Raw genomic sequence first — 57,671 nt, 5'->3', positions numbered from 1 at the left:
ATCGACCGCGCCGAACTGGCGGCGGCGTCCGCAAAGGCGCTGGAATCCGAGCGCTGGGCCGGCGCCGTCGACGCCGTGGGCGGCGACATGCTGATGCGAGTGCTCAAGCAGGTGAAATATGACGGCGCGGTCGCCTCGATCGGGCTTGCAGCCGGCGCGGCGGTGCACTCGTTCACCGTCATCCCCTTCATCTTGCGCGGCGTCAGCCTGCTGGGCATTGATTCGGTGATGCGGCCGCGCGACGAGCGGCTCGATGCCTGGAGCCGCATTGCCACCGACCTGCCGCATGACAAACTGGACGCGATGATCACCGAGTATGGGCTGGCAGACCTTCCCGCCCTCGGCCCTGCCATTCTCGAAGGCAAGGTGCGGGGACGCGCGGTGATCGACGTTCGCAGGTAGGCCTGCGAACGCTCATGCGCCGTGTTCACGCGCAATCAACGGCCGGCAGAAAGCCTCGTAGAGCGCACTCATGATCGCGGCGACATTCTTGTCGGCGAGACTGTAGAACACCTGGCGGCCATCGCGACGGGCGACAACGATCTGATCCTGGCGGAGGCGCGCAAGCTGTTGCGAGACGACCGCCTGCGGCAGGCCGAGGATCAGCTCGATCTCCCCGACCGCCTTCTCGCCTTCCGTCAGCAAGCACAGGATCAGAAGCCGGGTGTCGTGGGAAAGCGCCTTCAGAAACCGGCTGGCCTTCTTCGCCTGATCGAAGAACAGGTTGAAGGTTGCGATGTCATCCGCCTCAGGCTTCATGAACTGCTTCATCTGCCCTCCTGACTCGCAATCGAACCGGCCGGACGCGCGAGCCGTGCGAACTGGATTGATGCACGCGAAATATGGCGCAACGGGGAAGCGCGCGGCCGGCAGCTGCTTTTTCGCGCCAGCGTTGCTGTCCGGCATCAGCAGATCAGTTGGCCGCCGTTCACCTCCAGCACCTGTCCGGTAATGTACCCCGAAAGCATCGGCGAGGCGAGAAACAGATAGGCCGGCGCGCAGTCCTGAGCCGTTCCGAGACGCTGCAGAGGTATCGACTTGCGCGTCGCCTCCAGCTTCTCCGCCGTCGAGTAGCGCGCATGGAAGTCGGTCGCGATCGTGCCCGGCGAGACACAGTTGACGCGGATGCCATCGGCCGCAAGCTCGCGCGCCAGGGCCTTCGAGTAGGTCGAGACGAAGGCCTTGGTTGCGGAATAGACCGCCGAGCCCGGGCTGCCGCCCGTCAGCGCCGAGATCGAGACCGTGTTGACGATCGCGGCCTTGGTCGCCCGACGCAGCGCCGGCAGCATCGCCCGGGTCATCTCGACGACAGACGTCTGGTTGAGCCGCACCACGGTCTGGTATTGCTCGTCGGTCAAGGCGTCGGCGGCGAAACGGCCGACCATCGTGCCCGCATTGTTGACCAGCACATCGACATGCTCGAAGAGGTTGTCGGCATAGCGCGCGACGTCGGCAACGCCCTGCGGCGTCAGGAAATCGGCATGGATGATATGCGCCCGCGCCTCCTCCAGCGCCTCCTCGAGAAAGTCCGGCACGGTCGCAAGGGGCTCGCGCCCCCCGTGTAGCAGCACGTGCGCCCCGCAATCGAGAAACTGGCGCGCAACCTCGAGGCCAATGCCCCGCCCGGCACCGGTGACGACGACGTTGGCACCCTTGAACAAGGCCGGATGAAACATGGCGATCTCCCAATCGGTCTGCGGCCCCGGACGTGACCATGACCAGTATCACAAAAAAACGCGCGCGCACCAACTGCGCGCGGCAGGAGAATTGCAGCAGTTTCGTTTTTGCATATGATGAACAAAAACGAAAGCGTAGGAGGAATCGATGTATTTGACAGGTCGCCAGGCGGAGATCCTGGACCTTGCAAGGACGGAAGGCCGGGTGTTGGTGGAAGACCTCGCCGCCCGCTTCTCCGTCACCCCGCAAACCATCCGCAAGGACCTGAACGATCTGTGCGACAACAAGGCACTGACCCGCATTCATGGGGGCGCGCTGTTTCCAAGCGGCAACGAGAACGTCAAGTACGAGGCACGCCGATCGATCGCGGCCCCGGAAAAGCAGGCGATCGGCAAGGCAGCCGCGGCGATGATCCCCGACAATTCCTCCCTCTTCATCAACATCGGCACGACCACGGAAGCCGTCAGCGAGGCCTTGCTCGACCACAAGGAACTGATGGTCATCACCAACAACATCAATGTTGCCAATAGATTGCGCGGCTTCCCTTCAGTTGAGGTGGTCATCACCGGCGGCGTCGTGCGCGGCGCGGACGGCGGCATCGTCGGGGAGGCGACCGTCGATTTCATCCGCCAGTTCAAGGTGGACTATGCGGTGATCGGCGCGTCGGCGATCGATCATGACGGCGCCCTGCTCGACTTCGATTATCGCGAAGTGAAGGTGGCGCAGGCGATCATCGCCAATGCCCGACACGTCATCCTGGTCTCCGATTCGACGAAGTTCGAGCGGACCGCGCCGGTGCGGATCGGCCACCTTTCGCAGGTACACACCTTCATCACCGACCGGTGCCCGCTCGACAACATCCGCGACATCTGCGCCAGCCAGGACGTGCGCCTGATCGAGACGTCCGCCGGCAACGCGAGCGGCTGAACCGATCTTCCTTCTGCATTCGTTTGACATTCGAAAAATTTTCGTTTTAACTCTCCACACTTTCGCAAGCGCACCGATCTGTGCCCTGCGAAAACAGGAGGGAAAGCGTTTGGCGGGCGAAGCGGTCAGCGACATTTTTGTCATTGGCGGGGGCATCAATGGCTGCGGGATCGCGCGCGACGCCGCCGGCCGTGGCTACTCCGTCGTGCTGGCCGAGATGGCGGATCTGGCATCCGGCACCTCTTCCGCCTCCACCAAGCTCATCCACGGCGGCCTGCGCTATCTGGAGCACTACGAGTTCCGCCTGGTGCGCGAGGCGCTGATGGAGCGCGAGGTGCTCTGGGCGATGGCGCCGCACGTGATCTGGCCGCTGCGTTTCGTCCTGCCATACCAAAAGGGCGGCATCCGTCCCGCCTGGCTGATCCGGCTCGGCCTCTTCCTCTATGACCACATCGGCGGGCGCAGGCTGCTGCCGGCGACGCGCACCCTCGACATGCGTCGCGATCCGTCCGGACAACCGCTGAAGAAACTTTTCACCAAGGCGTTCGAGTATTCCGACGGCTGGGTCGACGATGCCCGCCTTGTGGTTCTGAACGCCCGCGACGCCGCCGATCATGGCGCCGACATTCGCGTCGGCACGCGCGTCGTCTCGGCCCGGCGCGAAAATGGGCATTGGGACGTGGAAACCGAGGATCTCGCCTCCGGCACGCGGGAGACCGTCAAGGCGCGGATGCTCGTCAACGCCAGCGGCCCCTGGGTCGACAAGGTGCTCGTGGGCGCGCTGGGCCAGAATAACGTGCACAATGTCCGCCTGGTGCAGGGTAGCCACGTCGTCGTCCGCAAGAAGTTCTCCGATCCGCGCGCCTACTTCTTCCAGAACCCGGACGGGCGCATCATCTTCGCCATTCCCTACCAGGACGATTTCACGCTCATCGGCACCACCGACCGCGATTACGACGGCGATCCGCACGATGTCCGCATCAGCGACGAGGAAATCGATTATCTCTGCCGCTCCGCGAGCGAATACTTCGTCGAGCCGGTAACAAGGGCGGACATCGTCTGGACCTATTCCGGCGTGCGCCCGCTGTTCGACGACGGCGCGAGCAAGGCGCAGGAAGCCACGCGCGACTACGTGCTGAAGGTCGACGGCAATGCCAATCAGGCACCGTTGCTCAACGTCTTCGGCGGCAAGCTCACGACCTATCGACGGCTTGCGGAAGCCGCACTCGACAGGATCGGCGAGGCCATCGGCGAGAAGGGCGGCAAGTGGACCGCCACCTCGCGGCTGCCCGGCGGCGATTTCGGCGTCGGGGCTTTCGAAGCCGAAGTCGGCAAGCTGGCACGCAGCTATCCCTTTCTTTCTTCCTCGCATGCGAGGCGACTGGTGCGCCTGTACGGCACCCGTGCCGCCACGATGCTTGGCATGGCCAGGTCGGTTGAGGATCTCGGACAGCATTTTGGCAGCGACATCTACGAGCTTGAGGTTCGCTGGCTTATGAGGGAAGAATGGGCGCGGCACGCCGAGGATGTCCTGTGGCGCCGCACCAAATGCGGGTTGCATTTTACCGCCGATGAAGCGGAGGCACTTGAAGGCTACATGGTGAAAGCGCGGCAGGCACCGAGCTAGCGCGCATTTCCGATGGCTGGGAGGAACATTGGAGAACATGCATGCTTGAACTTAGAGACATCACGAAGGTCGCGGGCGGGGAGACGCATATCCATCCCACCAACCTCGTGCTCGAGCGCGGTTCGCTGAACGTGCTGCTCGGCCCGACGCTGTCCGGCAAGACCTCGCTGATGCGGCTCATGGCGGGGCTGGACAGGCCAACGACCGGCAGCGTGCATTTCGACGGCCGCGACGTGACCAGCGTGCGCGTGCAGGACCGCAGCGTCGCCATGGTCTACCAGCAATTCATCAACTACCCGGCGATGACGGTCTACGAGAACATCGCCTCGCCGATGCGCATCAAGGGTGCCGACCGCAGCACGATCGATCGCGATGTGCGCAAGGCAGCCGACCTGCTGAAGCTGACGCCCTATCTCGACCGCACCCCGCTCAACCTCTCCGGGGGACAGCAGCAGCGTACGGCGCTCGCCCGCGCAATCGTGAAAGACGCCAGCCTTGTCCTGTTGGACGAACCGCTCGCCAACCTCGATTACAAACTGCGGGAGGAATTGCGCGAGGAACTGCCGAAGATCTTCGCCGCCTCTGGCGCGATCTTCGTCTATGCGACGACGGAACCGTCCGAAGCGCTGCTGCTCGGCGGCAACACGGCAACCATGTCCGAGGGACGCATCACCCAGTTTGCTCCCACCATCGACGTCTATCGTCGCCCGGTCGACCTCGTCACGGCCGAAACCTTCGCCGATCCGCCGCTGAACACGTTCGCGCTGACCAAGGCAAACGGGCATTTCGTGCTCGAAGGCGAGCCGGTCCTGTCGGTGCCGGCACACCTCGCCGGCATCCCGGATGGCCGCTGCACGGTGGCCTTCCAGCCGCATCATCTCGCACTTGCTCCACAAACGCCGGCCGCCGCACCGGTGACAGTCCGCGCCGCGATTTCCGAGATCGCCGGCTCCGAGAGCTTCGTCCACGTCGAATTCGCCGACACCCGCTGGGTCATGCTCGCGCCCGGCATCCACGACATCGAGCCCGATGCCCAGATTACCGTCTATGTCGACACGCGCCACCTGATGGCGTTCGCACCGGACGGCAGGGCCATCGCCGGTCCGGCGGCGGCCTGAGGAGGAAGCCATGGCGCGCATCAATCTCGAACATATCCGCCACGCCTACGGCGAGAAGCCGAAGTCGGAGGCCGACTATGCCCTGAAGGAGGTCCATCACGAGTGGAACGACAGCGGCGCCTATGCGCTGCTCGGCCCCTCCGGCTGCGGCAAGACCACGCTCCTGAACATCATTTCGGGCCTGCTCCAACCCTCGGAAGGCAGGATCCTGTTCGACGGCAGAGACGTCACGAACCTGTCGACGCAGCAGCGCAACATTGCTCAGGTCTTCCAGTTCCCGGTCATCTACGACACGATGACGGTCTACGACAATCTCGCCTTTCCGCTGCGCAACCGCGGTGTCCCCGAGACCGAAGTCGACCGGCGCGTACGCGAAATCATCGACATGATCGGCCTTGGCAGCTGGGCGAAGAAGAAGGCGCGCGGCCTGACCGCCGACCAGAAGCAGAAGATCTCGCTCGGCCGCGGCCTCGTGCGCAGCGACGTCAACGCCATCCTGTTCGACGAGCCGCTGACGGTCATCGACCCGCACATGAAGTGGGTGCTGCGCTCGCAGTTGAAGAAGCTGCACCGCCAGTTCGGCTTCACCATGGTCTACGTCACCCACGACCAGACCGAGGCGCTGACCTTCGCCGACAAGGTCGTCGTCATGTATGACGGCCAGATCGTGCAGATCGGCACGCCCGCGGAGCTGTTCGAGCGCCCGAGCCACACCTTCGTCGGCTATTTCATCGGCTCGCCCGGGATGAACGTGCTGCCGGCAACAGTCGACGGCAGCAATGTCACGATCGGCACCGACACGATCGCGCTCGACTTCCGCCCCAAGCTCGACGCCAACGCGACGACGGAGCTCGGCATCCGTCCTGAGTTCGTCCGGCTCGGCCGCGAGGGCATGCACGTCCGCGTCAACAAGGTCGAGGACATCGGCCGACAGAAGATCGTCCGCGCCGAATTCGCCGGCAATCCGATCGCGATCGTCATCCCCGAGGACGGCGAGATCCCGGCCGATCCGCGCGTCACCTTCGATCCGTCCGCCATCAACATCTACGCCAATTCCTGGCGCGTCGGTAGGGAGGCCTGATCCGTGGAGAAGACCTGGAACAACAAGGCCTGGTTCATGGTGCTTCCGGTGCTGCTGCTGGTGGCGTTCTCGGCGGTGATCCCGCTGATGACGGTGGTGAACTATTCGGTCCAGGACACCTTCGGCAACAACCAGTTCTTCTGGGCCGGCACCGACTGGTTTGTCGAGATCCTGCACTCCGACCGCTTCTGGGCAGCGCTCGGCCGCAACCTGCTGTTCTCCGCCATCATCCTGTCGATCGAGATCCCGCTCGGCATCCTGATCGCGCTCAACATGCCGAAGAAGGGCATCGGCGTGCCGGTCTGCCTCGTACTGATGGCGCTGCCGCTGCTCATTCCGTGGAACGTGGTCGGCACGATCTGGCAGGTTTTCGGCCGCGTCGATATCGGCCTGCTCGGTTTTGCCCTGTCTGCGCTCGGCGTCGACTACAACTACGTCAACGACGTCTTCGACGCGTGGGTGACGCTGATCGTCATGGACGTCTGGCACTGGACCAGCCTCGTGGTGCTGCTCTGCTATGCCGGCCTCGTCTCCATTCCGGATGCCTACTACCAGGCCGCCAAGATCGACGGCGCCTCGCGCTGGGCCGTGTTCCGTCACATCCAGCTGCCGAAGATGAAGCGCGTGCTGCTGATCGCCTTCCTGCTGCGCTTCATGGACAGCTTCATGATCTACACCGAACCGTTCGTCGTCACCGGCGGCGGGCCGGGTAACTCGACGACCTTCCTGTCGATCGACCTCGTCAAGATGGCCATCGGCCAGTTCGACCTGGGACCGGCGGCGGCGATGTCGATCATCTACTTCCTGATCATCCTCCTGCTGTCGTGGATCTTCTACACGGTCATGACCAGCAGCGACGAGCAGGCGTGAGGGAGGAGAACATGACCGCACGCGTTGAAACCCAAGCCGCCGCAAAGGCTTCCGCGCCAACCGCCCCGAAGGTTCGCGTCGAAACAATGGCGGCAGCCCGGACGCCTCGCCGCAACCTGGGCTGGATCGTCCCCACGCTCTACATCCTGTTCCTGATGCTGCCGATCTACTGGCTCGTCAACATGAGTTTCAAGACGAACACGGAGATCACCGGCACCTTCTCGCTCTGGCCGCAGAACCCGACGCTCAGGAACTACATCGTCATCTTCACCGATCCGGCCTGGTACTCGGGCTACATCAATTCGATCCTCTACGTGGTGATGAACACGGTGATCTCCGTCGCGGTGGCGCTGCCGGCGGCCTATGCCTTTTCGCGCTATCGCTTCCTCGGCGACAAGCACCTGTTCTTCTGGCTTCTGACCAACCGCATGGCGCCGCCGGCGGTGTTCGCCCTGCCCTTCTTCCAGCTCTATTCCGCCTTCGGCCTGATCGACACGCACATCGCCGTTGCCCTGGCGCACTGCCTGTTCAACGTGCCGCTCGCCGTCTGGATCCTGGAGGGCTTCATGTCGGGCGTGCCAAAGGAGATCGACGAGACCGCCTATATCGACGGCTACTCGTTCCCGAAATTCTTCGGCAAGATCTTCGTGCCGCTGATCGCCTCGGGCATCGGGGTGGCCGCGTTCTTCTGCTTCATGTTCTCCTGGGTGGAGCTCCTGATCGCCCGCACGCTGACGACGACGGCGGCCAAGCCGATCGCCGCGACGATGACGCGCACGGTCTCGGCTTCGGGCATGGACTGGGGCGTGCTGGCAGCAGCTGGCGTGCTGACGATCATCCCCGGCGCGCTCGTCATCTATTTTGTCCGCAACTACATCGCCAAGGGCTTTGCCCTGGGGAGGGTCTGATGGCTGCCGACGCCAACCGCAAGAACCGCTGGCCCGTGGCCCTTGCAGCTGTTTTGCTGATCTACGCGCTCGCCGCCGGACTGCTGGTCGTGTCGCTACCGGTGAAGGACGGGGCCCGCGACTGGTTTGCACCGCTCATCCCGGGCGGCTGGATGGCCTGGACCTTCCCGACCGCGATGTTCTTCCTGTCGATCTTCGCGCTTTTATCGCTGATGGCGGTTTGGGAATACGCCCGGCCCGGCGGCAATCCGCGCTTCGGCATCCTGCGCTTCGAGACGACGCGCGGCGACCGGCTGTTCCTGTCGCTGCTCGGTTCGGCATTCATCAATCTCGCATGGCTTGGGCTGGTCGGCTCGGGCCTGTGGTGGGCACTTGCCCTCAGCGTGGTCTACGCCATCGGCGTGTTCCGCTACGTGTAGGGCCACAAGAACGGGGGGCCGGGCACGCCCGGCCTTTCAGACTGCAGTCGCACAACCCAAGGGAGGAAAATGATGCGAAGGCACCTTCTGACAACTACGGCAACCATGTTGCTGGCCCTCACCGGCACGGCATACGCGGATATGGAGGCCGCTAAGAAGTTCCTCGATGCCGAGATCGGCGACATGTCGACGCTCGACCGGGCCGCTCAGGAAGCTGAGATGCAGTGGTTCATCGATGCCGCCAAGCCGTTTGCCGGCATGGACATCAAGGTCGTCTCGGAAACGATCACCACGCATGAATACGAATCCAAGGTTCTCGCCAAGGCGTTCTCGGAGATCACCGGCATCAAGCTGACGCACGACCTGATCGGCGAAGGCGACGTGGTCGAGAAGCTGCAGACGCAAATGCAATCGGGCGAGAACATCTACGACGCCTACATCAACGATAGCGACCTGATCGGCACGCACTGGCGCTACCAGCAGGCCCGTTCGCTGACGAAGTGGCTGGCGAACGAAGGCAAGGATGTCACCAACCCGAACCTCGACCTGGAAGATTTCATCGGCCTGAAGTTCACCACGGCGCCGGATGGCGATCTCTATCAGTTGCCCGACCAGCAGTTCGCCAACCTCTACTGGTTCCGCTACGACTGGTTCAACGACGAGAAGAACAAGGCCGACTTCAAGGCGAAGTACGGCTACGATCTCGGCGTGCCGGTCAACTGGTCGGCCTACGAGGATATCGCCGAGTTCTTCACCGGCCGCGAGATCGACGGCAAGAAGGTCTATGGCCACATGGACTACGGCAAGAAGGACCCCTCGCTCGGCTGGCGTTTCACCGACGCCTGGCTGTCGATGGCCGGCAACGGCGACAAGGGCCTGCCGAACGGTCTTCCGGTCGACGAATGGGGTATCAAGGTCGACGAGAAGTCCCGGCCGGTCGGCTCGTGCGTCGCCCGTGGCGGCGACACCAACGGCCCGGCTTCGGTCTACGCCATCCAGAAGTATCTCGACTGGATGAAGGCCTACGCACCGGCCGCGGCGCAGGGCATGACCTTCTCCGAATCCGGACCGGTGCCGGCGCAGGGTGAGATCGCCCAGCAGATGTTCATGTACACGGCCTTCACCGCCGACATGGTCAAGGACGGCCTGCCCGTGGTCAACGAGGACGGCACGCCGAAGTGGCGCTTCGCCCCATCGCCCCACGGCGTCTACTGGAAGGACGGCATGAAGCTCGGCTATCAGGACGTGGGTTCCTGGACGCTGCTCAAGTCGACGCCGGACGACCGCGCAAAGGCCGCCTGGCTTTATGCGCAGTTCGTCACCTCCAAGACGGTCGACGTGAAGAAGAGCCATGTCGGTCTGACGCTGACGCGCGAAAGCACGATCCAGCACCAGAGCTTCACCGACCGCGCTCCGAAGCTCGGCGGGTTGATCGAGTTCTATCGTTCGCCGGCCCGCGTCCAGTGGTCGCCGACCGGCACGAACGTTCCCGACTACCCGAAGCTGGCCCAGCTGTGGTGGCAGGCGATCGGCGATGCGTCCTCGGGCGCAAAGACCGCGCAGGAGGCCATGGACTCGCTCTGCGCCGAGCAGGAGCAGGTGCTGAGCCGCCTGGAACGCGCCGGCGTCCAGGGCGACATCGGTCCGAAGCTCGCCGAGGAGCATGATCTCGAGTACTGGAACAAGGATGCGGTTGCAAAGGGCAACCTCGCGCCGCAGCTCAAGATCGAGAACGAGAAGGAACAGCCGCTGACGGTCAACTACGACGAACTCGTCAAGAGCTGGGAGCAGTAGGCTGCAAGCAGTCGGGTCCAAACGGACCCGAGCCCATAACAAGCCGCCCGGAGGACCACTTCCGGGCGGTTTTTGCTGCTGCGCGGCACACGCCTGCGAATCCGGGCGTTACCCGCTGCACTTGCCGCCAGTGCCTTTCTGCCCTATCACCGACACAACCGGCGGATCCGGCACCACCGGCCGGCCCGGCTCGAACCGGACCGGTGGACTTCGCAGCGATCGGGCAGCGACAGCAATCCATACGGCATGGCGCACCAGACGAGAGGCAGATCCGGCAGAACCCTGTTTGCGCTGCTGATGCTGTGCGTTCTTTCCGCGATTGCCGCCACCGTCCTGCTTGCCAACGACTACCGCAATCTGAACCGCCTGCTCGAGCGCCTGGGCTACCCACCGATCCAGCCGCAGCCTGTCGCCCGGGAGCCACTTTCCCACGAGATCCGTGGCAACCGCATTCCCCGCCCCAAGGTCGAGATTCCCGAGAGGCTCGTTTCCAAGCTGGTTCCGCTGGAAACGAAGTTCACGCGACCAATACGCCGCGACCCGAAAGACCTTTGCGACGCGCTCGCGCGCAGCGGTTTTCTCAACGCCGGCTGGAAGGAAGGACTGGCTAAGGGCAGTTGGGAATGCACCTCCTATCGTGAATTTCCCGTCGGCGAGGGCGCAAGCGGGCCGCCCACGTCCGCCTATCTTTCCATCCGCGGCAATGACGCCGCACGCCTTACATCGTTCCGCATCAAGCTGAATCTGGAGAACGAAAAAGACCGGGCACAGCTCACCGATGCCGCCATCGCCGCCGTGGAAGTATTTCTCGACGAGGTGCGCTGGAAGGACGCGCCCGAGATCGTAGACAGCATCCGAAACTTGAGGGAAGTCGACGTTGTCGTGTTCGGGAACCGGATCCAGCTCAAGAAGGAATTCGGTGATACGCCGCGTTACAACTTCATCATCACGCCGGACCGAACCCGACCGAAGAACCGCTATCTGCCCGATTACTTCAGTCGCGACCAATGGCTTCCGATGCCGGAGCCTCCTCTCGCTGACCGCTAGCCGGGGCGCACCGGTGCATCGCGCAAAAATATGGATTCGATTTCCGGGCAGGAATGTGCGCAGACTGGACGCCTTGCTAGCATCCTTGTGCGCCGATGGAACAGCTGTTGGACAGAATGATCGAGTTCTCGTCCGCCCCCGGCCGCCGCCACGGCCGGAGGCGTTTGCGACTGGACGGCCCGCCGCCCGTCATCTACGCGATCGGTGACGTGCATGGCTGTTACCGGGAGATGCTTGCGGCCGAAGCCCGGATCAGGAACGATCTCGGATCCGCCGGCAACGAGGCTCTGGTCGTCTATCTCGGCGACTACGTCGACCGCGGCCCGAAGGCAGCCTCGGTGCTGGACCATCTCACGCAACAGCATGATGACGGCCTGGCGCGGGTGACCCTCTGCGGCAACCACGACGATATTTTCCTGCAGTTCATTCGGGATCCCCTCGCCTGGCTGTACTGGCTCGGTCCCAATTTCGGTGGCGAGGCGACCCTCGCCTCCTACGGCATCGACCTTGACGACATTACCAGGCAGGGGTTCGCGACCGAAACGGTCTCCGAGAGGCTGCGAAGGGTCATTCCGGCCCGCCACGTGATGTTCCTGGCTGGACTGCCGGTGCTGCTGGCGGCCGGCGACTACGTTTTCGTTCATGCCGGCCTGCGGCCCGGAATTCCCCTGGAAGCCCAGGAGGACGAGGATCTGCTGTGGATTCGTGACCCCTTCCTCACCGTCGGATCCGGGCTGCCGCAAATCGTGGTGCATGGCCACACGCCTTGCCGCGAACCCGAATTTGCCGACGGCCGCATCGGCATCGACACCGGCTGCTTCACCACCGGCCGCCTGACGGTCCTGAAGATCGACGGAGGGGGCGCGCGGCTGCTCTGAAGCAAGCTCGCCGGCTGGGCAAAACCGCTATTGCCGGCCGAACTCGTCCTCGATGCGAATGATGTCGTCCTCTCCGAGGTACGATCCGGTCTGCACCTCGATGAGTTCCAGCAGGATCTTGCCGGGGTTGGACAGGCGGTGAACCTCACCCTGCGGGATATAGATCGATTCGTTCTCGCGCAGCGGTATGGTGCGGTCCCCGATCGTCACCTCGGCCGTGCCGCGCACGACGATCCAGTGCTCGGAGCGATGGTGGTGCTTCTGCAGCGAGAGCCGCTTTCCGGGTTTGACGAACAGGCGCTTCACTTGGAAGCGGTCCCCGTTGAGCACCGAAGTATAACCTCCCCACGGTCGATAGGACGTGCGGTGTGTCTCGGTAAGCGCCGCCGTCTCTTCCTTCGAGGCTAGATATTTCACTAGTTTGCCGACGTTCTGGCTGTCCTCCATGCGGCCAACGTAGACAGCGTCCTCGCTGGCAATGACGGCGACGTCGGAAAGACCCTGGACGGCGACGTGGATCTCCTTGGAAAGGACGAGTGAGTTCTGCGTGTCGAGCAAGGTGGTCCGCCCGTCGGACACGTTGCCCTGCTCATCGCGCGCACCCAGCTTCCAGACCGAATCCCAGCTCCCGAGATCCGACCAATCGATCGGCGAAGGCACGACGGCGGCAATCGGCGTCTTCTCGAACACGGCATAATCGATGGAAATGTCTGGCGCCGTCGCGAAGGTTTCCGGATCGAGCCGCTCGAAATCAAGGTCGTGCTTGGCAGCCTCAAGCGAACGGGCCGCCGCCTCGAGAACGGCGGGCGCCAGGCGGCGCAGTTCCTTCAGGAACGGCCCTACCGGCAGCATGAACATGCCGGAGTTCCAGAGATGCCCGCCGGCCGCCAGAAGCGCCTCGGCCTTTTTCCGGTCCGGCTTTTCGATGAATTGCTTGACCGCAAACGCACCGCCACCGAGCCCCTCGCCGGCCTCGATATAGCCATAGCCGGTCGCAGGCTCGCTTGGCGTAATGCCGAACGTGACGAGCCGTCCCGCCTTTGCGGCTTCTCGTGCCTTTGCGACACAATCGAAATAGACCGCGTTGGCGGCGATCTCGTGATCGGAGGCCAGCACCTGCATGACGGCGCCTTCTCCGTATTCCCGTTCGACGGCCAGGGCAGCAACCGCCAAAGCCGGGGCAGTGTTCCGCACTACCGGTTCCAGCATGATCTTCGCCAGCGGATGATCGATCAGGCGGGCCTGCTCTGCCACCAGGAAGCGGAACTCCGCATTGGTCAGCACGATCGGCGCTGTGTAGAGCTCACCATCGGAGACCCGCTCCAGCGTGCGTTGAAACAGCGTCTTGCCGCCCAGCAGTTCCAAAAACTGTTTCGGCGCCTGCGCACGCGACAAGGGCCACAGCCGCGTTCCCATGCCGCCCGCCATGATGATGGGAATGATTTTGTCGGACATTGATCTAAATCCAGCGAAGCACGAATGGGGCCGGCCCGCCGCAGCCAGCGCGGTTGGCGCATAGAAACAGCAAACTGCCCCGTTTCAAAGCAATTAGTCCGCCGAATGCCACCAATCTGCCGTTGTAGTTAAGCGCTTCTTCGCCATCCCGGCAGACCCGGACAACAAAAAGCCCCGCCGGAGCGGGGCTTGATATCTGATCGCAGAGCGGCTTCAGGCTGGCAGAACCGTTCCCTGCACCGTGCCCAGTTGGGCGATGTAGCGCTCGATACTGGCGCGGTGCTCATCGTTTAACGCGGCCTCCAGCTCAGCACGGGCAACCTCGACCCGCTTGATGATATCGTCACGGCTGATTTCATCGACGTGGACCGCCGATTCCGCGAGCAGCGTGCAGCCCGAGGGCAGGATATCGGCAAAGCCGCCAAAGACGACGAAGCGATCGATCTTGCCGTCGGCGAATTTCACGGTGACGACACCGGGCTGGATAGTCGTCATGGTCGGCGCATGGTTGGCCATGACGGTCATCTCGCCTTCCGTCGCCGGCAGAACGACGGCTTCGACGCTGCCCGAAAGGAGCAGTCGCTCGGGAGAAACGAGTTCAAAGTTGAAACTGTCGGCCATGACCATTCACTTCTTCTGATTTCATCAGGTCAGACGCAGGCGCCCGGCGAGCGGGCGCCCGAGACTTTCGGCATCAAGCGGCTTCGGCAGCCAGCTTCTTCGCCTTCTCGACGGCTTCCTCGATGGAGCCGACCATGTAGAAGGCTGCTTCCGGCAGGTGGTCGTACTCGCCGTTGACGAGGCCCTTGAAGCCCTTGATCGTGTCTTCGAGGGCGACGAGCTTGCCCGGCGAGCCGGTGAACACTTCAGCCACGAAGAACGGCTGCGACAGGAAGCGCTCGATCTTGCGGGCGCGGGCAACCGTCAGCTTGTCCTCTTCGGACAGTTCGTCCATGCCGAGGATGGCGATGATGTCCTGGAGCGACTTGTAGCGCTGCAGCGTCGTCTGCACCTTGCGCGACACCTCGTAGTGCTCTTCGCCGACGATCATCGGGTCAAGCATGCGCGAGGTCGAGTCGAGCGGGTCCACGGCCGGGTAGATACCCTTTTCGGCGATCGAACGCGACAGAACGGTCGTTGCGTCCAGGTGCGCGAACGAGGTGGCCGGTGCCGGGTCGGTCAGGTCGTCGGCCGGAACGTAGATGGCCTGAACCGAGGTGATCGAACCCTTGGTCGTCGTGGTGATGCGTTCCTGCATCTGACCCATGTCGGTGGCGAGCGTCGGCTGATAGCCCACGGCCGAAGGGATACGGCCGAGCAGAGCCGACACTTCCGAGCCGGCCTGGGTGAAGCGGAAGATGTTGTCGACGAAGAACAGAACGTCCTGACCCTTGTCGCGGAAGTCTTCGGCGATCGTCAGACCGGTCAGGGCGACGCGGGCGCGGGCGCCCGGCGGCTCGTTCATCTGGCCATAGACGAGGGCGGCCTTGGAGCCTTCACCGCCACCCATCTTGTTAACGCCGGACTCGATCATTTCGTGGTAGAGGTCGTTGCCCTCGCGGGTACGCTCACCCACACCGGCGAACACCGAGTAACCGCCGTGCGCCTTGGCGACGTTGTTGATCAGTTCCATGATCAGAACGGTCTTGCCAACGCCGGCGCCGCCGAACAGGCCGATCTTGCCGCCCTTGGCGTACGGCGCCAGCAGGTCGACGACCTTGATGCCCGTGACGAGGATCTGGGCTTCCGTCGACTGCTCGACATAGGCCGGAGCGTCCTGGTGGATGGCGCGCTTCGCCTTGGTGTTCAGCGGACCGGCTTCGTCAACCGGCTCGCCGATGACGTTCATGATGCGGCCGAGCGTCTCGTCGCCGACCGGAACCGAGATCGGAGCGCCCGTGTCGGAGACCGGCTGGCCGCGAACCAGACCTTCGGTCGAGTCCATGGCGATCGTGCGAACGGTGTTCTCACCGAGGTGCTGGGCGACTTCCAGAACAAGGCGGTTGCCGTTGTTGTCTGTTTCCAGCGCGTTTAGGATGAGCGGAAGGTGACCGTCGAAGGCGACGTCGACGACGGCACCGATGACCTGGGTCACGCGACCGGTTGCGCCAGTGGCGGAAACGGAGACCGATGCGGCCTTGGCGGCTGCCGTCTTGCGCGGGGCAGCGGGCTTCTTCTCCGCTGCGGTTTCTTTCGGGGTAGCTGCCTTAGCCATGATCCTTACCCTCTTTGTCCTGGTCCTTAGAGCGCTTCAGCGCCCGAGATGATTTCGATGAGTTCCTTGGTGATCTGAGCCTGACGCTGGCGATTGTAGCTGAGCGTCAGCTTGTCGATCATCTCACCGGCGTTGCGTGTCGCGTTGTCCATGGCGCTCATCTTTGCACCCATCTCGCCGGCAACGTTCTCGAGCAGGGCCCGGAAGATCTGGACGGAAATGTTGCGCGGAATGAGATCACTGAGGATCGCGGCCGCATCGGGTTCGTAGTCGTAGATCGCGTCGGACTGCTCGGTCGCCTCGCCAGCCGAGGCCGGGATCAGCTGCTGAGCCGTCGGGATCTGCGCGATGACCGACTTGAACTCCGAGTAGAACAGCGTGCAGACGTCGAACTCGCCCTTTTCGAACAGCCCGATCACCTTGCGGCCGATCTCGTCGGCATTGGCAAAGCCGATGCGCTTGACGTCACGAAGATCGACGCGGTCGATGATCAGCGACGCGTATTCGCGACGCAGGATATCGAACCCCTTCTTGCCGACGCAAATGATCTTGACCGTCTTGCCGTTGGCAAGGAGCTTGCGCGTGTGGTCGCGAGCGAGACGAGCGATCTGCGAGTTGAAACCGCCGCAGAGGCCGCGTTCGGCGGTGCAGACGACGAGCAGGTGCACGTCGTCCTTACCGGTGCCCGTCATCAGGCGTGGTGCCGCATCGTCCTGGCCCACCGCTTGCGCGATGTTGGCCAGAACAGCACTCATGCGCTGCGAGTAGGGCCGAGCGGCCTCGGCCGCCTCCTGCGCACGCCGAAGCTTCGCCGCGGCGACCATCTTCATCGCCTTGGTGATCTTCTGCGTCGCCTTGACGGAGGCGATCCGGTTTTTCAGATCCTTAAGTGAAGGCATCCGTTGTCCGTCCTAGAATAAAGCCCGTTCAGGCGAAAGTCTTGGCGAAGGCGTCAAGAGCAGCCTTGAGCTTGCCCTTGGTGTCGTCGCTGATGGCCTTCTCCGTCCGGATCGTTTCGAGGATGCCCTTGCCTTCCGTACGCATGTACGAAAGCAGCCCCTGCTCGAACTTGCCAACCTGGTTGACCGGCAGCTTGTCGAGGTAGCCGTTAACGCCGGCAAAAATGACCGCGACCTGCTCTTCCGTCTTCAGCGGCGAGAACTGCGGCTGCTTCAGGAGTTCGGTCAGGCGCGCACCACGGTTCAGCAGGCGCTGCGTGGCAGCGTCTAGGTCCGAGCCGAACTGGGCGAACGCGGCCATTTCACGATACTGCGCGAGCTCGCCCTTAATCGAGCCTGCGACCTGCTTCATCGCCTTGATCTGCGCGGCAGAGCCGACGCGAGAAACCGACAGACCGACGTTAACGGCCGGACGGATGCCCTGATAGAACAGGTCGGTTTCAAGGAAGATCTGGCCGTCGGTGATCGAGATCACGTTGGTCGGGATGAACGCCGAAACGTCGTTACCCTGCGTTTCGATGACCGGCAGTGCTGTCAGCGAGCCGGCACCGTTTTCGTCGTTCAGCTTTGCAGCGCGCTCGAGCAGGCGGGAGTGCAGGTAGAAAACGTCGCCCGGATAGGCTTCGCGGCCAGGCGGACGGCGCAGCAGCAGCGACATCTGGCGGTAAGCAACGGCCTGCTTGGAAAGGTCGTCATAGCCGATGAGGGCGTGCTTGCCGTTGTCACGGAAGTACTCGCCCATCGCGCAGCCGGCGAACGGCGCGAGGTACTGCATCGGAGCCGGGTCGGACGCTGTCGCAGCGACGATGATCGAATACTGCAGCGCGCCGCGCTCTTCGAGCACCTTGACGAACTGGGCAACGGTCGAACGCTTCTGTCCGATAGCCACGTAGACGCAGTACAGCTTGTCCTGGTCCGGGCCGTTGTCGTGGATCGGCTTCTGGTTCAGGAAGGTGTCCAGAATGATGGCGGTCTTGCCGGTCTGGCGGTCGCCGATGACGAGCTCGCGCTGACCACGGCCGACCGGGATGAGCGCGTCGATGGCCTTGAGGCCGGTCGACATCGGCTCATGAACCGACTTGCGCGGAATGATGCCCGGAGCCTTGATGTCAACGCGCGAGCGCTGCTTGGCATTGATCGGGCCCTTGCCGTCGATCGGGTTGCCGAGCGCATCGACGACGCGGCCGAGCAGTTCCGGACCGACCGGGACATCCACGATGGCGCCGGTCCGCTTGACGGTGTCGCCTTCCTTGATGTCACGGTCCGAACCGAAGATAACGACACCGACGTTGTCGCTTTCCAGGTTCAGCGCCATGCCGCGAATTCCACCCGGGAATTCGACCATTTCGCCGGCCTGGACGTTGTCGAGGCCGTAAACGCGGGCAATACCGTCACCGACGGAGAGCACCTGGCCGACTTCCGAGACTTCCGCCTCTTTGCCGAAATTTTTGATCTGATCTTTGAGAATTGCGGAGATTTCCGCGGCGCGGATATCCATCAGCCGACCTCTTTCAGTGCAAGCTTAAGGGTAGAGAGTTTGGTGCGAAGGGAGGTGTCGATCTGGCGGGAACCGACCTTGACGATCAGACCACCGAGGATAGACGGGTCGACAGTGACGGCGATCGCCACGTCTTTGCCGGTGACGCCCTTGAGCGCCGCCTTCAATTCGATTTCCTGCTCGACCGAAAGGGCGTGCGCGGAGGTTACGTCAGCGGTGATCTCACCGCGATGCCGCGCCGCGATGGCGCGATAGGCCCGAATCATCCCCGGCACGGCGAAGAGCCGGCGGTTGGAGGCCACGACCTTCAGAAAGTTTGCGACGAGCCCCGTCAAGCCAGCCTTCTCGACGATCGCCGAAATGGCCTTCGTCTGCTCTTCGGCGGAGAATACCGGGCTCTGGATCAGACGCTTCAGGTCGTCGCTTTCATCAATCATCGCCTGGAAGCGGCCCAGATCCGAGCCCACTACCTCTACGCTGCCGGCTTCGAGCGCAAGCTCGAAAAGCGAAGACGCGTACCTTTCTGCAACACCGGAAATAAGCTGGGATGTGTCTGCCACGGGCACAAGCTTCTCTTATTTTCATCCAGAGCGGCAGCTTGCGGACTGACCGTAAACTCAAAACCCTGAATTCGTTGCGATTATCTTCAGTTCTCGCAAGGCTGGACGCCCCGCTCTTTCTGAAATTCGCGGTTCGTCTAGCATAGGAACTTCAGACTCGCAACACGCCGGGAGACAGGAATCCGGGATAAGTGGAGAAGCGTTGCCCCGAATTTTGGCAAAATTGAATCCGCCTCTGCCGATTCGGTGACCCGAGGCAGAAAATCCTTCTCAGACCACGCCGAACACGTAGGCAAGCGGCAAGGCCGCCAGCACCATTTGCGCCATGAGCAAAGCAAGGTTCTTCACGCTGAACGAGGCGTCCGACATCATCGACAGGATGCGCCCGAAAGCGGCCAGCGCGAAGGCCGACCCGACCGCGAGATAGGCCCAGTCCTGCGCGACCATCAGGGCAGAGAGCGCCAGCCCGGCGTGAAAACCGCCAAGCGAGCGAGCGGCGGCATATCCCTCCGTCGCGCCGTCGCGCAACTGGAGCCCATTGAACTTCAGGCTCGAGCGCGGGGCGAACAAACCGACGAGACCGAGCAGAAGCGCGGCGAGCGCGCCGCAGAATGCGAGAAACTCCCCAGTCTCGGTCGGAATGTAGAATTCCATGAACGCTCTCCGGCGCTTGCCCTTGGTTCGGTGGCACTTATTGCACAAAGCGGCGGCGCGAGGAATCCGGACCAACTCGTTATGCACGACCTTTGGCCACCGCCCCATGGGGCCGAGCGCCGGCTGGCAGTTACGCACGTCACGCCCGGCACCGATTGCGACAATGTGACACTGTCGGAAACCGGTGCAATTCGTTCAGAGGAAACTCTGCGGGTCAATATCGACCTGAACCTGGACCGAACCGCGCTCCTTCGGCCCGTTGGCAATCATCGCGCTCAAAAAGGCCTGCATGTCGCTGGAGCGCTGGCCGTGCGCGAGCAGGCGAAAGCGATGGCGACCCCGGATCAGCGCCAGCGGCGCCTCGGCAGGGCCAAGGACGGCGATGCCGGACACGACCGGCGCCGCCTGCCGCAGGGCGCGGGCGTGTGCTTCGGCTTCCGCGCGGCTGTCGGCGGAGACGATGACCGAGGCAAGGCGGCCAAAGGGCGGCAGCATCGCCTTCTCGCGCTCGCCGATCTCGCGCTCGTAGAAGTCGCGCGCGTCGCCGGACACGATCGCCTGCATGACGGGATGCAGCGGCTGATAGGTCTGGATCAGGCCGTGGCTCTTCAGGCCCGTCCGGCCTGCCCGGCCCGTCACCTGCGACAGAAGCTGGAAGGTGCGCTCGGCCGCACGCGGATCGCCGTTCGACAGGCCGAGATCCGCGTCGACGATGCCGACCAGCGTCATCAGCGGAAAATTGTGTCCCTTCGCCACCAGCTGCGTGCCGATGACGATGTCCGCTTCGCCCCTGGCGATCGCCTCGAGTTCGAGCCGCAGCCGCTTCACCCCCATCAGGTCGGAGGAAAGCACGATCGTGCGCGCATCCGGAAAGTGCTTCTCGACTTCCTCGGCTATCCGCTCGACGCCAGGGCCGCAGGCGGCGAGATGGTCGAAGGTGCCGCATTCCGGGCAGGCTTCCGGCGTGCGTTCTGCATAGCCGCAATGGTGGCACTGGATCTGACCGCGGAAACGATGTTCCACCAGCCAGCTCGAGCATTGCGGGCACTGGAACCGGTGGCCGCAGACGCGGCAGAGCGTGAGCGGCGCATAGCCGCGACGATTGAGAAAGAGCAGCGCCTGTTCGCCGCGCTCGACCGTCTTGCCGATGGCGCGCAGCATGACCGGCGAGAGGAAGCCGCCGCGCTGTGGGGGGTGCCGGCGCAGGTCGACCAGATGCAGATCCGGCAGTGCCGCCTCGCCAAAGCGGGTCGGCAGGTGCAGCGCCCGGTAACGGCCATGGTCGGCGTTGACCCGGCTTTCGACCGACGGCGTCGCCGAGACGAGGACGGCCGGAAAATCACCGATCCGGGCGCGCACCACGGCCATGTCGCGGGCATTGTAGAAGACGCGGTCCTCCTGCTTGTAGGCCGGGTCGTGCTCCTCGTCGACGATGACTAGGCCGAGATCCTCGAACGGAAGGAACAGGGCCGAGCGGGCGCCAGCGACGACGCGCACCTCCCCCGTCGTCACCTGTCGCCAGACCTTTTCTCGGGTCCGCGGTGCCAGATCGGAATGCCACTCGGCCGGCTTGGCGCCGAACCGGTCCTGGAAGCGTTCGAGGAAGCTGGCCGTGAGCGCGATTTCCGGCAGCAGGATCAGCACCTGCCGGCCCCGCCGCAGCGTTTCCGCGATCGCCTCGAAATAGACCTCCGTCTTGCCCGAGCCGGTGATACCGTCGATCAGCGCGACACTGAAGCGACCGGCGCGCACCTGTTCGACGAGGTCGGCCGCTGCATCCGTCTGCGGCCCCTCCAGCCGCGGCGCGACGTAGTCCGGGTCGGGCCTGGCCACAACCGGCGGCGGCGGCAGGAAGATGGTCTCGAAGCTTCCCTGCGCGGTCAGGCCATCGATCACGCTGGATGAGGTGCCTGCGGCATGGGCGAGGCCGGATCGGGTCCAGGGAAGACCTTCCTCGACGAGCGCCAGCACGCGCTCCCGCGCTGCCGTCATCCGTTCCGGCCGGACGCCGGTAAATCGCAGGCCCTCCACCATCGGCTCGGGATCGAAGGCGGCCGGCGCGCGCAATGCCATTCGCGCAACGAGCCCCGGCGGGGTCAGCGTGTAGGCAGAAACCCAATCGATGAAGGCGCGCATCTCGTTGGTCAAGGGCGGGCAATCGAACACCTTCTCGATCGGCCGCAGCTTCTTCGGATCAACGCCATCATCGCCCTCCCGATGCCAGACGACGCCGGATACGAGGCGCGAGCCGAGCGGAACCTGCACGATCGAACCCGGTTCCACCGCCATGCCCTCCGGCACGGCGTAGGAGTAAGGGCGCGGCGCGGGCATCGGCACAAGGACGGGCACGGTGCGCGTCGGCGGCGGCCCGCCGAACAGGTCGTCGGACAGGCGGTTCATGCAGCCGTGGTCCCGCGCCTCGACGGGCACGACAGTTCCAGCCGGGCGGAAAGGCGGGTGCTCACGCCCCCTCCTCGGCGATCTCGCCGGTCAGCCGCATACCCTCGATCCAGGTGGCGCCCTCTTTGCGAATCACGCGCTTTGCCCGTATGCCGCAGCGCTGCTCAACCTCGCGCGCCAGCAGCTCGGAATGGGTGACGAGCCAGACCTGGCTCGAGCGGGCAGCACTGGCGATCATCGTAGCGAGCGGCGGCAGCATGGAGGGATGTAGGCTGGCTTCCGGCTCGTTCAGCGCAACAAGCGGAGGGCTGCGATAGGATAGTAGTGCGGCTGCCAGCGCGAGGAAACGGATCTGGCCATCGGACAGTTCGCGCGGCTGGAACGTGCGCTGGGGAAACTGCGGAAACACCAGCCCGAAGGAGGCGAATTCGCCCGGCTCAGGCACCGCGAGGCTTGCGCCCTCAAAGGCATCGGTGATCGCCCGGTCGAGGTCGACGGTGTCCTGCCGGGTATGGGAAAGCGTGGCGAACACCGCAGCCAGGTTGCCGCCATCCTCGTCCAGCATCGGCGCGGTGACAGCAAGGCAGGGTTGTCGCAGCGGCGACTCGCGGTCGGTGCGGAAGCCGTGGAAGAACCGCCACTGCGATACCGCACGGCGGAAGGTGCCGATTTCCGGGTAATGGCCGGCGTCGCCGAGAAGCGCCATCGCCGTCTCCGAGGTCAGCGCCTGCTCCGGATATTCTTCCATCCGTCCAGCTTCGTTTCGCACCATGATGCCGGGTCCGGCGCGCTTCAGCACTGTCACCGGCCGGCTGCTGGTTTCGATCGCCAGTTCCTCCGTCTTGATCTGCGGCTCGAAGGCAAAGCCCGCCGCGGCCGGCGGCCGAAGCCCCGCCTCGATGCGGTAGCAGAAGGTGATCGCCCGCTCCTCATCGAGAAGTTCCGCTTCGAGCCGGATGCGGATCGGCTCGTTCGGGCGCCTGCGGCCGGTCCACAGGGCCGAGGCCATGCCGCCTTCGGCGGCGATCTCCTGTGCGAACGTGCCCCTGACAGCGGCCTGCACCAGCTGCAGCGAGCGGTAAAGGTTCGATTTTCCCGTGCCGTTCTCGCCGACAAACAGGTTCACCGGGCCGAGATCCATGCGGATCGACCGGAGCGAGCGGTAGTTTTCGGCGTGCATGGAGCGCAGCAACATGGCCTTACCTAAGCGATTCCATGCGCCGGAGAAAAGGATTAATGCATCCTCAGCTGCGCGCAAACACCGCGTCCGGATCTTGCGCCAGCGCGAAGACGCTATGGCGCTCCAAGGCCCTGGTGACTTCGATCGGGTCGCCTGCCAATTCGTCCGGCTGGATCAGAGTGCCGATCGTGAATTCGAACCGGTTGCTCTTCTTGTTCAAAAGTTCGTGGAAGACGGTCATGTCGCGCAGTTCGGTGGACCACTTGGCGAGCCAGTAGAACAGCCCGGAATTGCGCGCCGACATGTGCACCGGCAGGATCGGCAGCTCGTACTTGCGCGCAAGCGACACGGCCGAGATCTTCCACGGTCGCTCGTTCAATCGACCCTCTCCCCAATAGGCGATGCGGCCGGAGGGGAAAAGGATAGCGGCCTTTCCCTCGGCAATCGCCCGGTTGGTGATGTGAAGCGTTTCGCGCGTCTTCAGCTTGCTCTTGTGCTCCTCGCGCCATTCGACCGGAATGATCATCTCGGCGAACCGCGGGTTGACGCGGACGGCATCGCGATTGGCGAAAAACATCATGTCGGGCCGACGCTCCTTCAGAAGGTCGAACATGGCAATCCCGTCGGCAATCCCGGTCGGGTGATTGCTGACAAGCAGAAAACCGCCCCGGTCGGGGATGCGATCCGGGTGCCGGACCGCAATATCCAGCATCAATGTGGCACTCAGGAACTCAAAGGCCTGGAAGCCAGACATGTTGGCCACGGCGTCGGCGAACTCGATTGCCCGGCGATAGTTCAAGATCGAATAGAGCAATGGCCGCAGAACCGGCCAGAGCGGGTTATGGACGATGCGCGTGCCGCGCTCGGCAATCAGCGTGTCGACGATATGGCCGGGCTGCCCCTGCGACACGAGCGCCAGGGTCTCGGTGAAATGTGCGAAGACCGTTGCTGAAACGCGCCTTTCCATGGGACTCCCTGTCGAGTTCAGCCCGATATCGCAGTTCCATATGATCTAATCGTGACAGTTGCGAAGTCAATCTTAGCAAATCCCTAACCGCGCGGCCGCAGGATGGGGCGACACGGATTGGATATCGATGGATCAACTGCTCATCATTGCCGACCAGGCATTGCTGGACGAACGCACGGCCTGGCTTGCCGCGCTTGCGCAAGAGCGCCGTCTTTCCGACAACACGCTCGAGGCCTATGAGCGGGACACGCGCCAGTTCCTTGCCTTCCTGACGCGTCACCTCGCCGCTCCCGCCCGCCTGAAAGATATCGACAACCTGCGTCCAGCCGACCTGCGCGGGTTTCTCGCGGCGCGGCGGCGCGACGGCGTTGGTGCCCGTACGCTCGGGCGGGGGCTTGCCGGCCTGCGCTCGTTTCTGCGCCATCTCGAGCGCAAGGGCCTCGCCAATGCGGCCGGTGCGGCGGCGATCCGCTCGCCGAAGCAGCCGAAATCGCTGCCCAAGCCGCTGACCGACGAGCAGGCGCTTTTGGTCGTCGATGCCGGCGCACAACTGGCCGAGGAGCCCTGGATCAGCGTGCGCAACGCCGCCGTTCTGACCCTCCTCTACGGCTGCGGGCTGCGCATCTCGGAAGCCCTGTCGCTCACCCCGGACGACTTCGGCGCCGGCGCGAAGGCGCTGCGCATCACCGGCAAAGGCGGCAAGACCCGCATCGTGCCGCTGCTTGACGCCGCCCGCATCGGTGTCGAGGACTACGTCCGCCTCTGTCCCTACGCGCTCGCCAAGGACCAGCCGCTCTTTCGTGGCGCCCGTGGTGGCCCGCTGCAGGCGGCAATCATTCAGCGCGAGATGCAGAAAATGCGCAGCGCCCTCGGCCTGCCGGACAGCGCCACGCCACATGCGCTGCGCCATTCCTTCGCCACCCACCTGCTCGCCGGCGGCGGCGACCTGCGCTCCATCCAGGAATTGCTGGGCCACGCCAGCCTGTCGACCACCCAGGTCTATACCGGGGTGGATTCAGCCAGGCTGCTCGAAATCTACGACAGGGCGCATCCGCGCGCCTGATGGCAATCGACGCTCCCCCCGTCCAGTGCGGCATCGTCACGCAATTGCCACGCCGGCCTGCCACACGTCGTCCCGTTAAGGGATTGTGAGGGCTCCGCCGCTAGTTTCAGGCTGAAAATGCTGGGAGCCGAAAGCTGATGAAAAGTTTCCTTCAACCGGCCCGGGAACATCGCCTCGATCGCCTGGCGGACACGGCCCTCTGGCTCGTGGCGATGCTTCATGTCCTCGCTGCCACGCTCTTCTTATTCGTCCTTCTGTCGCTTTCCCCGGCAAGTGCTGCCGAGGAGCCGGCCTGCGGCGGAGAGAACCTGCTCCTAAGGATGCAGGCGAGCGACCCGGCGGCCTATGGCAGGCTGCTGGCGGAAGCCCAGGCGACGCCGAACAGCCAAGGCATCTTCTGGAAAATCGAGAAAGCGGGTATCGCCCCGTCCTATCTGCTCGGCACCATGCACGTGACCGATCCGCGCGTGCTCGCCATGCCGGACGGCGCACGCGCGGCCTACGATAAGGCGGAGACGGTCGTCGTCGAATCCGATGAGATCGCCGACGAGCGGAAGGCGAGTGCAGCACTGCTCGCACGGCCGGACCTGACGATGTTCACCGACGGCCGCACGATCACCGGCCTGCTCGGCGAGAAGGACGCGGCGATCCTTGCCGAGGGACTGAAGGCGCGGGGTATGTCGCTGGCCGCCGTTTCGCGGATGAAGCCCTGGATGATCGCAAGCTTCGTGGCGCTGCCGGCCTGCGAAATGGCGCGCAAGCAGGCCGGCGCGGCCTTTCTAGACCAGAAGCTTGCGAAGGATGCGATTGCCAGCGGCAAGACGCTCAAGGGGCTGGAAACCCTGCTCGAGCAGATCACCGCGCTTGACGCGCTGCCGGTCGAGCCGCAGTTGGCCGGTCTTGTCCAGACCGTCGAACTCCGCGACGGCATCAATGATGTCATCGAGACCATGAGCCAGCTCTATCTGGCCGGCGCAACCGGCATGATCATGCCGATGATGCGGGCGGCTGTGCCGGAGGGCGAAGGGGATGCCGTCGCCTATGCCGATTTCGAGCAGCGCATCATCATTGACCGCAACCATCGCATGGCCGAGCGCGCGGCACCCATTCTGGCCGGCGGCAATGCCTTTGTTGCAGTCGGTGCGCTTCACCTGCCGGGCAACGAGGGCCTGATCGAGCTGCTGCGGCTAAAGGGTTTTACTCTAACCGCAGTCGGCAAGTAGCAGGCCGCGGCCGCCCCGTTTGGGACGACCACGCATCAGCCCTTCGTCATGCGTTGCGCCACCGCGGTCCTCCAGTGGAACTGGTGGACCAGCAGCGCGGCGACATGAACGACGATCAGGACCCACATGGCCAGTTTCAGCGGTCCCCCATGCGGCAGCGCCGCACCGCCGATCTCGAAATAGTAGGCGGCGATCCCGCTGAGCGGCAGGGCGAAAAAGAGCAGATAGAACGATGCATGCGCAACCTTGGCCGCTGTTCTAAAAAGCGGCGGTTCCTCTGCCGGAGCAGCGGGCGCCCCTTGCGCCAGCCGCAGCAGGACCCGCAGAACGGCAAGAGCTAGGACGGCGATGCCGACATAGGCGTGAACGTTGGCGGCCGAGACCTGGTCTACGGAGGGCGTTCCGCCGTCACGCACAACGCGCCAGAGCTTTTCCATGCCCTCGGCAAAGAGGAGGTTGAACAGGATGAGAGCGGCCATCAGCCAGTGAACCAGACGCTGTGGCACCGAGTAGGTCAAAGCAACCGCAGATCGCATTTTCTTGCCTTTTATCAAGATGCTAGCTTAGTCAACATCCTGAACATAGAAACCGCGGCTTGATCGGCAAGCCGCGGTTTCCAAGGTGGACAAAATTTAATCTGCCGTTTGCGTTTTTACATGTGAATCGGCTTGAAGAAGGCGGCGAGCGCGGCTTCCTTCACCGCTTCCGACATCGTCGGATGGGCGTGGCAGGTGCGGCCGAGGTCTTCCGCCGATCCGCCGAACTCCATCAAGACGGCGATCTCGTGGATCATCTCGCCGGCGCCGAAGCCGACGATGTGACCGCCGAGAACGCGATCGGTTTGCTTGTCCGTGAGGATTTTTACGAACCCGTCGGCGACGAGCATGGCGCGGGCGCGGCCGTTGGCGGTGAACGGGAACTTGCCGACCTTGTAGGCGACGCCCGCCGCCTTCAGCTCCTCTTCGGTCTTGCCGACGGATGCGACTTCCGGCTGGGTATAAACCACGCCCGGAATGACGTCATAATTCACGTGGCCGGCCTGGCCCGCGAGGATTTCGGCAATCGCGACGCCTTCGTCTTCCGCCTTATGCGCCAGCATCGGGCCGCGCACGACGTCGCCGATCGCATAGATGCCCTTGACGGTCGTCTGGAAGTGGCTGTCGATCTCGATGCAGCCGCGCTTGTCCATCGCTACACCGGCCTCGGCAAGCCCGAGACCCTCGGTATAGGGTTTGCGGCCGGTGGCGATCAGCACGACATCGGCTTCGATCGTCGTCGCCTCGCCGCCCTTGACCGGCTCGAAGGTGACCTTCGCACCGCTGGCCCCCTTTTCGACAGCCGTCACCTTGGCGCCGACCTTGATGTCCATGCCCTGCTTGACGAGCATGCGCTGGAACTGCTTGGAAACCTCGCCGTCCATGCCGCCGAGAATGGTGTCGAGATATTCGACGACGGTGACCTTGGCGCCGAGGCGCTGCCAGACCGAACCGAGTTCGAGCCCGATCACGCCGCCGCCGACGACGACGAGGTTTTGCGGTACCTTGTCGAGCGCGATCGCGCCGGTCGAGGAGACGATCACCTTTTCATCGATATCGACCTTCACGCCCGGAATGCCGGCAACGTCCGAGCCGGTGGCAATGACGATTGCCTTCGTCTCGAGCACCTGTTCTTCACCCTTGTCGTTGGTGACGCCGACCTTGCCGGCGCCGAGCACCTTGCCGGTGCCCTGGAAGGCCTCGATCTTGTTCTTCTTGAACAGGAAGGCGACACCGTCGACGTTCGCCTTCACCGTCGCGTCCTTGTGACCCATCATCTTCTCGAGGTTCAGCTTCGGCGCCAGCCCCTCGATGCCGAGTGCGTCCATGCCGTGGGCGGCGTGGCTGTACATCTCGGAGGCGTGCAGCAGCGCCTTGGAGGGAATGCAGCCGATGTTGAGGCAGGTGCCGCCGTAGGTCGCGCGCTTCTCGACGACGGCGACCTTCAAGCCGAGCTGCGCCGCCTTGATGGCGCAGACGTAACCGCCAGGACCCGAACCGATAACAACGAGATCATATGCCATGAAATGTCCTTCCTGAGGGCGACGGCTACGGCCGCCGCTAACGTTGAGAGCGGCACCCGTTACATAGGAAGCCGCGTCGGAGAGCAGATAGAGGATCGATTGCGCAACTTCATCCGGCGAACCCGGACGTTGCATTGGAATTGTCGCGGCCAGGTCGCGCGCCCTGTCCGGCAGCCCGCCCGAGGCGTGAATGTCCGTGTCGATGATCCCGGGCCGGACGAGATTGACGCGAATGCCCTCCGCGGCGACCTCGCGCGCGAGCCCGATCGTGAAGCTGTCGATCGCGCCCTTCGTGGCGGCGTAGTCGACATACTGACCGGCCGAGCCAAGCAATGACGCCATGGACGAGACGTTGACGATCGCTCCGCCCCGGCCGCCGTGGCGCGTGGACATGCGCCGCACGGCTTCCTGCGCGCAGCGGATCGAACCGATGACATTGACGGCGAACATGCGATCGAGGCGCTCGACGGAAATCTCGTCGACGCGAGCGGGATGGCCGACGATGCCGGCATTGTTGACCAGTCCGTCGAGGCGGCCGAAGGTTGCGTCCACCGCAGCGAAGATCGAGGCGAGACCGGCTTCGGTGCCGACATCGCCTTCGATCGCAACCGCCGAGCCACCGGCGGCACGGATCTCGGCGACGACCGCATCTGCTGCTGCCGCATTCGACGCATAGTTCACCGCAACCTGCCATCCGGCCGCAGCGGCGAGCCGACAGACGCTGGCGCCGATGCCCCGGCTTCCGCCGGTCACGAGAAGCACGCGATGATCGGTCATTGCGCGCACCCCTTGTAGGTCAGGACGTCCCAGGGAGCGACGGAGAGCTTGCCATCGTCCCAGGCACTGGAAAATCGCAACGCCGGGCCGAAGCCGGCCAACAGCAGCCGTTGCGCGGCCTCTTCTCCTTCGGCCGGGACCAGTTCGGCCGGCGCTCCGGTCAGGTCCAGCGGATAGACGATGCCCTGCCAGACGGTGCAGGCGGCAATCTCCTCGCCGGTCACGTCCCCTTCCGGGCAGTTGTGCATGACCATGCCAATGGAGCGGGCCACCTCGTCACCCATCATGATGTGGCCGTCGAGCAAAAGCTCGCCCTTCACGGCCTTCACCGTGAAACGGTGCGTGACGGCTGCAGCCTCGGAGCCGACAGGCTCGAAGGCAAGCTCATAGGCGCCGTCGCGATCCGCATAGATCGCCCGCTCCTGCTTGCACTCTTGCGCGAGCGCAGCACTCGCCGCGAAGGCCGACAGCACCGTGGAAACCAGCAGGGCGCGCGTGACCATGAGCTAGCCCGCCCGTTCCGTCGCAAGCCGGATGCCGAGCGCAATGAACACGACGCCGCTGATGCGGTCGATCCACTGGCTGGCGCGCGAGAAGGCGGAACGCATTCTCGGCGTCGTCATGAACAAGGAGACGCCGACGAACCAGAGGATCAGGGCGGCGGCCATGACGAGACCGTAGCCGAACTTTACCATCATCGGCGTGTGGGCGCTGACGACGGTCGAGAAGATCGACAGGAAGAAGAATACGGCCTTGGGGTTGAGCACATTGGCCATGAAGCCGAGTCCGAACGCCTTGAGCGCCGATTGGTGCTGGGCGGGCGCAACGTCAGACCCAATCCCGGCGTCGATCTCGGACCGGCCGGCGCGCAACGCCTTGACGCCGATGTAGATCAGGTAGGCGACACCGCACCATTTGGCGATGTTGAAGAGGTAGATCGACTGGGAGATGATCAGCCCCAGCCCCAGGATCGTATAGGTGACGTGGACCATCAGCGAAACGCCGATGCCGAACGAGGTGATGATCGCCGACTGGCGGCCGTGGACGATGGACTGGCGCAGGACCATGGCGAGGTCGGCGCCGGGGGAGACGATGGCGAAGGAGAAGATCGCCATCAGCGAGGCCAGCTCGATCAGATAGGTATGCATCTCAGGTCTCCGTCGATCACAGGACGAGGGCGGCGAACATGCAGAAGAGCCCGACGAGCGCGCCGAGCCATGCCAGCGAGCGGATATAGACGATCCCCGCCAGATAGAGCGGAAGGTAGAGGATGCGGCAGGCGAACCAGATCAGGGCGCCGCGATAGCCCCATCCCGAAGGATCTCCGGCGACGGCAAGGGCAAGCGCCAGTCCGACAAAGGCCGGATATGTCTCGCGCAGGTTTGCCGAGGCGCGGGCCGCGCGCCCGGCGAGCACGCCCGAAGGCTTGCGCTCGTCGTCGCGCGGACCCGCGTTCCATTCGGCGCCCAACTCCAGCGTGGAGAGGAAGCCCTGCAGCGCGACCTGCAGGACGAGCAACGCGGCGCTCCATGCCACAATCGTGACAAAGGGTGAGGCTGCGAGCGCTGCTGCGTCCATGGGGGTCCGTCCTTACAGATCCAGAACCAGGCGTTCCGGATCTTCCAGGCTTTCCTTGACGCGCACGAGGAAGGTCACCGCTTCCTTGCCGTCCACGATCCGGTGGTCGTAGGAGAGCGCAAGGTACATCATCGGCCGAATGACAATCTGACCGCCGACGACGACCGGACGCTCCTGGATCTTGTGCATGCCGAGGATGCCCGACTGCGGTGCATTGAGGATCGGCGAGGACATCAGCGAGCCATAGACGCCACCATTGGAGATGGTGAACGTGCCGCCCTGCATGTCGGCCATCGAGAGCGCGCCGTCACGCGCGGCCTTGCCGAGGCGGCCGATCTCCTTCTCGATCTCGGCGATCGACATCTGGTCGGCGTCGCGCACGACCGGCACCACGAGGCCCTTGTCGGTGCCGACGGCGACGCCGACGTGGCAGAAGTTCTTGTAGATGATGTCGGTGCCGTCGATCTCGGCGTTGACGGCCGGCAGTTCCTTCAGCGCGTGGGTGACGGCCTTGGTGAAGAAGCCCATGAAGCCAAGCTTGACGCCGTGCTTCTTCTCGAAGATGTCCTTGTAGCGGCTGCGCAAGTCCATCACCGCCTTCATGTCGACCTCGTTATAGGTGGTCAGCATCGCGGCGGTGTTCTGCGCGTCCTTCAGGCGGCGCGCGATCGTCTGGCGCAGACGGGTCATCTTCACCCGTTCCTCGCGCAGCGCGTCGGCTTCCGACGACGGCGCGCGGGCCTGGATCTTCACCGGTTCGGCCGGCGCGGACGGAGCCGAAATGCCCTTGGCCACGGCGGCAATCACGTCGCCCTTCAGCACCTGGCCGCGCTTGCCGGAACCATCGACCTGCTCAGACGAAAGGTTGCTTTCGGCCAGCATCTTGGCAGCCGCCGGCGCCGGCGGCATGGAGGACGCGGGCGCGGCAGCCGCAACGGGGGCAGCGGCAGCGGCAGGCTCGGCGACCTTGGCCGCAGGTGCGGCCGCGCCGGCAGAAGCGCCTTCGGCGATCTGGCCGAGCAGCGCGCCGAGGCCGACGGTCTCGCCGTTGGCGGCGAGGATCTCGGAGAGCACGCCGGAGGCCGGTGCCGGCACTTCGACGGTCACCTTGTCGGTTTCGAGCTCGACGATCGGTTCGTCGGCCTTGACGACATCGCCGACCTTCTTGAACCAGGTGCCAACGGTGGCTTCGCTGACGGATTCACCGAGGGTCGGGACGCGGATTTCAGTAGCCATTGTTCAAGTCCTGAAATGTTGAATGGTTGAATTCTTGAGCGGATCCGGCCTCAGGGCCGGAGGATCAGGGACGGCATGGGCGAGACGCGGAACTGAAAGCCGAGGCCGGCGAGGATAAGCGGATCGTTGTCGGCCACGGCCTGCGCCGCCGCCTCATCCTCGACCTCGATCACCGCCATGCCCCAGGCGCCGTCGGCGTCGAAGACCGGTCCGACGGCAATCGCCGTTCCTGCCGAAGCCTTCTCGCGCCAGTAGTCGGCATGCCGGTTCATGGCTTCCATCTCCTTCTCGCTAGCATCATGCGGAAAGCTTAGACGCGGCGGCTGAAGCCTCAAGTGGAAGTAAGCCATCGCGTCCATCCTCCTCAATCGCCGAGCGCATCCTCGAGGAATGCGGCCAGCTGTTCAAGATGCTTGGACATCAGGCCCGTTGCCGGCGATGCCGACGCCGGACGGCCGGTGTAGCGGACGCGCTGGTGCTTGGCATCGATGTGGGCAAGCACCCATTCCAGATACGGATCGATGAACGACCAGGAACCCATGTTCTTCGGCTCTTCCTGGCACCAGACCATCTCCGCGTTGCGGAAGCGCGACAGCTCGTTGATCAGCGCCTTGGCCGGGAACGGATAGAGCTGTTCCAGGCGCAGCAGGTAGACGTCGTCGATGCCACGCTTTTCGCGCTCTTCCAGCAGGTCGTAGTAGACCTTGCCCGAGCACATGACGACGCGCCGGATCTTGGCATCCTTCTGCAGCTTGATCGGCCCGTCCTTGATCACCTCGGCATCGTCCCACAGCAGCCGGTGGAACGAGCTTTCGCCGGCGAGCTCCGACAGGCTCGAGACTGCCCGCTTGTGGCGCAGCAGCGATTTCGGGGTCATCAGGATCAGCGGCTTGCGGAAATCGCGCCGCATCTGCCGGCGCAGGATGTGGAAGTAGTTTGCCGGCGTCGTGCAATACGCCACCTGCATGTTGTCTTCCGCGCAAAGCTGCAGGAACCGCTCGAGGCGGGCGGAGGAGTGCTCCGGACCCTGGCCTTCGTAACCATGCGGCAGCAGGCAGACGAGACCGGACATGCGCAGCCACTTGCGTTCGCCCGACGAGATGAACTGGTCGAACACGACCTGCGCGCCGTTGGCGAAGTCGCCGAACTGCGCTTCCCAGAGCGTCAGCGCGTTCGGACGCGCCAGCGAGTAGCCGTACTCGAAGCCGAGCACCGCCTCTTCCGAGAGCATCGAGTTGATGACCTCGAAGCGCGCCTGGTTCGGCGACAGGTTGGCCAGCGGAATGAAGCGGTCTTCCGTCTCCTGGTCGTACAGGACGGAATGGCGCTGCGAGAAGGTGCCGCGTTCACAGTCCTGACCGGAAAGGCGGATCTTGTGGCCGTCGAGGCATAGCGTACCGAAAGCGAGCGCCTCGGCCATGGCCCAGTCCAGCCCCTCGCCCGTCTCGATCATCTGCGCACGGTTGTCCATGAACCGCTGGATCGTACGGTGGGCCTTGAAGCCTTCCGGGATGGTCGAAAGCTTGCGGCCGACCTCCTTCAGCTGCTTCATCGGCACCGACGTCTTGCCGCGGCGCTGCTCGTCGGCATTGTCGGCGGCGCGCAGGCCCGACCAGAGGCCGTCCAGCCAGTCGGCCTTGTTCGGCTTGTAGGACTGACCGGCCTCGAACTCCTGTTCGAGCTTGGCGCGCCAGTCCGCCTTCATCTTTTCCACTTCGCCCTCGGTGATCAGGCCTTCGGCGATCAGTCGCTGCGCATAAAGCTGGACGACCGTTTTGTGGGCGCGGATCGCCTTGTACATCTTCGGCTGCGTGAACGCCGGCTCGTCGCCTTCGTTGTGGCCGAAGCGGCGGTAGCAGAACATGTCGATGACGACCGGCTTGTGGAACTTCATCCGGTATTCGGTCGCAATCTTCGCCGCGTACACGACCGCTTCCGGATCGTCGCCGTTGACGTGGAAGATCGGCGCCTCGATCATTTTCGCCACGTCGGACGGATAGGGCGACGAGCGCGAGAAGGCCGGGTTCGTGGTGAAGCCGATCTGGTTGTTGATGATGAAGTGGACGGTGCCCGCGACGCGGTAGCCGCGCAGGCCGGAAAGTCCGAGGATTTCCGCCACGACGCCCTGCCCCGCGAAGGCGGCATCGCCGTGGATCAGCAGCGGCATGACCTTGGAGCGCTCGCGCAGGGGAATGATGTCGCCCTCGAAGATCGTCGCCATCTGGTCCTGCTTGGCGCGGGCCTTGCCCATGACGACCGGGTTGACGATCTCCAGGTGCGACGGGTTCGCCGTCAGCGACAGGTGGACCTTGTTGTTGTCGAACTCGCGATCGGAAGAGGCGCCGAGGTGATACTTCACGTCGCCGGAGCCTTCGACGTCATCGGGGGCATAGGAGCCGCCCTTGAACTCGTGGAAGATCGCCCGGTGCGGCTTGGCCATCACCTGCGAGAGCACGTTCAGGCGGCCGCGATGGGCCATGCCGAGGACGATTTCCTTCAGGCCGAGCTGGCCGCCGCGCTTGATCAGTTGCTCGAGCGCCGGGATCAGCGATTCACCGCCGTCGAGGCCGAATCGCTTCGTGCCCTTGTACTTGACGTCGATGAACTGTTCGAAGCCTTCCGCCTCGATCAACTTGGAGAGAATCGCCTTTTTGCCTTCCGGCGTGAAATCGACCCCCTTGTCCGGCCCCTCGATGCGGGCCTGGATCCACGCCTTGATCTCCGGATCGGAGATGTGCATGAACTCGACGCCAAGCGTGGAGCAATAGGTGCGCTTCAGGATCTCGATCATCTGCGGGATCGTCGCGTATTCGAGACCGAGCACGTTGTCGATGAAGATCTTGCGGTCGTAGTCGGCTTCAGTGAAGCCGTAGGCCGACGGGGACAGCTCGTTGTAGTCGTCGACAGGATCGGCCAGGCCGAGTGGATCGAGGTTGGCATGCAGATGGCCGCGCATGCGATAGGCACGGATCATCATGATGGCGCGAACAGAATCGCGGGTCGATTGCACGACTTCGCTGGCGCTGACCGGTGCGCCAGTCTGGGCGGCCACGGCCTCGGCCTTCGCCTTGACCTTCTTTTCGATCGCCTTTTCGACCGTGCCCCAGTCACCGTCGAGGGCTGATACGAGCTCGCCATTGGCGGCGATCGGCCAGTTCGACTTCTTCCACGACGCGCCCTTTGCGGCCTTCTGGATGTCGGCGGGCTGGTCGCCCAGACCCTTGAAGAAGCTCTGCCACTCCGGCGACACCGATGACGGGTCCTGCTCGAAACGGGCATAGAGCTGTTCGATATAGTTGGCGTTGGCGCCGTCGAGGAACGACGTTACCTGAAACTGTTCGTTGGCGTCTTGTCTTGCCATGTGTGCCACTCGCGGGCGCCGCGCCCGCCTCCTGACTGAAAACCGCTCCCGGCCCTAGAAGTCCGGAAGAACTGCCCGCCCGGCCCCTCGCAACGGCGGGGCCCGGGCGACCGTCATGGAACGGCCGGCGAGGTGCCGGCCGTTTGTGTCGCCTCAGCCCTTGAGGACTTCGACGAGGGTCTTGCCGAGGCGTGCCGGCGACGGCGAAACGCGGATGCCGGCCGATTCCATGGCCGCGATCTTCGATTCTGCGTCGCCCTTGCCGCCGGAAACGACCGCGCCGGCGTGACCCATCGTGCGGCCCTTCGGCGCCGTGCGGCCCGCGATGAAGCCGGCCATCGGCTTCTTGCGGCCCTTCTTGGCCTCGTCGATCAGGAACTGCGCCGCGTCTTCCTCCGCCGAACCGCCGATTTCGCCGATCATGATGATCGACTGGGTGGCTTCGTCTGCGAGGAACATCTCCAGCACGTCGATGAACTCGGTGCCCTTGACCGGGTCGCCGCCGATGCCGACGGCGGTGGTCTGGCCGAGGCCTTCGTTGGTGGTCTGGAACACGGCTTCATAGGTCAGCGTGCCCGAGCGCGAGACGATGCCGACCGAGCCCTTGCGGAAGATCGAGCCCGGCATGATGCCGATCTTGCATTCTTCCGGCGTCAGGATGCCCGGGCAGTTCGGGCCGAGCAGCCGCGACTTCGACTTGTCGAGCTTGGCCTTCACCCGCACCATGTCCATCACCGGGATGCCCTCGGTGATGCAGGTAATGAACGGGATCTCGGCGTCGATCGCCTCGATGATCGCATCCGCAGCACCTGCCGGCGGAACGTAGATCACGGTCGCGTCCGCGCCGGTCTTTTCCCTGGCTTCGGCGACGGAGGCGAAGATCGGCAGCACAGTGCCGTCGACGCCCGACGACCACGTTTCGCCGCCCTTCTTCGGGTGGATACCGCCGACCATCTTGGTGCCGTAATAGGCGAGCGCCTGTTCGGTATGGAAGGTGCCGGTCTTGCCGGTCAGGCCCTGAACCAGGACCTTCGTGTCCTTGTTGACGAGAATAGACATTCTTTCCGGTCCTTCCAGATTAGGCTTTGATCGCCGCGACGATCTTCTTCGCCGCATCGTCAAGGTCGTCGGCGGCAGTGATCGCCAGACCCGACTCGTTGAGGATCTTCTTGCCGAGCTCGACATTGGTGCCTTCGAGGCGAACGACGAGCGGAACCTTCAGACCGACTTCCTGCACGGCCGCGACGACGCCTTCGGCGATGACGTCACAGCGCATGATGCCGCCGAAGATGTTGACGAGGATGCCCTCGACCTTCGGGTCGGCGGTGATGATCTTGAAGGCGGCCGCGACCTTCTCCTTGCCGGCGCCACCGCCGACGTCGCAGAAGTTGGCCGGCTCCTTGCCGTAGAGCTTGATGATGTCCATCGTCGCCATGGCGAGGCCGGCGCCGTTGACCATGCAGCCGATGTTGCCGTCGAGCGCCACGTAGGCGAGGTCCCACTTGGAGGCCTCGATTTCCTTGGCGTCTTCTTCGGTCTCGTCACGCAGGGCCTTGATGTCGTCGTGACGGAACAGTGCGTTGCCGTCGAAGGAGACCTTGGCATCGAGCACACGCAGGTGGCCATTCTGCATGACGATCAGCGGGTTGATCTCGAGCAGCGCCATGTCCTTCTCGACGAAGGCCTTGTAGAGCGCCGGGAAGAGCGACTTGGCGTCTTCGGCGGCCGCACCCGACAGTTCGAGGGCCTTGGAGATTCTGGCGACGTCGTCGGCGGTGACGCCGGCTTCCGGATCGATGGCGATCGTGTGGATCTTCTCAGGCGTGTCGTGGGCGACGGCCTCGATGTCCATGCCGCCCTCGGTCGAGACGACGAAGGCAACGCGACCGACCGAGCGGTCGACCAGCAGCGAGCAGTAGAGCTCGCGGGCGATGTCGGCGCCGTCTTCGATGTAGAGGCGATTGACCTGCTTGCCGGCCTCGCCGGTCTGCGCCGTCGCCAGGGTGTTGCCCAGCATTTCCTTGGCGTGGGCAACGACCTCGTCGATCGACTTCGCCAGGCGAACGCCGCCCTTGGCGTCGGGGCCGAGTTCCTTGAACTTGCCCTTGCCGCGACCGCCCGCGTGGATCTGGCTCTTGACCACATAGAGCGGGCCGGGGAGCTTCCTGGCGGCAGCCTCGGCCTCTTCGACCTTGAGAATGGCCACGCCTTCGGCAACCGGTGCGCCGTAGCTCTTCAGCAGCGCCTTCGCCTGATATTCGTGAATGTTCATGGAAAAATCCTCTCTCTTGGCCGAAGCGGTTTACTTCAGCGCCGGAGCGATGTTGATGCAGGCTTCGCAGAGCCCGGCGACGGCGCCGACCGACTTGTCGAAGGCTTCCTTCTCGGCCTTGTTGAGGTCGATCTCGACGATGCGCTCGACGCCGCCGGCACCGAGAACGACCGGAACGCCGACATACATGTCCTTGACGCCGTACTGACCGGAGAGGTGAGCGGCGACCGGCAGGACGCGCTTCTTGTCCTTCAGGTAGGACTCGGCCATTTCGATCGCCGAGGCGGCCGGGGCGTAGTAGGCCGAGCCGGTCTTCAGCAGGCTGACGATCTCGGCGCCGCCGTCACGGGTGCGCTGGATGATCTGGTCGAGGCGCTCCTGCGTGCACCAGCCCATCTTGACGAGGTCGGTGAGCGGAATGCCGGCGACGGTGGAGTAACGGGCGAGCGGCACCATCGTGTCGCCGTGGCCGCCGAGCACGAACGCGGTGACGTCCTGGACGGAGACGTTGAATTCCTCGGAGAGAAACAGGCGGAAGCGGGCGCTGTCGAGAACGCCGGCCATGCCGACGACCATGTTCTTCGGCAGGCCGGAGAACTTCTGCAGCGCCCAGACCATCGCGTCGAGCGGGTTGGTGATGCAGATGACGAAGGCGTTCGGGGCATATTTCTTGATGCCGGCGCCGACCTGTTCCATGACCTTGAGGTTGATGCCGAGCAGGTCGTCGCGGCTCATGCCCGGCTTGCGGGCGACGCCGGCGGTGACGATGCAGACGTCCGCGCCTTCGATTGCCGCATAGTCGCTGGCGCCGGTGAGCGAGGCATTGAAGCCTTCGACGGGGGACGACTGGGCGATGTCGAGGCCCTTGCCCTGGGGGATGCCGTCAGCAATATCGAACAGGACGATGTCGCCCAGTTCCTTCAAGCCGGCCAGATGGGCCAGCGTGCCACCGATCATTCCAGAACCAATAAGTGCGATCTTCTTGCGCGCCATGAAAGTGCTTCCTTTGCGATCTAACTTCGAAAGGTCGGCGCCGCAAACGCCCAACCGTCCGACAAAACGCAATAGCGCCCAACCACCGCAATATCAATCACTACTTTTGGTGCGAGATATTTCAATCGGTTAGAAGCAAATTTTCTTACGTTCACGTAAGTTTTTTGGCTGCAAATTCGTCACAATTCAGCGATCCGCTGCCGATGGCTTTCGGCGTACTCCACGCTGCGGATCTCGATCAGCCGGGAAACCGTGCGGTCGAACTCGAAACCTTCCGTCCCCTTCTTCGCCACGAGCAGATTTTCAGGGGCGGCAACGGCCGATGCAAAAAGGCGCGCGCCCTGATCGTAGATCGTGTCGACGAGGTTGATGAAACGCTTCGTCTCGTTTCGGCGATCCGGTCCGAGGAACGGGATGTGATCGACGAAAATGGTATCGTAGTGTTTGAGAATGGCCAGGTAGTCCGCCGCGCCATGCGGTTTCTCGCAGAGGTCGGCGAAGGTAAACCGCGCGGTCCTGCCCGCCGCCGCCGGCACCGCAATCTTGCGCCCGCGAAAGCCGATCGCCGCCGGCGCCACCTCCAGACCGGCCGTTTCCCGGCGCCAGGCCCGGTCCATCGCCTCGTCGGCGTCCGGGCCAAGGGGAAAACGGAAGACCGGAAGGCCTTCGTCCTTCTCCAGGCGATAGTCCGTCTGTGAATCCAGCGCCACGATGTCGACGTGCTTCTTCAGGAGGTCGACGAAAGGCAGAAACAGCCCGCGATTCAGCCCGTCCTTGTAGAGATTGTCCGGCTCGACGTTCGAGGTCGCCACGAGAATGCAGCCGCGCGCGAACAACTCGCCGAAGAGCCGCGACAGGATCATCGCATCGGCGATGTCGGTGACCGAGAACTCATCGAAGCAGAGGAGCCGTGCCTCCGCGATCAGGCTCTCGGCGACCGGCGGAACGGGGTCGGCCTGCTTCGTCTCGCCGCGCTTCAACTTCTGCCGATGCTGATGGATGCGTTCGTGCACGTCGGCCATGAACTCGTGAAAATGGGCCCGGCGCTTGCGCTTGATCGGAACGAGCGCGAAGAACAGGTCCATCAGCATGGTCTTGCCGCGCCCCACCCCACCATGGATGTAGAGCCCACGCGGCACGGCGGACTTCTCCGGCTTGCGGGAGGCGAAAAGCCAGCCGAGCGCGCTCGTCTTGCGCGCCGGACGCTGGGCCTGGATGGCTTCCAGCAGGGCATCGAACCGCAGCGCCATCGCCGTCTGCAGCGGGTCGGCACGCAACTCGCCCGCCGCCACCATCGCCGTCAGCCGGTCGGAGACGCCGTGTTCGGCATAGGCGGACACACCGTCCCAATCCTGCTTGGTGGGCACGTGACCGATCTCCGTGATGTGTTGGCCGTCGATGATCAGCGCGACAGGCTGATCGGCTGCCCGCCGGAGGTCGCGCCCTCGAACCGGGAGTCGCCGGTCCGGCTCAGGCGAGCGATCGGGTTGCCGCTGCGGTCCTTCAGGATCACCTGGCCTCCGGCCACTTCCCACGAGCCCATCTGCGTCAGCTCGCCGGCGCAGCCGCGCGTGCCGCCGCGCGAGCCGGAGCCGAGATTGGTCAGCGTGAGGAACATGTCGCAGGAGGTCGGGCCGTTGGCGACGCGCCAGTTGCCGACCATCGCTTCCTTTTTCACCTCGAGCCCGCCGGCGGCGGCACCAGACGCATCACCGGGCATCGCCATCGCGGTGTCGGTTGTGGGGGCGGCCGGGAACTGCTGCGAGGTGCTCGTCGTCGGATCGGGCAGCTGGCCCGAGGACACGGTGCCGACCGGGGCGGCCTGCAGCGGCGCGACCGGCTGCGTGTCGATGCCGCTCATCGAAGTCCGCTGGCAACCGGCCAGTGCGAGCGCCATCATCAAGCCGCCTGCCACATGTTGAATTCGCATGTCGAAACTCCTGCCGCTGCGTCGGACGCCATGAATACGTAGCAATCCTGGCCGGATTAGCGTGAATCGCGAGTCTAAATCAAGTCTTGGCCGACGGATTGGCCGGGGCCGAGCGCGATCAGCCCTCGGTCGACAGCAATGTCAACCGGGTAGCCGGCTGCATGCTTTCCGTGTCACTGCAGGCCCGCAACAAAAATGCCGGGCAAGTTGCCCGGCATTTGCAGGATTGAGACGGCGCGCCGGTTACAGCCGACGCTCGACCAGCATCTTCTTGATCTCGCCGATCGCCTTGGCCGGGTTCAGACCCTTCGGGCAGGCCTGGGCACAGTTCATGATCGTGTGGCAACGATAGAGGCGGAACGGATCCTCGAGGTTGTCGAGGCGCTCGCCGGTCGCTTCGTCACGGCTATCGATCAGCCAGCGATAGGCCTGCAGCAGCACGGCCGGGCCGAGATAGCGGTCGCCGTTCCACCAGTAGCTCGGACAGGAGGTCGAGCAGCAGGCGCACAGGATGCACTCGTAGAGGCCGTCGAGCTTCTGCCGGTCCTCATGGCTCTGCAGCCACTCCTTCGCCGGTGTCGGCGAAACCGTCTTCAGCCAGGGCTCGATCGAGCGGTGCTGGGCGTAAAAATGCGTCAGGTCCGGCACGAGATCCTTGACCACCGGCATGTGCGGCAGCGGGTAGACCTTCACGGCGCCACTGACCTCGTCCATGCCCTTGGTGCAGGCGAGCGTATTGGTGCCGTCGATGTTCATCGCGCACGAACCGCAGATGCCCTCGCGACAGGAACGGCGCAGCGTCAGCGTCGGATCGATCTTGTTCTTGATGTAGAGCAACGCGTCGAGGACCATCGGGCCGCAGTCGTCGACGTCGACATAGTAGGTGTCGATCGACGGGTTCTTGCCGTCGTCCGGGCTCCAGCGATAGACGCGGAACTCGCGGGTGTTGGTCGCGCCGGCCGGCTTCGGCCAGACCTTGCCTTCGGTGACCTGCGAGTTCTTCGGGAGGGCGAGTTCAACCATATCCAGTTTTCCTCGGGATCAGTAGACGCGGGCCTTCGGCGCGATCTTCTGCGGATCGATGCCTTCGGCGATGAGGTCGGTGTGGACCGGGCGATAGTCGAGCTTCACGTCGCCGGCTTCATTCACCCAGGCAAGGGTATGCTTGCGCCAGTTGACGTCGTCGCGGCCACCGAGCGGGCCGTCCTTGTAATCCTCGCGCGCATGCGCGCCGCGGCTTTCCTTGCGGGCTTCGGCGCCGACGACCGTGGTGATGGCGTTCGCCATCAGGTTCTCCAGCTCCAGCGTCTCCACCAGGTCGGAGTTCCAGATCAACGAGCGGTCGGTGACCTTCAGGTCGGCCATTTCGCCCCAGAGCTCCTTCATGCGGCGGCAGCCGTTTTCGAGCGATTCCTGGGTGCGGAACACCGCCGCGTCTTCCTGCATGGTGCGCTGCATCTTGTCGCGCAGCACCGCCGTCGGCGTACCGCCATCGGCAAAGCGCAGCCGGTCGAAGCGGTCCATGATCTTGTCGCAGGCGGCCTTGTCGAGCGCCGGGATCGGCTCGTTGCGGTCGATGACCTCGCCGGCGCGGATCGCCGCGGCGCGGCCGAAGACAACAAGGTCGATCAGCGAGTTGGAGCCGAGCCGGTTTGCGCCGTGCACCGAGGCGCAGCCGGCCTCGCCGACCGCCATCAGTCCGGGCGCGATGCGCTCCGGGTTGGCGCTGTCGGCGTTGAGCACTTCGCCCCAGAAGTTCGTCGGAACGCCGCCCATGTTGTAGTGGACGGTCGGCAGGACCGGGATCGGCTCGCGGGTCACGTCAACGCCGGCGAAGATCTTGGCGCTCTCGGAGATGCCCGGCAGGCGCTCGTGGAGGACGGCCGGATCGAGATGATCGAGGTGCAGGAAGATATGGTCCTTGTTCTTGCCGACGCCGCGGCCTTCGCGGATTTCCAGCGTCATGCAGCGCGAAACGACGTCGCGCGAGGCAAGGTCCTTGGCCGACGGCGCATAGCGCTCCATGAAGCGCTCGCCTTCGGAATTGACGAGATAGCCGCCCTCGCCGCGGGCGCCTTCGGTGATCAGACAGCCGGAGCCGTAGATGCCGGTCGGATGGAACTGCACGAACTCCATGTCCTGCAACGGCAGGCCGGCGCGGGCGGCCATGCCGCCGCCGTCGCCGGTGCAGGTGTGGGCCGAGGTCGCCGAGAAGTAGGCGCGGCCATAGCCGCCGGTCGCCAGCACCACCATCTTTGCGGTGAAGCGGTGGATCGTCCCGTCGTCGAGGTTCCAGGCGACGACGCCGGTGCAGCGGCCGTCGGGCGACATGATCAGGTCGATCGCGAAGTACTCGATGAAGAACTCGGCGTTGTTGCGCAGCGACTGGCCGTAGAGCGTGTGCAGGATGGCGTGGCCGGTGCGGTCGGCGACGGCACAAGTGCGCTGCACCGGCGGCCCTTCGCCGTAGTTCTGCATGTGGCCGCCGAACGGCCGCTGGTAGATCTTGCCTTCCTCGTTGCGCGAGAACGGCACGCCGTAGTGCTCGAGCTCATAGACCGCCTTCGGCGCTTCCATGGCGAGATACTGCATCGCGTCGACATCGCCGAGCCAGTCGGACCCCTTCACGGTGTCGTAGAGGTGCCACTGCCAGCTGTCCGGCGTCATGTTCTGCAGCGAGGCAGCGATGCCGCCCTGGGCGGCGACGGTGTGCGAGCGGGTGGGAAACACCTTGGTGATGCAGGCAGTGCGGAAGCCCTGCTCGGCCATGCCGAGCGTGGCGCGCAAACCCGCGCCACCGGCGCCAACGACCACTACGTCGTAGGCGTGGTCGACATACTGATAGGCTTTGCCGTTCATCGCCGGCGAGGAGTTCGGTGCCATGGTGAATTATCCTGCGAAAGCGATCTTCAGGACGGCGAAAAGACAGAGCCCGCCGACCAGCGCCGCAAAGAAGGTGTTGAGCATGAGCAGCAGGATCTTGGATCCTTCTGCATGGACATAGTCCTCGATGATGACCTGCATGCCGAGCTTCATATGGTACAGCCCGGAGATGACCACCAGACCCATCAGCACCGCAACAATCGGATGCGACAGCGCCGCGCGGACCTCCGCATAGGGCGCGCCGGCATAGCAGACGATGAAGCCGACGAAGAACAGAAGCAGCGGCAGGTTGGCGACCGCGGTGAGACGTTGACGCCAGAAGTGGTCGGTGCCGTCCTTGGCCGAACCGAGGCCGCGAACGCGACCGAGAGGTGTACGCATATCCATGTCAGTTCCTCAGCGCACCAGATAACCGATGATCCAGGTCAGCACCGCCAGCGCGACGGATGCGACCGGCATGGCCTTTGCAACCTTGGTGGAGAAATGCTTCTCGTAGCCGCGCCCCGTGTCCCAGACCAGGTGACGGATGCCCCCGAGCATGTGATGGAACAGCGCCCAGGTGTAGCCGAACAGGACCAACCGGCCGATCCAGGTGCCGAAGAACCAGCTGACCCAGTCGAAGTAGCTTTCACCCATCGCGGCTGCGATCAGCCACCAGGCGACGAGAACCGTGCCGACATAGAGCGCACCACCAGTGATGCGGTGCATGATCGACATGACCATGGTCGGGATCGGCTTATAGATTTGAAGATGCGGCGAGAGCGGCCGGCTTTTTGTGACATTCGTCATCAGAACCCTCACGGAACTCCGGAGAATTGCCCCGATAACTGGACGATCATGCTCCGGAATTGCACTTAGTATGTGCGCAATGCAGTGAGAGCGACGTTTAATCGCCGGAATGCGGAACGACAAGTGTCATTGCACTGCAAAATCAATTTAATCGATTAAGACAAAAGTGTGGCGTTGAGGGACCTCCAGGCCCGTTAACCATTGTTAACAGTTGTTATCAACTGGTTAACCAAGTCCGTGACTTTCAACTGAAAATCGGCAAAACTGGTTGTGTGGACCTGTTTCCGCGTAACCTGGAGGCAAAACAGAATGAGTCTGTTTTCAAGAGGCTGCATGATGGCGGTCGCGCTCGCCGTCACCGTTCCGTTCGTCATGTCGATGCCGGTCGAGGCGCGAGACCGCCATGACGGCAGCGGCCATAACGGCTTTTCCAATGGCAGCGTCTCAGGCGGAAACATGTCCCGCGTCTGGAGGCGCAACCACCAGGCCCGGAACGATGACAACCATCGTCACCGGAACAGGGATCGCAATGTGCTCGGCCGGGACATCGTCGGCGGCAACCTGTTCCGGGACAATCACCGCTGGCGACGCGACTGGCGCGGCGGAAACGACTGGCGCTTCGGCCGGAACTGGCAGGTAGCCCGTCCTGACTGGGTGGAGCAGCCGGACCTGTTGCGCAATCGCGTGCGCCCCTATTACGCTGGGCCGTACCGCCCTTATTACGCCGGCCAATATGAGGACCGCGAGCGGTTCAACAACAACTTCTACGGCGGCTCGATCTCAGCCTATGACGATCCTGGAAACGGGATGTACTTCTACGTCGATGGCTATGGCGATGGAATGGGCGATCAGGGCGGCTATCCGGTCCGCCCTGCCAACAACGCCAAGGTCATCATCGTGTCGCCGGAAACGGAAACGTCGAGCTGCAGCTTTGAAGCCGGTGTCTGCGTCATCCGCCCCTGACGGGTTGCGTCCGGCTTCCCGTTTCCGGGACCGCGCATTGTGACATCCACTACGGCACGCAGCCGGTCCAAGGAACAGCCCAAGGAACCGGGGGTCACAACCCCTCCAGTTCCTCACGGAGCATTTCCAGTTCGAGCCACTCCTCTTCCATTCGAGTGAGGTCCGCACGCAGCTTTTCCATCTCGGCAGCGAGGCGATTGAAGCCCGCAGGATCCTTCGTAAACAGCGCCGGATCGGCCATCTTCTCCTCGCGCCGGGCGATTTCCGCCGCCACCTTCTCCATGTCCTTCGGCAGGTTCTCCAGCGCGAACTTCTGCTTGTAGGACAGCTTCCCCCTGCCCTTGTCGCCGGACTTCTCCGGCGACGCGTTGTCGCCTTTCGCCTTTTCGGCCTTTTCCGCCTTGCGACGCTCCTCCACCGCGCCCCGGCGTTGCGCCATCATGTCGGAATAGCCGCCGGCATATTCGATCCAGCGGCCGTCCGGCGTTTCAGGATCGGCCGGTGCAATCGTCGAGCTAACCGTGCGGTCGAGGAAATCACGGTCGTGGCTGACAAGGATGACCGTGCCGGAGAAACCGGCGACGATTTCCTGCAGAAGATCCAGCGTCTCGATGTCGAGATCGTTGGTCGGCTCGTCGAGGATCAGTAGGTTGGTCGGGCGCGACAGGATGCGCGCCAGCATCAGCCGCGCCCTCTCGCCGCCCGAAAGGTTGCGGATCGGGGTGCGGGCCTGCTCCGGCTGGAACAGGAATTCCTTCATGTAGCCGGTCACGTGGCGCTGCTCGCCGTTGACGATCAGGGTCTCGCCACGGCCATCGGTGAGATAATGCGCCAGCGTGTCGTCCGGGTTCAGTTCCTCCCGGCGCTGGTCGAGCGTGGCGATCTCAAGGTTCGTGCCGAGCCGGACGGTGCCGCTATCGGGCGCGATCTGACCGGTCAGGATTTTCAGCAGCGTCGTCTTGCCGGCGCCGTTCGGCCCGACGAGGCCGATGCAATCGCCACGGTGGACGCGGATGGAAAACGGCGCAACGATCACGCGCTCGCCGTAGCTTTTGGTGACCTTGTCGGCCTCGATCACCAGCCTCCCGGATTCCTGTGCATCGGACGCCGTCGCCTGGACCGTGCCCTGCGGCCCCTTGTGGCCGCGATGGCGGGCACGCATGTCCTGCAACTCGCCGAGCCGGCGCATGTTGCGCTTGCGCCGTGCCGTCACGCCGTAGCGCAACCAGTGCTCCTCGCGCTCGATCGCCTTGCCGAGCTTGTGCTGCTCCATCTCCTCGGCTTCCAGGACCTGGTCGCGCCAGGCCTCGAAATGGCCGAAGCCGCGATCGAGGCGGCGTGACGTGCCGCGGTCGAGCCAGACCGTGGCATTGGAGACCTTTTCGAGGAAGCGGCGGTCGTGCGAAATGACGACCAGCGCCGACCGGCTTTTTGTCAGTTCGTCCTCCAGCCATTCGATCGTCGGCAGGTCGAGATGGTTGGTCGGCTCGTCGAGAAGCAGGATGTCCGGTTCCGGTGCAAGCACACGCGCCAGCGCCGCCCGGCGTGCCTCTCCGCCCGAAAGCGTCTTCGGGTCCTCCTCCCCGGTCAGACCCAGGTGCGACAACAGATAGGTGACGCGATAGGGATCGTCGCCAGGGCCGAGCCCGGCCTCGGCATAGGCCGCAACCGTCGCGAACCCTTGGAAATCCGGGGCCTGTTCGAGGTAGCGGATCGTCGCGGATGGATGGCGGAAGACCTCGCCGGACTGCGGCTCGACGATCCCGGCGGCGATTTTCAGAAGCGTCGACTTGCCCGAGCCATTGCGGCCGACAAGGCAAATGCGGTCGCCCGGCTCCACCTGCAGGTTCGCGCCGGCGAGAAGCGGCGTTCCGCCGAAGCTCAGGAACATGTCGTCAAGTTTCAGAATAGGCGGTGCCAAACTCAGGCTCCTGAAAGATCGTAGGGCCGGGCGAGCAGCACGGCCAGCCCGGCATCAAGGGTGAGGGTGACGGGGCCGAGTGCCACGTTGGAAACCGTGCGCGACGAGCCGAAGGGCAGGTCGAACACATTCAGGGGGTAGCGCACGTTCTCGATCGAAAGGCCCGACAGCGCGGTCAGGCCGAGAATCGAAAAGAGGCTGTTTTCCGGCAGCTCGATCGTCGTGCGGCCCGGACGCAGCGGCCAGGCTTCCTCCGATCCGGAGGTCAGCATGATGTCGCGGCCTTCCGCTCTCAATGCCGCCGCGTGAAGCAGGTGCATGAGGGCGTGATCGCTGCGTTCGCCGCCAAGCGCCCCGGCAAGGATCATTCTTTGCGCCCCGCGTTCAAGCGCGGCCGAAACGGCGATCTCGCCGTCGGTCGCATTCTTGGCGGTCGGATAGGGCTCGCGCGGGACATGGCTCCAGGCCTCAAGGTCATCCGGCGAGGCGGAATCGAAATCGCCGACCCAGGTCTCGGGCGTGATGCCCAGCATCGTCGCATGGCGCATGCCCCCGTCGGCGGCGATGAAACGGGCACCGTGAATGGCCGCCTTGAAGCGGGGGGTCGGTTCAAGGGTTCCTCCGAGAAGGAGGACAAAGAGTTGATCGGCGGCGTTCGTCATGGGCACACCGTCTAGCGCATGTTCAGCGGGAATGGAAACGTCTTTGCACGAGTACGGCGGCGCTCAGCCGCTTGCATAAGCGGCCCCGCCGGACTAATGCTCTTTCTGCTCTAACGGGGTGCCGCATGGTTACGAGATGACCGGAGGCTGAGAGGCGTTTGCCAACCCGCGGAACCTGATCCGGTTTGTACCGGCGGAGGGATTAGACGGCACATTCAGCGCCCTATTCCCGTCATTGGAACTAAAGGAGGCGCCGATGCGCATAGGACTTCTTCCATCTTTCCTGCTTCTTGCAGCTTTCGCTTCTCCCGCGCTCGCGGCGGACAAGACGCTGACTATCTACACCTACGAGAGCTTCATCACCGAATGGGGACCCGGCGCCAAGGTCGCGGCCGAGTTTGAAAAGACCTGCGACTGCAAGGTGGAATGGGTCGGCGTCGCCGACGGCGTCGAACTGCTGACCCGGTTGAAGCTGGAGGGCGAGGGCACCAAGGCGGATCTCATTCTCGGCCTCGACACGAACCTCGTGGCAGAAGCCAAGGCGACGGGGCTGTTTGCGCCCCACCAGCTTTCTCCCGTAGGCCTGACCGTACCGGGCAATTTCGAAGACGACACTTTTCTGCCTTACGACTACGGCCACTTTGCCGTTGTCTATGATACCGAGGCCCTGCAGAATCCGCCGAAAAGCCTGAAGGAACTGATCGAGGGCGATCCGAAGGAAAAGATCGTGATCGAGGATCCCCGCACGTCGACGCCCGGCCTCGGCCTGCTGCTCTGGGTCAAGGCCGTCTATGGCGACAAGGCGGGCGAGGCCTGGACAAAGTTGAAGGATCGCGTCCTGACCGTCACTCCCGGCTGGTCCGAGGCCTATGGGCTCTTTACCAAGGGCGAAGCGCCAATGGTCCTGTCCTACACCACCTCGCCGGCCTACCACATGGTGGCGGAGAACTCCGAGCGCTACCAGGCGGCCCCCTTTGCCGAGGGCCACTATGTGCAGATCGAGGTCGCAGGGATGACGAAGGCCGCCCACGATCCCGAACTCGCCCGCAAATTCCTCAGCTTCATGACCGGCCCGGATTTCCAGTCGATCATTCCCGAAACCAACTGGATGATGCCGGTTGGCGCGACCCGCGCGCCGCTTCCGGACGCCTTCGGCAAGCTGGTGAAGCCCGAGCACACCTTCCTCTTTCCTGCCGACGAGGTTGCGGCGAACCGCAAGGCCTGGATCGACGAATGGCTGGCGGCGATGAGCGCCAAGTGAGGGTCTGACCTCTGCCGGCAAACCCGCCGGCGCGGGTGATGTGGCACCGTCGCGTCTTCCCGGCATGAACGGCGAGCCTGTTGCCTGGGAGCACGGCATGTACACCAGCAGCGAAAGAGCAGCGATTACCTGGGCCGGGGGCGCCGTCCTCGGCTTCATCCTGTTGTTTGCCGGCGTTTCGACCGCCGTGCTGCTGCTCAGCGCCGAAGGCGGCACGTCCGGCACGCTGTTCGACAGCTACCTCGTCCGCATCGCCCGGTTCACGCTGCTCCAGGCCGGCCTGTCAACCGCGCTGTCGGTGGGCCTTGCCATTCCGGTGGCGAGCGCACTGGCGCGGCAACGGACCTTTGCAGCTCGGATCTGGATCGTCCGGCTTTCCGCCCTCCCGCTCGGCTTGCCGGCACTGGTGGCCGTTCTCGGCATCATCGAGGTCTGGGGCCGAAAGGGTGTCGTCAACGACACGCTGAGACTGCTCGGGCTCGACAATCCCGTGAGCATCTATGGCCTGGCCGGCATCCTCGTCGCGCATGTCTTCTTCAACCTGCCGCTTGCGACGCGCCTGCTGCTGGCCGGGCTCGAGCGCATTCCCGCGGAATACTGGCTGACCTCCGCCAATCTCGGCATGCGGCCGGCCGCCGCTTTCCGCCTGATCGAATGGCCGGTGATCCGCGGGCTCCTGCCGGGGATCGCCGGTCTCATCCTGATGCTCTGCGCGACCAGCTTCACGATCGTCCTCACGCTCGGCGGCGGGCCGGCCGCAACGACGATCGAAGTGGCGATCTACCAGGCCCTGCGCTTCGATTTCGACCCACCGCGCGCCGTCATGCTGTCCGCCCTGCAGATCACCATCACCGGGGCGCTGCTGGCGCTGATGCGAATGCTCGGAACACCGACCGAGGACGCGCCGACGACGGGCCGCGCCGTCCGGCGGTTCGACAGCAAACGGAGGAGAATTGCCGACGGCATTGTGATTGCCGTCTTTGCCCTGTTCACGATCACACCGCTCCTGGCGGTGGTCTACTCGGGTCTTTCCGCCGATCTCGCCCGCCTGGCAACCGATCCGGCTCTGCACCGGGCGCTGCTCACCAGCCTGGCCATATCGGTTGCCTCGGCCGCACTGTCGCTCGCAATCGCGCTGCCCACCGTCGCGACGCCGCAACTTGTCGGACCAGGGGCAAGAGGCACGCGCTATCTGGGCGTCGGGTTGCAAGCGACGAGTTCGCTCATCCTGCTCGTTCCGCCCGTCGTGGTTGCCACCGGCTGGTTTCTGATGCTGCGCCACTTCGGCGCGACCGGGCGCTTTGCCCCCTGTGTCGTTGTCGTCGTCAACGCCCTGATGGCCTTGCCCTTCGTGGTCCGCGTGCTGGGACCGGCATACCGGACGCATCTGGCGCGAACCGGACGGCTTTCGGTCAGTCTCGGCGTCACGGGCTGGCATCGGATCCGATGGGTCGATCTGCCGGCGCTGAAGCGGCCGCTGATGACCGCCTTTGCCTTTGCCATGGCTCTGTCGCTCGGCGATCTGAGCGCTGTCGCGATCTTCGGCGCCGACGGCTTTGTCACCTTGCCCTGGCTGCTGTTCAGCCGAATGGGAAGCTATCGTACGGAGGATGCGGCTGGCATCGCCCTGCTTCTGGGCGTGCTCTGCCTGCTGCTGACGCTGCCCTCCACCGCAGCGGACAAGAATCAAAGGGAAGAGAATGCGTGATCCCTCCCATCACGGCGCAGAGGCTACCGCGATCCGGCTCGCATCTGCCACCGTACAGTTCGAGCAAAAGCGCCTTGTCTTCGATTGCGCCATCCCCACGGGAGCAAGCGTCGCCGTCACCGGTCCATCCGGCGCCGGCAAATCGACGCTGTTCAATGTCATCGCCGGCTTCCAGCCGATCCGCTCCGGCACCGTCGAGATCTTTGGAAAGGACATGGCTGGACGGGAGCCGGCAGCGCGGCCGGTTTCCGTGGTGTTCCAGGAGAACAATCTCTTCGTCCACCTGACGGTGGCGCAGAACGTCGGCCTCGGGATCGACCCGTCGCTTCGCCTGCGCCCGGCCGAACGGGAGCGGGTCGAGATCGCCCTCACACGCGTGGGGCTGGCCGGCTACGGGCACCGCATGCCGGCGCAGCTTTCGGGCGGAGAGCGGCAGAGGGTCGCCCTAGCGCGAGCGCTGGTGAGAAACCGTCCGATCCTGCTCCTCGACGAACCCTTCGCAGCACTGGACCCGGCCATGCGCGCCGAGATGGCAGCGCTGCTGTCGGAACTTCGCATCGAGACGCAAAGCACGTTGCTGTTCATCACCCATCAGGTCGAAGATTTGCCGCGTCTCGCCGATCGGGCCATGTTCATCGACAACGGAGCAATCGTACTGATGGCGCCGCTGGAGGCTTTTCTTGCGGAACGGCAGTTGCCGGCGCTGGCCGGCTTCCTGGGCTTTGATGGATAAAGCTCTCGGCCGGAGGCTTGCCATACTTTGGACGCTAGGCTGTGTCACCGGAGCCACATTGAGAACCGATTCTGGAATCGGGAGTTGTCGGCAAGGGGCGGTGCATCTATCTCTCGGCGAAGGGTCCTTACGGGACCGGCGGGTATCGGCACGATACTTCGGAACACCGTGACAACAATCCGAACAAGCGAGAGTTCTTCGTCTTCGAATCGGATACGGTCCCGAATGGCGACGCCCGGGGTGATTTCCGAACAGGTCGTTAGGTTGCGAAGGGGCATGGGGCGAATGCTGGGCAAAGGTCGGCATCCGGGATTGGGCAGGGGACGCGGAGCCGCCGTTGCGCGCATCGTGCTTGCCCTCGCGGTCGCGGGCCTTGTCGCATCGTGCCAGGCGCTCGACCAGGCCTATGAGCCGACCGTCGCGCCGTCGTCCAGCCCGCAGATTGTCGACGAGGTCCAGAAGAACGATCCGCGCGCGGCAATGGGCGCGCGCGAGCACCCGCGGATCGTTGCCAGCTACGGCGGAGAGTACAAGGACGCCAGGACCGAGCGTCTCGTCGCCCGCATTGCAGGAGCGCTAACGGCGGTTTCGGAGAATCCGAGCCAGTCCTACCGGATCACCATTCTCAATTCGCCGGCGATCAATGCCTTTGCGTTGCCGGGCGGTTATCTCTATGTCACGCGCGGCCTTCTGGCGCTCGCCAACGATGCCTCGGAAGTGGCAGCCGTCCTGTCGCACGAGATGGCCCATGTGACGGCGAACCACGGCATCGAGCGACAGAAGAAGGAAGAGGCGGAAGTCATCGCCAGCCGCGTTGTCGCCGAAGTGTTGTCGAGCAATCTTGCGGGCAAGCAGGCGCTGGCCCGCGGCAAGCTGCGGCTTGCCGCCTTTTCGCGCAATCAGGAACTGCAAGCGGACGTGATCGGCGTGCGCATGCTCGCAGAGGCAGGCTACGACCCGTATGCGGCGGCACGGTTCCTTGATTCCATGGCCGCCTACGGTCAATACACGTCCGTGGATCCGGAAGCTGACCAGAGCCTGGACTTCCTGTCCAGCCATCCCAACGCACCGCAGCGGGTCGAGCTTGCCCGCCGCCACGCCCGTGCCTTCGGCCCGGAAGGAACGGTTGGCGATCGCGGTCGCGACTACTACCTCGCCGGCATCGACGGTCTGCTCTATGGCGACAGCCCCGAGGAGGGTTACGTCCGCGGCCAGACGTTCCTGCATGGCACGCTCGGCATCCGCTACGAGGTGCCCGCCGGGTTCCAGATCGACAACAAGGCGGATGCCGTCCTTGCGACCGGCCCGGGTGACATTGCGATCCGCTTCGACGGCGTCGCTGACAACCAGCGCCAGAGCCTCGTCAACTACATCTCCAGCGGCTGGGTTACCGGCCTGAAGACGGACACGATCCGTCCGACCACCATCAACGGACTCGAAGCCGCAACGGCGCGGGCAGCCGCTGACCGCTGGGAATTCGACGTCACCGTCGTGCGGATCGGCAATCGGATCTACCGCTTCCTGACGGCCGTTCCACAAGGCTCGCCGGCCTTAGAAACAACCGCGAACGTCCTGAAAAGCTCGTTTCGACGGCTGACGCCGCAGGAGGTTGCATCGCTGAAGCCGCTTAGGGTCCGCGTGGTCACCGCGCGGCCCGGGGACACCGTCGCCTCGCTCGCCGGCCAGATGATGGGAACCGATCGCAAGCTCGGCCTTTTCCGTCTGATCAACGCCTTGGCCCCAACCAGTACGATCAAGCCGGGCGACAAGCTCAAGGTCATCAGCGAATAGCAGCACGCATCGAGTGCTCGGTGGCAGGCTCCAGATGCGCCACCTTTCAGCGCATCTGCGTAAGTGCTAGTTATATACTGGTATTTGAATTCGACGACAGACTGAAATGGCATCCCGGGTTCCGCAAACGCGCGTGGGGTACGATGTCCAGGTTTCTTGCCTTTCTGTCCTGTAGCCTTTTCGCTCTTCTGCTCGGGCTGACCGTTGCTCCGTCCGCGACAGCCCAGACGACGCCGGCCAGCCCTGCCCAGGCGGGCCAGGCAGGTCCGCCGCCGGAAAAACTTGCCGAGCTCATGAAGCTGCTGGACGATCCGGACATCCGAAAATGGATCCAGAGTCGCTCCTCCGCAGCGGCCACTGCGAGCGAAGCCTCCAGGGAAGCAACGCTGGAGGTCGAAGACATAGAGGCCAGGGCTCGCAGCCGGTTTAAGGCGTTGGGGGCGGCAATCCCGAAGGTTCCGTCCGAGATTGCCGCGGCTTCCGGTCGGGTACGCCAGCAGGCAAGTGAAAGCGGCTTTGCGCCGGCATTCATCCTCCTGCTTGGCATCGTCGGTGTCGGCGCTGGTGCCGAATGGCTGTTCCGCAAAAGGGTGCAAAAGACGAAATTCGAAAGCGCGATTTTGACCCGCGCCTATGCCGAGTTCGGCCCCCTACTCGCCTTTACGGCCGTTGCCGCGCTGATGTTCCTGGCATTGGAGTGGCCGCCGCTCGTTCGCGTCGTGATCCTGTACTCCCTGCTGGCGATGATCGGCTATCGACTTGTGCTCGCATTGTGCCGGCTGTCGATGGATGTCGGCGGCACCTCGCAGTTTCACTACACCCGCCTGCGGATCTTCGGAGCTATTCTGGCATTTGCCATTGCCATCTGGGCGATGTGCCGGCCCCTCGGCGTCGATCCCGATGTTCGCGCCATCATCACCTACGTCTTTTCGATCCTGCTTCTGGCCGTGTGCATCGAAACCGTCTGGCATCGACCGCTCGACCGCAGCGGCAATCCGCCGACCCGTGCAACCAACATCCTTGCTAGCCTCTATCTGGTGGGCCTCTGGGGGCTTTGGTGCCTGAATTTCCCGGGCCTGTTCTGGCTCGGCATTTACGCGATCGCCCTTCCAAAAGTCCTTGCGGCGACCGATCGGCTGACGAGGGCGTTCGCGCTGACGCGCTGGAACGAGGAGAACATCGCCACGCCACGCATGGTCCTGCTCGTCAGGGGTGTTCGCGCAATCGTCATTCTGATCGCAGTCGGCTGGATAGCCCTCATTTGGAACTATAACCCCAACGTAATCGCAAAGGAGAGCCCGCTTCTTCAGACGATCGTCACCGGCCTGTTCAAGAGCGTTATCATCCTCCTGCTCGCCGATCTCGCCTGGCAACTGGCCAAGACGGCGATTGACCGTAAGCTGACGCCTGTGGAAGGCGAAGCTGCCTTCACACCGGACGAGCAGGCGCGTCGTGCGCGCATGCGGACCCTTCTGCCGATCTTTCGCAATGGGCTGGCGGTTGTCGTCCTTTGCGTTGCCGTAATGACCATTCTCGCCGAAATGGGCGTTCAGATCGGCCCGTTGATCGCCGGTGCCGGCATCTTCGGCGTTGCGATCGGCTTCGGCTCGCAGACACTCGTCAAGGACATCGTCAGCGGCATCTTCTATCTGATGGACGATGCCTTCCGTGTCGGAGAGTGGATCGAGAGCGGCAGCTACAATGGCGTCGTGGAATCCTTCAGCTTGCGTTCGATCCGGTTGCGCCATCACCGCGGTGCGGTGTTCACCGTCCCCTTCGGCTCACTCGGAGCGATCCGAAACGGCAGCCGCGACTGGACGGTCGACAAGTTCCGCATCCGCGTGCCGTTCAAGACCGACATCGCCAAGGTCGGCAAGATCGCGAAGGATATCGGCAAGCAACTGCTCGAGGATCCGGAACTTGCGCCGCACATCATCAAGACGCTGAAGATGAAGGGCGTGGAGCAGATCGGCGAGTTCGGCATCGAGATCAGCTTCGGCTTCACGGCGCGGCCGACGGGCGAGCAGGCGGCGATCAGGCGGCGCGCCTATACGATGATTACTCAAGCTTTTGCGGAAAACGATATCTCGTTCGCCCAGCCGACGTTCCAGGTGGGCGGAGAGGGGGAAAAGGAGGGAGCCGCCGCGGCTGCGATGTACAAGCGGCAGGCGGATCTGGCCGCTCAACAGGCTGCGGCGGGAGGCGAGGCGCGAACGTGAGACCAGCCGGCCAAAACCGCTGAACACGGTTCAGCGGCAGGTCAGGTTGGTCTCGGGGAGAGATTGCGGCATCAGTCTTCAGTGTCCGACGCGGCGGCCATCACGCCGGACTTTCTGCCGAGGGTCACAGCAGTGCAGAACACCGGTCGGCTCGGCCGCCCTGTTGCTTGCTGCGTGGTTACCTGGGCTCAGGTGCCGAGGTCCGCAAAAGCCGGTGTCGCCTCGCAAAGTGCGGCCCGCAGCTTTTCCAGGGCCCGGTTCTCCAGCTGGCGCACCCGTTCCTTCGAGATTCCGAGATCGGCACCGAGCTCCTCCAGGGTGGAGCTGCTGTCGGTCAGGCGCCTGGCGCGAATGATCTTCATTTCCCGCTCATTGAGCCGCGTTAGCGCCCGGCGCAACCATTCCCGCCGGCGCTCGCCGTCGATCATCTCCGTGACCTCTTCGTCCGGCAACGGTGCCTCGCTGGCGAGCAGATCGATGTGGCTCGTGCCCGTCTCCCCTCCACCCGCGACCGGCGCCTGCAGGGACACGTCGGCGGCGGCAAGCCGCGCATCCATGTTGCGGACGTCCGCAGTGCTGACTTTCAACGCATTTGCGATCTGCAGGTAGACGCTCTCGGAGGTCAGTTGGCTATCGCCCCTGGCAATGCGTGCGCGCAGGCGGCGCAAGTTGAAAAAGAGCGCCTTCTGCGCCGAACTGGTGCCGCCGCGCACGATCGACCAGTTGCGAAGCACGTAATCCTGAATCGAGGCGCGGATCCACCAGATGGCATAGGTGGAAAAACGCACCTCACGCTCAGGCTCAAAGCGGGCAGCGGCCTCCAGCAGACCGATATAGCCTTCCTGCAGCAGATCGTTGAACGGCAGGCCGAAATTGCGAAAGCGCGAGGCAAGCGCGATCACGAGCCGCATATGGGCCATGGCGATGCGGTTGCGCGCCTCCTGATCATGGTTGTTGCGCCAGGCAAAGGCCAGCGCCTGCTCCTCCTGCCGCTCCAGATAGGGCGCGGACATGGCGATCTTGATCATGCGACGGTCTGCTGCGGAATCGGTAGCCATTGGCATCTCCCTCAGTCGGGATTGAAAGGATCCATGGCCAACATCGCCATGGTATTCACCTGACAACGCATGCGTCTGCGAGGCCTTCGCTCCAGCCGGCGACGATGCGGCTGCGAAGGCCGAAGCCTTTGGCTGACGGCCCTGCCAAACCGGCCGCCAACGCGATCATGCTATACTGCTCGTCCTCAGCGGGCGAGTGGCTATTTTTGGGCATTGGCCAAAAAGGGCGCGCGGAAGAACCGACCGCCACAGCAAGCGAGTTGCTTTCTTTGCTCTTTCGACTTCTCTCGCAGGTGCGGAGATTCCACCGACCGACGCCGCCACGACCGTCCGAATCAACCTGCCGGCGTCGAGCGGGCGTGAGGAACTCAACCTGCCATTGCATCGATCGCCCACTGCAAAAACGAAAAACCCGGCTGGGAGAGCCAGCCGGGTCGAAATTTCCAATGGAGGGGTTGTCTCAGGCAGCCTCGTCCTGTGCGTCGTCTTCCTCGACGACCTTTCCACGCTTCGGCCCCTTGTTGAGGTTGACCTCCACGAGACGCACCGCTTCGGTCTCGGACATCTTGTTGACGGCAGCGATCTCGCGGGCCATCCGATCCAGAGCGGCCTCGTAGAGCTGGCGCTCGGAATAGGACTGCTCCGGCTGGTTCTCGGCGCGATAGAGATCGCGAACCACCTCGGCAATCGAGATCAGGTCGCCGGAATTGATCTTGGCATCGTATTCCTGCGCGCGGCGAGACCACATGGTGCGCTTCACGCGAGCCTTACCCTGAACAACCTTCAACGCGCGGTCGACGAAATCGGTTTCGGACAGCTTGCGCATGCCGATGGACACGGCCTTGGCGACCGGAACCTTCAGGCGCATCTTGTCTTTCTCGAAGTCGATGACAAAAAGCTCAAGCTTCATGCCGGCGACTTCCTGCTCCTCGATCGCGACGATCTGGCCGACACCAT

At 63.9% G+C, this 57,671-nt stretch carries 52 protein-coding genes, 1 pseudogene and 1 riboswitch (2 of these 54 cut by a window edge); of the genes and pseudogenes, 19 read left to right on the top strand and 34 right to left on the bottom strand.

Annotated elements, in window-relative coordinates; all coding sequences use genetic code 11:
* Positions 1-402 carry the final stretch of an acrylyl-CoA reductase (NADPH) gene (gene acuI, locus JNC62_RS05725; RefSeq protein WP_374836797.1) on the top strand. It extends 594 nt beyond the left edge of the window, so 402 of the gene's 996 nt are visible here — the last part of the coding sequence; its start codon lies off the left edge, out of view; the stop codon is at positions 400-402.
* A gap of 12 nt (positions 403-414) precedes the next feature.
* On the opposite strand, the gene JNC62_RS05720 is transcribed toward acuI, so the two are convergent.
* Both JNC62_RS05720 and JNC62_RS05715 read right to left on the bottom strand, forming a co-directional pair.
* A complete protein-coding gene (locus JNC62_RS05720) occupies positions 415-771 on the bottom strand; it encodes an ArsR/SmtB family transcription factor (protein ID WP_374836795.1) in 357 nt (118 codons plus the stop codon).
* Positions 772-905: 134 nt separating this feature from the next.
* Entirely contained in the window at positions 906-1,676 is a 771-nt protein-coding gene (locus JNC62_RS05715) for an SDR family NAD(P)-dependent oxidoreductase (protein WP_374836794.1), read from the bottom strand.
* Positions 1,677-1,824: 148 nt separating this feature from the next.
* On the opposite strand from JNC62_RS05715, the gene JNC62_RS05710 reads away from it, so the two are divergent.
* From JNC62_RS05710 to JNC62_RS05665, 10 genes are all read left to right on the top strand, one after another.
* Positions 1,825-2,604, top strand: a complete 780-nt coding sequence (locus tag JNC62_RS05710) for a DeoR/GlpR family DNA-binding transcription regulator (protein ID WP_374836792.1) — start codon at positions 1,825-1,827, stop codon at positions 2,602-2,604.
* A gap of 109 nt (positions 2,605-2,713) precedes the next feature.
* Positions 2,714-4,231: a glycerol-3-phosphate dehydrogenase gene (glpD, locus tag JNC62_RS05705; RefSeq protein WP_374836790.1), complete on the top strand. Its 1,518-nt coding sequence runs from the start codon at positions 2,714-2,716 to the stop codon at positions 4,229-4,231.
* 41 nt (positions 4,232-4,272) lie between these two features.
* Complete coding sequence (locus JNC62_RS05700) at positions 4,273-5,349, top strand: ABC transporter ATP-binding protein (protein ID WP_374836788.1); 1,077 nt, start codon at positions 4,273-4,275, stop codon at positions 5,347-5,349.
* A 10-nt stretch (positions 5,350-5,359) separates the two neighbouring features.
* Positions 5,360-6,430: an ABC transporter ATP-binding protein gene (locus JNC62_RS05695; RefSeq protein ID WP_374836786.1), complete on the top strand. Its 1,071-nt coding sequence runs from the start codon at positions 5,360-5,362 to the stop codon at positions 6,428-6,430.
* 3 nt (positions 6,431-6,433) lie between these two features.
* Positions 6,434-7,300 (top strand): carbohydrate ABC transporter permease, encoded by an 867-nt coding sequence (locus JNC62_RS05690; RefSeq protein ID WP_374836784.1) that lies wholly within the window; start codon positions 6,434-6,436, stop codon positions 7,298-7,300.
* 86 nt (positions 7,301-7,386) lie between these two features.
* Entirely contained in the window at positions 7,387-8,208 is an 822-nt protein-coding gene (locus JNC62_RS05685; protein ID WP_374836941.1) for a carbohydrate ABC transporter permease, read from the top strand.
* Positions 8,208-8,627: a DUF2160 domain-containing protein gene (locus tag JNC62_RS05680; RefSeq protein WP_374836782.1), complete on the top strand. Its 420-nt coding sequence runs from the start codon at positions 8,208-8,210 to the stop codon at positions 8,625-8,627. Before JNC62_RS05685 ends, JNC62_RS05680 begins: the two co-directional genes overlap by 1 nt.
* A gap of 72 nt (positions 8,628-8,699) precedes the next feature.
* Positions 8,700-10,421, top strand: a complete 1,722-nt coding sequence (locus JNC62_RS05675; RefSeq protein ID WP_374836780.1) for an ABC transporter substrate-binding protein — start codon at positions 8,700-8,702, stop codon at positions 10,419-10,421.
* Between the two features lie 72 nt (positions 10,422-10,493).
* The gene (locus JNC62_RS05670; RefSeq protein WP_374836778.1) at positions 10,494-11,468 is read left to right on the top strand and encodes a DUF6030 family protein; all 975 of its coding nucleotides are present in this window, start codon (positions 10,494-10,496) and stop codon (positions 11,466-11,468) included.
* Between the two features lie 116 nt (positions 11,469-11,584).
* The gene (locus JNC62_RS05665; RefSeq protein ID WP_374836939.1) at positions 11,585-12,346 is read left to right on the top strand and encodes a metallophosphoesterase family protein; all 762 of its coding nucleotides are present in this window, start codon (positions 11,585-11,587) and stop codon (positions 12,344-12,346) included.
* Positions 12,347-12,373: 27 nt separating this feature from the next.
* Here JNC62_RS05665 and JNC62_RS05660 read toward each other — a convergent pair whose 3' ends face one another.
* The 10 genes from JNC62_RS05660 to JNC62_RS05615 all read right to left on the bottom strand — a co-directional run bounded on the left by JNC62_RS05660 (position 12,374) and on the right by JNC62_RS05615 (position 24,234).
* Positions 12,374-13,801, bottom strand: coding sequence for a mannose-1-phosphate guanylyltransferase/mannose-6-phosphate isomerase (locus JNC62_RS05660; protein ID WP_374836776.1), 1,428 nt, complete (start codon positions 13,799-13,801; stop codon positions 12,374-12,376).
* Positions 13,802-14,014: 213 nt separating this feature from the next.
* Entirely contained in the window at positions 14,015-14,422 is a 408-nt protein-coding gene (locus JNC62_RS05655) for a F0F1 ATP synthase subunit epsilon (RefSeq protein ID WP_374836937.1), read from the bottom strand.
* 73 nt (positions 14,423-14,495) lie between these two features.
* Positions 14,496-16,016: a F0F1 ATP synthase subunit beta gene (gene atpD, locus JNC62_RS05650; RefSeq protein ID WP_374836774.1), complete on the bottom strand. Its 1,521-nt coding sequence runs from the start codon at positions 16,014-16,016 to the stop codon at positions 14,496-14,498.
* A 26-nt stretch (positions 16,017-16,042) separates the two neighbouring features.
* Complete coding sequence (locus tag JNC62_RS05645) at positions 16,043-16,915, bottom strand: F0F1 ATP synthase subunit gamma (protein ID WP_374836772.1); 873 nt, start codon at positions 16,913-16,915, stop codon at positions 16,043-16,045.
* A gap of 28 nt (positions 16,916-16,943) precedes the next feature.
* Entirely contained in the window at positions 16,944-18,473 is a 1,530-nt protein-coding gene (gene atpA, locus JNC62_RS05640) for a F0F1 ATP synthase subunit alpha (protein WP_374836770.1), read from the bottom strand.
* Complete coding sequence (locus JNC62_RS05635) at positions 18,473-19,039, bottom strand: F0F1 ATP synthase subunit delta (protein ID WP_374836769.1); 567 nt, start codon at positions 19,037-19,039, stop codon at positions 18,473-18,475. Before JNC62_RS05635 ends, atpA begins: the two co-directional genes overlap by 1 nt.
* Positions 19,040-19,303: 264 nt before the next feature.
* Positions 19,304-19,687 (bottom strand): AGROH133_08824 family phage infection protein, encoded by a 384-nt coding sequence (locus tag JNC62_RS05630; protein ID WP_374836767.1) that lies wholly within the window; start codon positions 19,685-19,687, stop codon positions 19,304-19,306.
* A 195-nt stretch (positions 19,688-19,882) separates the two neighbouring features.
* Positions 19,883-22,087, bottom strand: coding sequence for a primosomal protein N' (locus tag JNC62_RS05625; RefSeq protein ID WP_374836765.1), 2,205 nt, complete (start codon positions 22,085-22,087; stop codon positions 19,883-19,885).
* A gap of 61 nt (positions 22,088-22,148) precedes the next feature.
* Entirely contained in the window at positions 22,149-23,282 is a 1,134-nt protein-coding gene (locus JNC62_RS05620; protein ID WP_374836763.1) for an AAA family ATPase, read from the bottom strand.
* Between the two features lie 49 nt (positions 23,283-23,331).
* Positions 23,332-24,234, bottom strand: a complete 903-nt coding sequence (locus JNC62_RS05615) for a lysophospholipid acyltransferase family protein (RefSeq protein WP_374836761.1) — start codon at positions 24,232-24,234, stop codon at positions 23,332-23,334.
* 127 nt (positions 24,235-24,361) lie between these two features.
* On the opposite strand from JNC62_RS05615, the gene JNC62_RS05610 reads away from it, so the two are divergent.
* Positions 24,362-25,297 carry a tyrosine recombinase XerC gene (locus JNC62_RS05610; RefSeq protein ID WP_374836760.1) on the top strand — a complete coding sequence of 312 codons (936 nt, stop codon included), beginning with the start codon at positions 24,362-24,364 and terminating at the stop codon, positions 25,295-25,297.
* A gap of 137 nt (positions 25,298-25,434) precedes the next feature.
* The gene (locus tag JNC62_RS05605) at positions 25,435-26,520 is read left to right on the top strand and encodes a TraB/GumN family protein (protein ID WP_374836758.1); all 1,086 of its coding nucleotides are present in this window, start codon (positions 25,435-25,437) and stop codon (positions 26,518-26,520) included.
* Between the two features lie 35 nt (positions 26,521-26,555).
* On the opposite strand, the gene JNC62_RS05600 is transcribed toward JNC62_RS05605, so the two are convergent.
* From JNC62_RS05600 to sdhC, 18 genes and pseudogenes are all read right to left on the bottom strand, one after another.
* Positions 26,556-27,056 carry a cytochrome b gene (locus JNC62_RS05600; protein WP_374836757.1) on the bottom strand — a complete coding sequence of 167 codons (501 nt, stop codon included), beginning with the start codon at positions 27,054-27,056 and terminating at the stop codon, positions 26,556-26,558.
* A gap of 116 nt (positions 27,057-27,172) precedes the next feature.
* A complete protein-coding gene (gene lpdA / locus JNC62_RS05595; RefSeq protein WP_374836935.1) occupies positions 27,173-28,579 on the bottom strand; it encodes a dihydrolipoyl dehydrogenase in 1,407 nt (468 codons plus the stop codon).
* A gap of 42 nt (positions 28,580-28,621) precedes the next feature.
* A pseudogene (locus tag JNC62_RS05590) lies at positions 28,622-29,356 on the bottom strand (SDR family oxidoreductase); the annotation flags it as partial.
* Positions 29,353-29,859 (bottom strand): hypothetical protein, encoded by a 507-nt coding sequence (locus JNC62_RS05585; RefSeq protein ID WP_374836755.1) that lies wholly within the window; start codon positions 29,857-29,859, stop codon positions 29,353-29,355. The gene JNC62_RS05585 and the pseudogene JNC62_RS05590, both read right to left, overlap by 4 nt.
* Before the next feature lie 3 nt (positions 29,860-29,862).
* Complete coding sequence (locus JNC62_RS05580) at positions 29,863-30,504, bottom strand: LysE family transporter (protein WP_374836754.1); 642 nt, start codon at positions 30,502-30,504, stop codon at positions 29,863-29,865.
* A 16-nt stretch (positions 30,505-30,520) separates the two neighbouring features.
* Positions 30,521-30,934 (bottom strand): MAPEG family protein, encoded by a 414-nt coding sequence (locus JNC62_RS05575; protein ID WP_374836752.1) that lies wholly within the window; start codon positions 30,932-30,934, stop codon positions 30,521-30,523.
* A 12-nt stretch (positions 30,935-30,946) separates the two neighbouring features.
* Positions 30,947-32,170, bottom strand: coding sequence for a 2-oxoglutarate dehydrogenase complex dihydrolipoyllysine-residue succinyltransferase (odhB, locus tag JNC62_RS05570; protein ID WP_374836751.1), 1,224 nt, complete (start codon positions 32,168-32,170; stop codon positions 30,947-30,949).
* A gap of 50 nt (positions 32,171-32,220) precedes the next feature.
* Positions 32,221-32,520: a YciI family protein gene (locus tag JNC62_RS05565; RefSeq protein WP_374836749.1), complete on the bottom strand. Its 300-nt coding sequence runs from the start codon at positions 32,518-32,520 to the stop codon at positions 32,221-32,223.
* Positions 32,521-32,534: 14 nt separating this feature from the next.
* The gene (locus tag JNC62_RS05560; RefSeq protein WP_374836747.1) at positions 32,535-35,531 is read right to left on the bottom strand and encodes a 2-oxoglutarate dehydrogenase E1 component; all 2,997 of its coding nucleotides are present in this window, start codon (positions 35,529-35,531) and stop codon (positions 32,535-32,537) included.
* 153 nt (positions 35,532-35,684) lie between these two features.
* Entirely contained in the window at positions 35,685-36,590 is a 906-nt protein-coding gene (gene sucD, locus JNC62_RS05555; protein WP_374836745.1) for a succinate--CoA ligase subunit alpha, read from the bottom strand.
* A 19-nt stretch (positions 36,591-36,609) separates the two neighbouring features.
* Positions 36,610-37,803, bottom strand: a complete 1,194-nt coding sequence (gene sucC, locus JNC62_RS05550; protein ID WP_374836743.1) for an ADP-forming succinate--CoA ligase subunit beta — start codon at positions 37,801-37,803, stop codon at positions 36,610-36,612.
* Positions 37,804-37,833: 30 nt separating this feature from the next.
* Positions 37,834-38,796: a malate dehydrogenase gene (gene mdh, locus JNC62_RS05545; RefSeq protein ID WP_108002471.1), complete on the bottom strand. Its 963-nt coding sequence runs from the start codon at positions 38,794-38,796 to the stop codon at positions 37,834-37,836.
* A gap of 179 nt (positions 38,797-38,975) precedes the next feature.
* Positions 38,976-40,136, bottom strand: a complete 1,161-nt coding sequence (zapE, locus tag JNC62_RS05540) for a cell division protein ZapE (protein WP_374836933.1) — start codon at positions 40,134-40,136, stop codon at positions 38,976-38,978.
* 62 nt (positions 40,137-40,198) lie between these two features.
* Complete coding sequence (locus tag JNC62_RS05535) at positions 40,199-40,726, bottom strand: protease inhibitor Inh/omp19 family protein (RefSeq protein ID WP_374836741.1); 528 nt, start codon at positions 40,724-40,726, stop codon at positions 40,199-40,201.
* Positions 40,727-40,969: 243 nt separating this feature from the next.
* Entirely contained in the window at positions 40,970-41,749 is a 780-nt protein-coding gene (locus JNC62_RS05530; protein ID WP_374836739.1) for a succinate dehydrogenase iron-sulfur subunit, read from the bottom strand.
* A gap of 18 nt (positions 41,750-41,767) precedes the next feature.
* Positions 41,768-43,609: a succinate dehydrogenase flavoprotein subunit gene (gene sdhA / locus JNC62_RS05525; RefSeq protein ID WP_374836737.1), complete on the bottom strand. Its 1,842-nt coding sequence runs from the start codon at positions 43,607-43,609 to the stop codon at positions 41,768-41,770.
* A 6-nt stretch (positions 43,610-43,615) separates the two neighbouring features.
* Positions 43,616-43,996: a succinate dehydrogenase, hydrophobic membrane anchor protein gene (sdhD, locus tag JNC62_RS05520; protein WP_374836735.1), complete on the bottom strand. Its 381-nt coding sequence runs from the start codon at positions 43,994-43,996 to the stop codon at positions 43,616-43,618.
* 9 nt (positions 43,997-44,005) lie between these two features.
* A complete protein-coding gene (sdhC, locus tag JNC62_RS05515) occupies positions 44,006-44,398 on the bottom strand; it encodes a succinate dehydrogenase, cytochrome b556 subunit (protein ID WP_374836733.1) in 393 nt (130 codons plus the stop codon).
* Between the two features lie 309 nt (positions 44,399-44,707).
* Here sdhC and JNC62_RS05510 point away from each other — a divergent pair, with 309 nt between their 5' ends.
* On the top strand, positions 44,708-45,361 hold the full coding sequence (locus JNC62_RS05510) for a hypothetical protein (protein ID WP_374836731.1): 654 nt from the start codon (positions 44,708-44,710) through the stop codon (positions 45,359-45,361).
* 94 nt (positions 45,362-45,455) lie between these two features.
* Here the strand turns inward: JNC62_RS05510 and JNC62_RS05505 are convergent, their stop codons facing one another.
* Positions 45,456-47,282, bottom strand: a complete 1,827-nt coding sequence (locus tag JNC62_RS05505; protein WP_374836729.1) for an ABC-F family ATP-binding cassette domain-containing protein — start codon at positions 47,280-47,282, stop codon at positions 45,456-45,458.
* A 2-nt stretch (positions 47,283-47,284) separates the two neighbouring features.
* Positions 47,285-47,944 (bottom strand): thiamine diphosphokinase, encoded by a 660-nt coding sequence (locus JNC62_RS05500; RefSeq protein WP_374836727.1) that lies wholly within the window; start codon positions 47,942-47,944, stop codon positions 47,285-47,287.
* Between the two features lie 104 nt (positions 47,945-48,048).
* Positions 48,049-48,163, top strand: a riboswitch (TPP riboswitch).
* Positions 48,164-48,200: 37 nt separating this feature from the next.
* On the opposite strand from JNC62_RS05500, the gene thiB reads away from it, so the two are divergent.
* The 5 genes from thiB (at position 48,201) to JNC62_RS05475 (ending at position 55,656) form a co-directional block, all read left to right on the top strand.
* On the top strand, positions 48,201-49,205 hold the full coding sequence (thiB, locus tag JNC62_RS05495) for a thiamine ABC transporter substrate binding subunit (RefSeq protein ID WP_374836725.1): 1,005 nt from the start codon (positions 48,201-48,203) through the stop codon (positions 49,203-49,205).
* A 97-nt stretch (positions 49,206-49,302) separates the two neighbouring features.
* Positions 49,303-50,913: a thiamine/thiamine pyrophosphate ABC transporter permease gene (thiP, locus tag JNC62_RS05490; RefSeq protein ID WP_374836723.1), complete on the top strand. Its 1,611-nt coding sequence runs from the start codon at positions 49,303-49,305 to the stop codon at positions 50,911-50,913.
* A complete protein-coding gene (gene thiQ, locus JNC62_RS05485) occupies positions 50,906-51,646 on the top strand; it encodes a thiamine ABC transporter ATP-binding protein (protein ID WP_374836722.1) in 741 nt (246 codons plus the stop codon). The genes thiP and thiQ overlap by 8 nt, the downstream gene beginning before the upstream one ends.
* A 285-nt stretch (positions 51,647-51,931) precedes the next feature.
* Complete coding sequence (locus JNC62_RS05480; protein ID WP_374836720.1) at positions 51,932-53,437, top strand: M48 family metalloprotease; 1,506 nt, start codon at positions 51,932-51,934, stop codon at positions 53,435-53,437.
* 143 nt (positions 53,438-53,580) lie between these two features.
* A complete protein-coding gene (locus tag JNC62_RS05475; protein ID WP_374836718.1) occupies positions 53,581-55,656 on the top strand; it encodes a mechanosensitive ion channel family protein in 2,076 nt (691 codons plus the stop codon).
* 188 nt (positions 55,657-55,844) lie between these two features.
* Here JNC62_RS05475 and JNC62_RS05470 read toward each other — a convergent pair whose 3' ends face one another.
* Together JNC62_RS05470 and JNC62_RS05465 are read right to left on the bottom strand one after the other, a co-directional pair.
* Entirely contained in the window at positions 55,845-56,714 is an 870-nt protein-coding gene (locus JNC62_RS05470; protein ID WP_374836716.1) for an RNA polymerase factor sigma-32, read from the bottom strand.
* A 460-nt stretch (positions 56,715-57,174) separates the two neighbouring features.
* A protein-coding gene (locus JNC62_RS05465) for a CarD family transcriptional regulator (protein WP_374836714.1) crosses the window boundary here: on the bottom strand, positions 57,175-57,671 show its 3' portion. It continues 73 nt past the right edge of the window; 497 of the gene's 570 nt are visible here — the last part of the coding sequence; its start codon lies beyond the right edge, outside the window; it ends in the stop codon at positions 57,175-57,177.

This window comes from Mycoplana ramosa (assembly GCF_041930185.1).
In the GTDB taxonomy this organism is placed as follows: Bacteria; Pseudomonadota; Alphaproteobacteria; order Rhizobiales; family Rhizobiaceae; genus Mycoplana; species Mycoplana ramosa.
This window is presented reverse-complemented; position numbering and strand designations above follow the sequence as displayed.

Coding starts and splice junctions, on each gene's coding strand:
- sdhD (WP_374836735.1), bottom strand. CDS start 43,996: ATGGATATGCGTACACCTCTCGGTCGCGTTCGCGGCCTCGGTTCGGCC.
- JNC62_RS05500 (WP_374836727.1), bottom strand. CDS start 47,944: ATGACGAACGCCGCCGATCAACTCTTTGTCCTCCTTCTCGGAGGAACC.
- JNC62_RS05675 (WP_374836780.1), top strand. CDS start 8,700: ATGCGAAGGCACCTTCTGACAACTACGGCAACCATGTTGCTGGCCCTC.
- lpdA (WP_374836935.1), bottom strand. CDS start 28,579: ATGGCATATGATCTCGTTGTTATCGGTTCGGGTCCTGGCGGTTACGTC.
- JNC62_RS05610 (WP_374836760.1), top strand. CDS start 24,362: ATGGATCAACTGCTCATCATTGCCGACCAGGCATTGCTGGACGAACGC.
- JNC62_RS05580 (WP_374836754.1), bottom strand. CDS start 30,504: ATGCATACCTATCTGATCGAGCTGGCCTCGCTGATGGCGATCTTCTCC.
- JNC62_RS05585 (WP_374836755.1), bottom strand. CDS start 29,859: ATGGTCACGCGCGCCCTGCTGGTTTCCACGGTGCTGTCGGCCTTCGCG.
- JNC62_RS05560 (WP_374836747.1), bottom strand. CDS start 35,531: ATGGCAAGACAAGACGCCAACGAACAGTTTCAGGTAACGTCGTTCCTC.
- thiQ (WP_374836722.1), top strand. CDS start 50,906: ATGCGTGATCCCTCCCATCACGGCGCAGAGGCTACCGCGATCCGGCTC.
- JNC62_RS05715 (WP_374836794.1), bottom strand. CDS start 1,676: ATGTTTCATCCGGCCTTGTTCAAGGGTGCCAACGTCGTCGTCACCGGT.
- thiP (WP_374836723.1), top strand. CDS start 49,303: ATGTACACCAGCAGCGAAAGAGCAGCGATTACCTGGGCCGGGGGCGCC.
- sucD (WP_374836745.1), bottom strand. CDS start 36,590: ATGTCTATTCTCGTCAACAAGGACACGAAGGTCCTGGTTCAGGGCCTG.
- JNC62_RS05600 (WP_374836757.1), bottom strand. CDS start 27,056: ATGCGATCTGCGGTTGCTTTGACCTACTCGGTGCCACAGCGTCTGGTT.
- JNC62_RS05710 (WP_374836792.1), top strand. CDS start 1,825: ATGTATTTGACAGGTCGCCAGGCGGAGATCCTGGACCTTGCAAGGACG.
- JNC62_RS05645 (WP_374836772.1), bottom strand. CDS start 16,915: ATGCCTTCACTTAAGGATCTGAAAAACCGGATCGCCTCCGTCAAGGCG.
- JNC62_RS05625 (WP_374836765.1), bottom strand. CDS start 22,087: ATGAACCGCCTGTCCGACGACCTGTTCGGCGGGCCGCCGCCGACGCGC.
- mdh (WP_108002471.1), bottom strand. CDS start 38,796: ATGGCGCGCAAGAAGATCGCACTTATTGGTTCTGGAATGATCGGTGGC.
- JNC62_RS05605 (WP_374836758.1), top strand. CDS start 25,435: ATGAAAAGTTTCCTTCAACCGGCCCGGGAACATCGCCTCGATCGCCTG.
- sucC (WP_374836743.1), bottom strand. CDS start 37,803: ATGAACATTCACGAATATCAGGCGAAGGCGCTGCTGAAGAGCTACGGC.
- JNC62_RS05655 (WP_374836937.1), bottom strand. CDS start 14,422: ATGGCCGACAGTTTCAACTTTGAACTCGTTTCTCCCGAGCGACTGCTC.
- JNC62_RS05660 (WP_374836776.1), bottom strand. CDS start 13,801: ATGTCCGACAAAATCATTCCCATCATCATGGCGGGCGGCATGGGAACG.
- JNC62_RS05470 (WP_374836716.1), bottom strand. CDS start 56,714: ATGGCTACCGATTCCGCAGCAGACCGTCGCATGATCAAGATCGCCATG.
- JNC62_RS05575 (WP_374836752.1), bottom strand. CDS start 30,934: ATGGACGCAGCAGCGCTCGCAGCCTCACCCTTTGTCACGATTGTGGCA.
- JNC62_RS05700 (WP_374836788.1), top strand. CDS start 4,273: ATGCTTGAACTTAGAGACATCACGAAGGTCGCGGGCGGGGAGACGCAT.
- JNC62_RS05480 (WP_374836720.1), top strand. CDS start 51,932: ATGCTGGGCAAAGGTCGGCATCCGGGATTGGGCAGGGGACGCGGAGCC.
- JNC62_RS05535 (WP_374836741.1), bottom strand. CDS start 40,726: ATGCGAATTCAACATGTGGCAGGCGGCTTGATGATGGCGCTCGCACTG.
- JNC62_RS05510 (WP_374836731.1), top strand. CDS start 44,708: ATGAGTCTGTTTTCAAGAGGCTGCATGATGGCGGTCGCGCTCGCCGTC.
- JNC62_RS05685 (WP_374836941.1), top strand. CDS start 7,387: ATGGCGGCAGCCCGGACGCCTCGCCGCAACCTGGGCTGGATCGTCCCC.
- JNC62_RS05695 (WP_374836786.1), top strand. CDS start 5,360: ATGGCGCGCATCAATCTCGAACATATCCGCCACGCCTACGGCGAGAAG.
- JNC62_RS05615 (WP_374836761.1), bottom strand. CDS start 24,234: ATGGAAAGGCGCGTTTCAGCAACGGTCTTCGCACATTTCACCGAGACC.
- atpA (WP_374836770.1), bottom strand. CDS start 18,473: ATGGATATCCGCGCCGCGGAAATCTCCGCAATTCTCAAAGATCAGATC.
- JNC62_RS05720 (WP_374836795.1), bottom strand. CDS start 771: ATGAAGCAGTTCATGAAGCCTGAGGCGGATGACATCGCAACCTTCAAC.
- odhB (WP_374836751.1), bottom strand. CDS start 32,170: ATGGCTACTGAAATCCGCGTCCCGACCCTCGGTGAATCCGTCAGCGAA.
- JNC62_RS05565 (WP_374836749.1), bottom strand. CDS start 32,520: ATGGCTTACTTCCACTTGAGGCTTCAGCCGCCGCGTCTAAGCTTTCCG.
- JNC62_RS05475 (WP_374836718.1), top strand. CDS start 53,581: ATGTCCAGGTTTCTTGCCTTTCTGTCCTGTAGCCTTTTCGCTCTTCTG.
- sdhC (WP_374836733.1), bottom strand. CDS start 44,398: ATGACGAATGTCACAAAAAGCCGGCCGCTCTCGCCGCATCTTCAAATC.
- sdhA (WP_374836737.1), bottom strand. CDS start 43,609: ATGGCACCGAACTCCTCGCCGGCGATGAACGGCAAAGCCTATCAGTAT.
- JNC62_RS05680 (WP_374836782.1), top strand. CDS start 8,208: ATGGCTGCCGACGCCAACCGCAAGAACCGCTGGCCCGTGGCCCTTGCA.
- JNC62_RS05530 (WP_374836739.1), bottom strand. CDS start 41,749: ATGGTTGAACTCGCCCTCCCGAAGAACTCGCAGGTCACCGAAGGCAAG.
- JNC62_RS05665 (WP_374836939.1), top strand. CDS start 11,585: ATGATCGAGTTCTCGTCCGCCCCCGGCCGCCGCCACGGCCGGAGGCGT.
- JNC62_RS05630 (WP_374836767.1), bottom strand. CDS start 19,687: ATGGAATTCTACATTCCGACCGAGACTGGGGAGTTTCTCGCATTCTGC.
- thiB (WP_374836725.1), top strand. CDS start 48,201: ATGCGCATAGGACTTCTTCCATCTTTCCTGCTTCTTGCAGCTTTCGCT.
- JNC62_RS05620 (WP_374836763.1), bottom strand. CDS start 23,282: ATGTTGCTGCGCTCCATGCACGCCGAAAACTACCGCTCGCTCCGGTCG.
- atpD (WP_374836774.1), bottom strand. CDS start 16,016: ATGGCTAAGGCAGCTACCCCGAAAGAAACCGCAGCGGAGAAGAAGCCC.